Here is a 57,671-nt window from a genome sequence, read left to right as displayed (position 1 = left end):
TTCAGAAATCAGTCTGTATTTCGCCTCGCTATCTCCTAATGCCTGCGCAATCCTTCTTTGTTCTGTCACATCCTTCGTAATCAAAGCTACTGCCAAAATCCTTCCTTCATGATTTCGAATCGGAATATAAGAAGAAAGCGTGTAAACAAGATTACCATTTCTGTGAGTGAATTGATTCTCCTCGTCTAAAACCATCTTTCCGTCCATGGCCTTTTGTGTGTTACCTATAATTCCTTTCAGAATTACTGGCTTTAGCAGATTTTCTTGATGCATAATTAATTCTTCATAACTGTAGCCATACATTTTTTCGCAAGCGGGGTTTACCATTAGAATATTCCAATCTAAATCAATAAGCACAATACAATCAGAGGCACTTTTCACGAAAGATTCCAATAGTTCTTTAGCATCTCGTAGTTCAGTTTCAACCTGAACACGCTCCGTGATATTGCGCATCACTGCTACTACACCAACTATGCGATCAGCTTTATTACAAACTGGTTTATAAGTCATGCAAATCTCCAGAAGATCACCATTCTTATGGCGTCGTTTGGTGCGAAATAGAACGGGCTTTCCTGTTTTCATGACATGATCGAAATGTTGTTGTTGCTCTAGTAACGTAGCTTCATCGGGAAGTAGAATTCTGGGGTTGTCATAAAGTTCCTGAGGAGAATATCCAGTTATGATCGGAAATGAATTGCTTATGCGCAGCACCTCAAACTCAGGAGAAAGTAGGAAAATTGCGTCGTACGAATACTGAATGAAGGATTTAAAGCTCTGTTCGTTTTCTTCAAGTTTCTTCTGTCTTTGCTTCTGTTCCGTCACATCTCGAACAAGTACTCCTACTGCCGCCTCACCTTTGTACCACTTGATCGGGAAAAACGTAAAAGATACGTCCATCCTCCAACCTTTCTTATGAGGAATTTGAATGATATAAGGCTCATGACTGGTAATCAATGTTTGCAAGACACCTGGTTCTATTTGCAATAACCCTTGCTGTAATCGGAGCAGCTGGACATCAACGTCTGCTCTGTATTCTTCATCTAACGTATTACCTGCTAGTTCGTACCAGGACTCATTGGCATACAAAACGTTCCCTTCTAAGGAAAGGACTAGGACTCCATCTGGACAATTTTGAACAAAAGAGACAAATCCGTCTGTTTCTAACCACGAGATGACCTCTCGCACAAATCACACCCCCAAAATAAGGATAAAATGTATGTATATTTCATATTGGCATCAAAGATCAGACATTGTAAAGGAAAAAGAACTTTTTAACGTTTGTTTTGAAAAAGGGACAGGGTACCATGTTGGCCTGTTTTGCATACGATGAGCCTAGATGACCGGCTTATGTTTACTAACGTTTGAACGTAAAAAAGTACAGAATAGACAGGGTGAGTAATGATGTGTGGAATTACAGGCTGGGCCAGTTTTGTGCGGAATGTAAAGGAAGAGAAAGAGATCGTAGAAGCGATGACCAAGACACTTCAATACAGGGGTCCAGATAGCTCCGGGTATTTCTTCCATGATCGGGTTGCGCTTGGGCATCGCCGCCTCGTAGTTGTAGATCCTGAGGGCGGGACTCAACCTATGACCAAAAGCTATGGAGACGTGAGCTACACGATGGTGTATAACGGTGAATTGTACAATACGGAAGATTTACGCAAAGAATTACTAGAGCGTGGTCATCGGTTCGCCTCCCACTCGGATACTGAAGTATTACTCACGGCTTACGTAGAATGGGGAGAAAAATGTCTTGAACGGCTAAACGGCATTTTTGCATTCGCCATTTGGAACGAAAAAGAGCAACTATTATTTGTAGCTCGTGATCGAATGGGTGTAAAACCGTTCTTTTACCAGGAAAAAGACGGGCAGTTCCTGTTTGGTTCAGAAATGAAAGCGATCCTCGCCCATCCTGAGGTTGAGCCTATTGTTGATCGGGAAGGTCTAGCTGAAGTACTGCTGATTGCGCCTGCTCGCACACCCGGACATGGTGTATTCCAGTGGATGCATGAATTACGTCCCGGTTATTATGGCACATACTCTCAGCGTGGTTTTACTACAGAAGCATACTGGCATTTGACAAGTCGTGAACATCACGACAATTTTGAGACAACCGTTGAAACGATACGTGAACTAGTTGTGAATGCAATCGAACGACAACTCGTTGCTGACGTTCCCGTCTCTATGTTGTTGTCAGGGGGTCTTGATTCCAGTGCCATCACCGCTATTGCGGCGCGATACTATCAACAACAAGGAAGAGGAGTTGTCCATACCTACTCCATTGATTACAAAGATAATGCACACTTTTTCACCGCTCATGCCTATCAGCCCGATTCAGACGCTCAATGGATCAAACGAGTGAGTGATTATATCGGAACGGAGCACCACTATATAGAATTTGACACCCCCGAGTTGGTGCAAGCGCTCAAAACTGCTGTTTATGCCCGCGATTTGCCCGGTATGGCTGATATTGATGCATCATTGTACCTCTTTTGTGCTGAAATGAAAAAAGAGACAACTGTCGTACTTTCTGGTGAATGTGCGGACGAAATATTTGGAGGCTATCCGTGGTTTCATCAGGAAGAGGCCCTATTTGCAGATACTTTTCCTTGGGCAAGACAGAATGATCAACGCTTCAAATGGCTATCGGCTGAAATGCAGGCTTGGTTACAACCAGATTCATATGTAAAAGGGCGTTATCGTGAATCGCTAGCTGAGGTTCCTCGCTTGGTAGGGGAAGACAGACTAGAAGAGAAGCGACGAGAGATGTTTTATTTAAACCATACATGGTTTATGAACACTTTGTTAGATCGAAAAGATCGGATGAGTATGATGGCTAGTCTAGAAGCACGAGTTCCATTTTGCGATCACCGACTTGTTGAATACGTGTGGAATGTGCCTTGGGAGATGAAAATGCACGATCGTAGGGAAAAAGGGATTTTACGTAATGCACTAGAAGGTATCTTGCCCGATGATGTGTTATATCGTAAAAAAAGCCCTTATCCTAAAACACATAATCCCGCATATGCCCAAGCAACTAGGCAATGGCTTATGGATGTACTAGATGATAGCGGTTCTCCCCTTCATGCCCTATTAGATGTCGCCTATCTGCGTAGCATGCTTCAAAAAGATGTTTCAGCGATCGATATTCCTTTTTTTGGTCAGCTAATGAGCACCCCTCAAATGTACGCCTTTTTGGCACAGCTAGACTTTTGGATGAAAGAATATAAAGTACGAGTGATGTAAAGAAGGAAAAAAACCGACGCTTCCCTGCGCCGGTTTTTTCTACTTTCTAATATCTGTTTGTTGCCTTAAAGTTTGCATTCAATTTACACTAAAAAGATAATAAATAAGCAAGGAATGCTATAAGCCAGGTTCTGTATCTCTCGTGCTGCAAACGGACCTTCCCCTCGCACGAAGAGTTGTAGTCATCTATCTATGGCAAAATTGCTTTTGCCATCCGTCCTTTTCGTTCAATTCCGTCCAGACGGGTCCCCTACCTAATTTGGGTTTCTCGCTCGCAGGGTTTACCGCGTTCCATCTTCTCTGTCGCCAGAGAAGCTACGTTTCTGTGGCACTTTCAGCTTACTTGGGTCTCAGGGAGAACCCTTTCTGCGCCGTCAATGAGGCAAACCTCACTGCCCTAGTTTGCACTAGGTACGAACACTCCGGGCATCTCAGCCCGGGCGAGCCTGGACTTTCCTCTATCGTCTCCCAGACAAGCTGGTGACAACAGCGACTACCCACAATCCTTGCCTTTACTAAAGATTAATCTATCATATATAATGGTACAATTCAACCTTGACATTTTGGGAAAATCACCAAAAAATGTAAAGTATCGCTTTTTTCTAGCCCATTTTGCTTATTAGGAGGTTTGGATATGAATGTATTTAACCTGCGGATAAAAGGCTTACGTATCTATTTGCAATTACTAACACCAGCTCATACAGAACCTTTTCTTGCTTATTTGATTACTAATAAAGAATTTCATGCCCCTTATGTTCCCTTGCGTGACGAAAGTTTTTTTACAAGGGAAAATGCTAGAAATCAGACCACTCAATGGGAGCAGGTTGAACAGGATCAGAAATATTCTTTTGGCATCTTTGAGCAGGAGAGTGAACGTCTCGTTGGCAAAATAACGCTATCGCAAGTATCTCGTGGTCCCTTTCAAAATGCTTTTATTGGTTATGATATGGATCAATCTTGTCAAAGGCAAGGTTATATGACCGAAGCCCTCCATCTCGTTATTTCGTTTTCCTTCCAAAGACTACTTCTACATCGTGTACAAGCGAATATCATGCCACATAATAGAGCGTCTCAGCGCGTTCTTGAGAAGGTTGGATTCGTAAAAGAAGGCCTTGGTGCCCATTATCTCAAGATCAATGGTAACTGGGAAGACCATCTGTTTTATGCTCTGACAAAAGAAAAGTTTGACGAGCTGTATAAAGATGCCCCTTATCCTGTTAGCTACGAAGAAAGAGAAGAGAAGACCTCTCAAAAAGAATAAGAACAAAGCTTTTCTACCAGAGAGTCGTCTGAGTAAAGCTGTTTGTATGTTTGTATGTTAGAATTGTACAAAGAGTGTTTCTACTCTACATACTACTTTCTTTCACATGAGACACTCATCATTGAACAGGAGGCTTATTTTCCATGCTACTACTTCCTTTTGAAGGCAAAGAGCCACAGATTCATCCCAGCGTTTTTATCGCCAAAGGTGCTGTCGTCACAGGTGATGTTACCATCGGCGAAGAGACATCGATCTGGTACAATTCGGTCATTCGGGGCGATGTCTCCCCTACTGTCATTGGTAAGCGGGTCAGTGTTCAAGATAATAGTACCCTTCACCAAAGTCCACTTTGTGCACTGATTATTGAAGACGATGTCACAATTGGCCATAATGCCGTGTTACATAGTTGTACCGTACGTCAAGGAGCCCTGATTGGTATGGGTTCCATCGTGCTAGATGGAGCAGAAATCGGCGAAGACGCCATGGTTGCCGCTGGTGCCTTGGTTCCACCTGGTATGAAGGTACCACCTCGTACACTAGTCGTAGGCTCTCCAGCTAAGGTAAAACGCGAATTAAACGAAGATGATTTTAAAGATTTACGCCGCGTTCGTAAATCGTATGTGGATAAAGGTAAAATGTATCGCAAGCTGGAAGAAAACCCTCTTTCCCGTTAAAGCCAAAATAAAAACGATCGCACCCTCACTTCCAGGAGGTCACGATCGTTTTCTTATTTTTGAGTATGGGTAATTTTGGTAATCATCCAGCCATAAGGGTTACTATTCTCTTCACTTTTAACCATCTCATATTCGACTTCATACTTACCTGTTATGTTTGAAAGATAAGCTCCTATTGCCTTCATTGTTTTATCTTTACTGTCTATCATTTGATAGCTACCAATGAAATCATGCAAGGGTAAAGGTCGTAGCTTGGCTAACGTATGTAATGCATCTTTACTGAAGTAAGTAGCCATCAATTGCTCATTTTTACTTTGATACGCATAGGTGGCAGCTGTTATCAACAGATTGCTAATGCGTGTCTGCTCTTGAATAGAGCCACTCCATTGACCTTGTTTTTGTTCCTCATTAGTGATCAGTAGGCGCTGTAAAATGACAGCAAATTGTCCCCGCGTCATGGTATCTGTTGGTTGAAAAGAGCCTGAATGATCCTCCAGTAATCGGTAGCCTTTAATTCCCGTAGCATACAAAGACTTCGTATCCTGATAAGCATTGGGTAACGTCGCCTGATAGTAGCCATTTAAACCTTCCTGAAGTCTCGCGGGCTCAATATGTAAATCATGTCGAATCGTTGGAAGAATCGTGTGAAATAACAGCATACTAGCTTCTTCACGATTTAATGGGGCTTGCAAATGTTCTGTGGAAAGCCACCAATCACTTTCCAAAACATTGCCAATTCGCATTGGTTTTTTAACAGCACTGAGGTGAAGTAGATACAAAGTATTTTCTCCTGGATTAAAACGAGTATATGCCTTCTGATCAGCATATAGCATAGCGTTCATAGTGCCTACAGCTTGCTTGATTTCTTGAACAAGCGGATATCGTTTGTCCACTTTGGCTGCTTCAACAGGGGAAGCTACTACTCCATAGGAATATTGGGTGACCCGATGTAACAAAGCAATTGCTTCTCCACGGGTGATCGGATCGTTGGGACGAAATGGTATATATTTCCCCTTAACGATACCACGCTCAGCAAGAAATTGAATGTAAGATTTTGCCCAATGTTCATCTATATCTGTGAAGGTACTCATAGGTAAGGTAGTAGTAGCAAGCGAACTAGCCGCTAAAACCTGAACACGCATACAGAGAACCGCGATCAATAAAAGTAATGTTGTTATACCAGCTACGATGTTCTTTTTCGACTTCATACAATTTTCCCACTTTCTTACTTTTATCTCTGTCTCTCATATTTCTTTTACAAATAATGTGTATGAAAGAAATAGTACCAGACAAGAAAATGGGAATCTATCGAACTTTATTCATAAGGAAGATACCAACCAAAGACCTAGATTCCTAATCCCGCTCCTCTTCCTTACTCCGAATATAGATAAACAATGCATAAGACCGAATAGCCGTATCCACATGCATACGCTCCGGTTCCTTTGTTGTAACATAAAATTGCAAAAGTCCAGATACACGATACAACGGCTCAATTAGCTTTGGTGTATATTTGGACAGCAGATTACATATTCCTATTCCGACTAATCCTACCACAACAGCTATCCACAGTGGAAAAAAACAGATCGTTGGCAGAAAGAAGGCAAAGAAAAAAGTCACCATATTCGTAGAACAACCCCGATTTACAATGGAAGCCTGTTGTACGTTTTCCCAATTTTCCGGCTTGACCTCCCCATAGTAGCTGAATACTTTGTGCTCAGCTCCGTGAAACTGCTTTAACCTTTTTGGAAAAACAAAATGAAAGCCTGCTCCATAAACAACAATCCATAAAGGATCGAATTCTCCAAAAATCGGAAAAAGAACATATAAAATCAAGAGCAAATGTAAAGTATGATAGTACCAAGGTAGCGAGCTGACAATACGCCACCACATTTTGAATAGCGTGCCAAACCCCATCTTCTCCGCCCACGTATGGATGACACCGTTCTTTACCTCGGCACATGCCATGACATTTTTGTTGTGATAAAAGACTCCGTTGCCAAATGAAATGCCCGCAATCATGGTGTTGGTATTCTCACCCTCTCCATTTATGGTTATAATGGTGTTTGTTCATATAGCCTCGTCTACAACTAGTGAGGCAATGTCATGTTTTCTACTAAGGAGGTTTCACCATTGAAACGCTTTGTTCCAACTACACCCATTACACCCCAAAAGGACCCATGGGAGCCTTTATATAATGCTACACCACCTGCCTACAAATTGACGAGTATCGAGTTTACTGTTACAAATCTTTGCAACCTGCGCTGTGAGCATTGTGCTGTTGGTGATACATTGCGGATGAAAGATGATCCGCACTTGCCTATAGAATTAATCCTACAGCGTCTGGATGAAGCCAAGCATTTGTTAACCCTTAGCATTACCGGTGGAGAACCGATGTACAGTCAACGAACAGTAAATAACGTAATTGGACCTATTTTGCAATATGCGACAGATCGCGGCTTGCGTACACAGATTAACTCCAATTTATCCCTGCCATTTTCCCGTTATGAAGCTGTCTTACCTTACATTGACGTAATGCATATGTCGTGGAACTATAGTCAGCCTGAAGACTTTCATGAAGTGGTATACGTCAATAGCCCGCAAAAGGTTTCACTCACCCAAGCGGAAAAGCTCTACCAATTGACAATGGATAATGCAAAAAAATTAGCAGATGCAGGCGTAATCGTCTCTGCCGAAAGCATGCTGAATACTCGAACGTGGCAAAAACTCCCGAAAATTCACCAATTAATTAAAGAAATGGGTTGCGTTCGCCATGAGGTACATCCGATGTATCAAAGCGATTTCGCAAAAAATTTGCCTGTGCTAAGCTTGCCGCAGTTACGTGAATCAATTCACACCCTTTTAGATGCACGAGATGAAGAAATGTGGATGCTGTTCGGTACTCTGCCGTTCTTTGCATGTAGCCAAGACCCAGACGATCAAGAGCTTATTTTACGTCTTCGCCAATCTAAGAATGTTACTGTCCGCAATGACCCTGATGGACGTTGCCGTCTAAATATCAATATATTTACAGGGGATGTAACCGTAACTGACTTTGGGGATGTTGGTATCCTAGGTAATATTCAGACCGACACCCTTGAGAGTATGTTCGCCCGTTGGCAAAATCATTCGCTAAACCAATCCATTAATTGTTTCTGTCCAAATGCCGAATGCGCAGGCCCAAATCTGCTTGTGTATCACAGCTATTACCTAAACACCGATTTCAAAAAACGCATGGCTCTTGTGTAATTCATTTTTTAACTAGCATATGCCAAATCTTAAAAACCATATCTTTTCAAGATCAAACAGGTAAAAAAACCGCCTTGCTACAAACTCCGTCAAGGAACAGAAAGCCAGGCGGTTTTTGGTTACCTATCTCCAATGATGTCACCATTTTTCACTGTACTTCCACTAAGTCTCCCATACCTTTTTAAGCTTTAATCATCATTTTCATGAAACCAGAATGAATTCTGTCACTATAATCAAAAAAATCCGCAACCGATTATCAAAGATATACGTACACCATTAAAGAACGTGAAAGAAGGAGGCAGGCTATGTTTTTGGCAGTATTTTTTACAATCTTTATGGTCTGTATGATCATTGGTCGTTTGTTGTCCGCAATTGGTGGACCTTTTGCTAAAACGACCTGGAAACAGGAGTTAGCTTTTACTGGAGTATTTATGGTGGTCTTATTAATTGTTATCCCATTTGTTCAGTTATACACCCAAAACCTGAATTCCTCATCTCACTCTCAATTAACGGCACAACTTCTACATGGCAAAAATGGAGATTGGGAAGTACGCAGCTTGATGATTGCGACTACGGATACAGAAGAGCAGATTGGACCTGGTGAGCTTTACTATTGGGGAAAATCAACTCCGTCTGATGAGATTACAGATATGAAAATCGAAGTGCTTAGTCCTGATAACCAAGATTTGAGCGTATGGACAGAATCCTTTGTTCACTCTCCTCGCCAATTAGAAACTGGCTACCAAAGCCAGATCGGATCAATGAAAGGATCCATCTCAAGCAATTTGAAAGGGGATGATTTCAAACATGTCAAAGTGAAAGTATCCGTCTTGCGTAAAGGAGAAACCACTCCTGATACCGTAACAATTCCCCTTTCTCCTATATAAAGTACATAGCTACATCCTATTGTGAACAAATAAAGAAAGCGTTGCCCATTGACTCTGGTGAATTATTGGGGAGACACCACTGATTTGACCAAGGATACTTAAATTGGGAAAAGGTTGCCCTTCTGGAGGCAACCTTTTTCAACATTTATTTCCCCACATTAATCCATATCGTGTGGAATGTTCTCTTTTCCTTTTTTTTGCTTGAAAGGGTTGACTGATTTTCCGAGTTCACTCATCCGATCAAATGAGGTAAACACGGTATCGACCGTCTCCACTAACTCTCGGATTTCAACAACTTTTGTGCGAATTCCTGAAAAATGGTGCATCATTCCTTTGCTATTAAAAAGTCCAGCCAATTGTTTTCCACCTCCTTACATTCCTTACTATTAGGCTATGTAAAAAAGGGATAAACGCTGTAGGCAGAAAGAATAAATGCGGCCCATTTTCTCAAGTAAGAAGAGAAGCGCTGCTTACCAGCTATAAATATCAGGACGTCGATCAGTAAATACAGGGATCTTGGAACGAACTTGATCAACAATATCCAAATCGATCTCAGCGGTGAGAATTGTCTCTTCTTCACCAGCTTCGGCAATTACTTCTCCCCATGGATCAATTACCATCGAGTGACCGAAGAAACTGCTCGCAGCATCTGTTCCTACCCGATTGCAGGCAACTACATACATTTGGTTCTCAATGGCTCGGGCAATTAAGAGAGCGCGCCAATGAGCCAGTCGAGGATTTGGCCACTGGGCACATACGAACAAGACCTTTGCACCTTTTAATGCATGCTGACGAATCCATTCTGGAAAACGAATATCATAACAAATAACCCCACCAACCTGCTGATCGTCCATCTCGTACAACCCGGGTTGGTCTCCTGACTGAAGAAACTGATGTTCATTCATTAGTTTAAATAGATGAGCTTTGGAGTAAGTGCCCACCAATTTACCCTGCCTATCAAATAAATAGGAGGTGTTATATACTCCATCTTCCTTACGTTCCGCAATAGAACCACCCCATACATTACTATGTAGTGACTGAGCTATGTCTTTTAAGAAAGCTTGAGCGTTCTCACCTTGTTCATCTGCAATATCATCTAAGCGCTCCAGATCATAGGCAGTATCCCACAATTCGGGCAACAATACCACATCGATTTTTTTGCCTGATTCGCGTAAATTTTCGGTCATTTCCCTAGCCTTTTGCCTGTTTTCTTTCGGATTTCCTAAAGCCACATCCATTTGGATCAGTGCAACTCTCCACTTGTTACTCATTCCTACAATCCTCCCTTAGCCCCGAATATCGTCACCATTATAGTAGTGGAATTTTGGCAAAAAGGAAAGAGGAGCGGATACAGCTCCTCTTTTACATGCATAGCATACTAGTAGATTACGTACGGCGACGTTGTTCCAGATTTCTAACGCGACGGTTTAAATCACTGTATCTTTCGTTTAGTCTAGCCACATCTCTTTCCAATCGATCGATTCTGCCTTCCTCTTCTACTTCGTTAGGTGAAGGGGTAGAAGGAATGTACAGTGGTTGACCTACGTACAGTACATAAGGTGGACGCAAACGATTGGCGCGAATAATCACATCGATGGGAACTCCAAAGCGTTGAGAAATAGTATATAGCGTATCGCCACGTTGAACAATATAATTCACACATATCAGCTCCTCATAGGTTGTTGTCTCTATGCTATTAACCTATGCCCGTTTTGGTTGAGAGGAAATACACAAACACCCATTTTATAAAAGTTAGGCATCGTCCTATGACCTGACAAGTAGCGGCAGGCAAAAGCCTCTTTTACTTCTAATTTGTATCAACAACCCTCATTCTCTCTGCACCTCTCTCAGAACGGGCATCCTCTCTTTTTCTTCTATTCTAGGCCAGCTATGGCCGACCTGCCGTATCATCTCCATAGGTCGATGCACAAAAAGACCTTGCATCCGCTACTGATGAACTGCCCCCCGTCAAGTAGACAATGGAAAAATAAAAGATCAGACACCAACTATTCACTTAGGTTGGTGTCTTTCTTATGATGCTGAACTTTGAAGGTATTGCCTGTATTCCAAAGGTGTCATACAGTTTAGTCTTTTCTGGTATCGATGGTTATTGTAGTAATTTATGTATTCCATAATTGCTACTTCCAGCTCTTTGTATGTATTGAATTTATTGAGATCATACATTTCGGATTTTATCATTCCCCAAAACGATTCCATCGGGCCATTGTCTATGCACCTAGATACCCTCGACATGCTTTGTATCATTCCTGCATCGTCCAGTTTTTTCTTGAATTTTTTGCTCGTATATTGGAACCCTCGGTCACTATGAAAGATAGGTTTAGCATTAGGATATGACTGATGTGCAATATCAAAAGTTCTAAAAACAAGTTCATTGTTGTTGGAATGCCCGATCACAAAAGAAACAATACTTTTATCTGACAAATCCAGGATTGCACTCAAATAAGCCTTGCTTTGAAGGCCATACTTCATTTCCGTCACGTCAGTGAGCCATTTTGTACCGAATCCATCGGATTCGAAATCTCTGTTCAAGACATTTTCCGTCGTAATTTCAGGCGTTGAAGGAATGTAATTCTTTTTCTTTCTGCGGCATACCGATTTTATTTGTAAGATACACATGAGTCTGTATATCCGTTTATGGTTAACAGTAAGATTGTGTTGTCGGTTTAGTTTGATTGTCATCTGACGATATCCAAGGATTCCATCTCTTTCTTCATAGGCATCCTTAATCATGAGAAGCAACTCTTTGTTGAATTTCTCGTTATTACTTTCTTTCCTGTTTAGCCATTTATAATACGAAGAACGTTGAATCCCCATGTTTTCACAGAGTTGACTAATGGGATATAATTTACTGTCATGAAGATCGCGTATGGCAAAATATACAGGTTCATATCGGACTTGGCTTAGAATCGCCCCCTTTGGATTTCGTCCAGCTTTTTTAGTAAGTCAATCTCCATTTGCTTTCTTCTGTTCTCAGCTTGAAGCAGCTTATTATGTGCCCTCAGTTTCTCCACTTCGGACATCTCATCTTCAGATTTTCGCTTTCCACGTTTATCCTGAAGTGCATCTACACCAGATTTAATGTATTTATTTGTCCAAGAATAAACTTGCTGATAGGATACCTGAAATTTCTGTGCGGTTTGGGCATAATTGTGTTGATGTTCTATACAGAATCTTACGATTTCAATTCTTTCCTTGTAAGTAGTTGCTCGTCCTTTTGTCATGATTGGCGTTCCTCCTGAGCCGGAAGCTTTCGGCTTCTCATGACCATTATACTTCAGGATCCAGTTACGCAGTTGGCGGGTTGATTTGATGCCATATCTTTTACATATATCCATGTGAGAACCACGACTAGCCAGATAATCCTCGACAGCTGTTTTCTTTAATTCTGTGGAATAGGAGGAGTTCTTGGATGTATTGAGCAATCCGTTTGGACCTAATGATTGATAAGTTTGAAGCCATTGTTTAATAGATGGAAAGGAAACATCTAGAAGATTTGCTAAATGATTAAGCGAATCTTCCCCACGAAGATATTTTTCAATAGCTGCAATCTTTTCTGACCCAGATATTTTTGCTTTATGGGACATAAAAATGCTCCTCCTTGTAAGGAAACAGTTATATTATTTCAACTGTCTACCACAAGGGGAGCATATCATGATAGCGCTGCAAGGCCTTTTTTCATTTTTTATATTTTACGTAGGCTTGTTCTTCGGTGCTTTCCTACGTTTCTACTTATTTAAAAACGGGCTCTGCAAACATGGCAAGCTTCTCAGCTGAATCCTTATCTACCTCAGCATGTAGGCTGTTTCCATGTGAATCCATAGTGACAATTGCTGCAAAGCCTTTAACACGTAAATGCCACATTGCTTCTGGGATACCAAATTCCATGAAGTCTACACCCTCTACCTGCTCGATACAATCTGCGTAGTATTGCGCAGCTCCACCGATAGCATTTAGATACACGCCTCCATGCTCTTGCAAGGCTTTCAGTGTTTTTGGTCCCATGCCACCTTTCCCCATAACGGCACGAATTCCAAATTTTTTCATGATATCACCTTGATATGGCTCCTCACGAATACTAGTAGTAGGGCCCGCGGCTTTTACATGATAGTTACCTTCATCATCTTTTAACATAACAGGACCACAGTGATAGATAATACCACCATTTAAATCAATCGGGCAATCATGATCGATCAAGTATTTATGCAAAGCATCACGACCGGTGTGCATCATACCGTTAATAATGACGACATCACCCACTTTAAGGCTACGAATCTGTTCTTCGGTTATAGGTGCCTCCAGTACGACTTCACGACGCTCCGTTTTTGCTGCGCTTGAGGACATGTCCATTTCGACATGATTTTCTTCTGTGTATAAATAGCGAATGATTTCTCCTGTTTCTGGGTTAATATGCACACCTTGGCGTCGGAATGCCCAGCAATTATAAGCTACGGAGACGAAAAAGCTGGCTGGCAAGCGGTTTTCCACACCAATTTTACAACCAAGCAAGGTGGTATTGCCCCCAAAACCCATGGTCCCAATGCCCAGTTCATTTGCTGTTTGCATAATGTAATCTTCCAATTCAGCTAGTTCAGGAATTGCATTGGCATCATCTGCGCTACGGAATAATTGATGCTTGGCAAGTGAGTAGCCACTTGTACGGTCTCCGCCAATACCTACGCCAATAAAACCTGCGCTACAGCCTTGACCTTGTGCCTGATAGACAGCATGCAAGACACACTTACGAATACCATCTAGATCGCGTCCTGCTTTTCCTAGATGGGGCAGCTCACAGGGTAACGAGTATTGCACGTTTTTATTTTCACATCCGCCACCTTTGAGAATTAACTTCACTTCAGCATAATCTTCTTCCCATTGTTCAAAATGAAGAACAGGCGTACCAGGTCCAATATTATCGCCGGAGTTGGAACCTGTTAGCGAGTCTACAGAATTGGTCCGTAATTTACCAGTACGCGTTGCTTCTGCAATCGCTTCCAGAATCGCTTTCTTCATGATGAGCTGGTTAACTCCTACCGGTGTTTTAATTTCAAAAGTAGGCATTCCTGTATCCTGACAAATCGGTGAAACATTCTCTTCTGCCATCTTAATGTTTTGAGCAATGGTAGTGAGCGATAAAGCAGCACGTGTGCCAGCGTCCTCTCTTTTTTTCGCAGCGTTAATGGCATGACGAACGTCTGGTGGCAGGTTGGTGGAGGTCTCCACGATCAATTGCAACATGCTATCTTTGAACTTTTCCATGATGGAAGTCGCCTCTCTTTTCAAAAAAGAATAAATAATCTACACAACGATCATAATTATAGCATAGCAAAAAAATAGGTGCGACCCTTCCGATTGTGCGTTTTTTCTCAGCCGACTAGCATACAACCTCGCCCTATACCAGTCATCCTTGCTGTGATATCATGAAGATACTTTTTTGACGGATAAAAAACTGAAGGGGAGTAGGGTTCGCATGCATTATTTTCAAATGACGTTGCCTGCTACACTGACCGGATTGGCAGTAGTTTTGTTCATTGGCTTACTCCGATTGCAGTGGCCTTTTCGCTACCATTACAGGACGCTGTTTTGCAAGCGAAATCCTGGGCGTATGCAAACAATCTTAGAATCTTCCTACCTAAAAAACAAAAAGCGCTCAGTAGCGCTACTCGACAAATCAAGCCAACAATTATTGGAAGGGAAGTACGATGCGGCTGAATCATATATTACGCAAGCAATAATGCTCTGCAAAGAATCACCTACGCTGTTTCATCGTGCTCTCTTACACCATCTCTTTTACAATTTGGCCGTGGCTTGTTATTTTCGCGGACGATACCGAGATGCCCTGCAAATTGCTATACATCTATATAAACGAGATCCACGCATGCAAAACGCCCTAGGCATCATTGTTTGCTGCCAAGCTCGTTTGGGGGACCTTCAAGCTGCTACGCATGCGTTATCTTTATTACAAAGAAGACGAATTCGCCCCACCCTGCTTCATTTTTGTTTAGCAGAAATGAAAGCCGCGGAAGGACATTATACACTTGCAGTGGAACATATTGGAAGAATTACACATTACGCCTATTCTCATACACTTTTTCTTCGTAAAGAAGAACTTGACCTGCGTATAAATGAATGGACAAAAGCCGCTTCTCATGCTGGGTAAAAAGGTGATTTATTCTGTAATCCTTTGTACCTTCTGATGTCTCCCCATATCCCCCATGTTTTTTACAGGTAAATTGCTTGTGGGCTGTATTAAATTTCCATCAGCCCCAGGTTGTTTCCATTACTCCCCTTTCGAAAAGGCTTGTCCCTTTTTAGCCATAAGAAATCCCCTCTGGTCAATTGTGTCTTACCCAATTCTAACAGTCGGGTTTTAAACACAGTCAACCACAAGGGGATAATATTTCATGTACAAGGGTTTTTATCTTCATGTTATAAATAATAATGACCTATTTGTTTGTTTATTGGGCTTCCCTATTGGATGAAGCTTTTTCCTGTCTACGTATTCATTAGTCATTTTCTATGCCAATCGTTGTTCCGTGTATTGAGATAAAATGCCCACGATTTCCTGGAGAAAATCCGGAATATTACCTTGCAGAATCGGACCATGTCCTGTAGCCAATATCTCAATAGGCCATTGCAATAATGATTTGGTTGCTTCTAGAAATCCAACAACTTGATCCACATCTGGACAACGTTGTAACCATGCTCCGAGATAAAAAATAAGTTCTTTCCGACACATATCCTGATAACCGATCACCTGTTCAATTTCCATGCCAAAAAAATGAAGATGATCCCCAATAAAACAAATATTTGTTTCAGAATCAAAAAAAGCTACAGAGCCCTCTGTATAAGTTGGCAGATTCACAAAGGAAAACAGCCCAATCTGTCCCTTCTCTCCCGTAAAGGAATGACCGAATAACGTTTGTGAAAAATCATCCAGTTCAAAAAAATCATGCAGGTGAATCCAATTCTGGCTGGTGGCAAACAACTCCACATTGCCAATATGATCCGGCAAACGATGGGTACATAGCACATCTTCCACTTTATCTGAAGTGGCACCAATATCCACAAGTGCTTGCTGAAAATACGAACGATGCTTTTTAAGATTAGTATCAATTAAATAAAACCGTCCATTTCGTTCCACTACATAATTATTGATGTAACTTTTCCATGAATCTTCATAAGTGATAATCGTCCAAACACCGGGAGCAATTTGGCAGGTGACATTGGTCAAATTCCCATCTCTCCTCTCCGTGAACCTTTTATGTAATATCTATCGTAAATACGATATCCTCCGTTATTTCCATCTTGTATTCCTATTATACAACATTTTTCACTGAAAGATTGCGAAAAAGCATGATTACTCACGTTTTTCTTCCAAATTCCGGTCAACTGTAAAAATGTTGTCAGAAATAAATAAGGGCAAGTTTAATTTATATGAAAAATAGTTTATTAAAAAAATATTGCAAATATTCAGAATAAATCATATACTGAACATGTCTTACAAATACAAGGTCAGAGGAGGTAATTATCTATGAAAATCCAAGCTAAAAAAATGGAAAGGGTTGCTCCAACTGTTTCAACAACTTGCGTTTAATTTGGATCCTAAGTGAAGGTTACATAGTAACTAAGCTACCAGTAAAAAAGATGGTTGAGCCCTTTTGTGGCTATACCATCTTTTTTTACCTTATAGAACGATTTATCATTCCGTTTGTTTATTACGAACTACTTATTGAATTTGAGATTTTTCTTCCAAAACCTCAGTAACCAAAATAACACCATGCGAAAAGGTCGTCCCGCCTCCATAAGCACCTGCGACACCCACCGTCTCTGCAATTTCTTGTTGGCTTGCTCCTTCTGCTAAAGCCGCCTCCATATGATAGACGATACAGTGCTCATTACCGGTATACAGAGAAATTCCCAGCGCCATTAAGTGTTTCTGTTTGCTATCCATTACACCAGGCGCAAAACAAGCACTGGTAAATTGATTGTAGGCCTGTAACACATTTGGCATCATTTGCCCAAAAGATTGTAAGCCTTCACGATACTGTTCCGCTAATAAGTGTTCTGCCAAGTTAACTCCTCCTCTATCATCCAGATCACCCTTATGTTTCCTCCTTCTTCTTGCATTCATGTATCCTTTTTTCGTGAGATCGGGAAATACTATGTACATCGATCCATTTGGAGAAAGGAGTGAACCTGTTTGATCCGTCTTGGATATGCTTGCATCAGTATGGCAACCACGAACAATCCTAATAAAAAAACAACTTTAGGACAACTAGCAAAACTTTCTCCTCCTGATCAGCTGAAAAAATTACGGAAAGTCATGCAAACCAATTTTTTTAACCTATTAGATCTGTTGCAGTACAATGTGGAACATGGAATTTTTTTGTATCGATTGCCTTCCGAATTTGTTCCGTTTGCTACCCATTCAGTAGCTGAGCACTGGAATTGGGCGAAAGAATTTACTTGGGATTTCAATAAAGTGGGGGAATATATTCGAAAAAACGGTATACGAATGACAGCCCATCCAGGTCATTACAGCATTTTAAACACTCCGTCTGGCAAGGTTCTAGAAAGTACAATCAAGGATTTTTATTATCATGCCACTGTCTTTGATTTAATGGGCTTGGATGAAAATTCAGTGTTAGTTACACATGTAGGAGGCGTTTATGAAGATAAAGAAACTTCTCTCGGTCGGTTTGAAGAGAATTTCTTAAAGCTACCAGAGATAATAAAAAAACGCTTGGTAGTAGAAAACGATGACACTTCCTTTACTATGCAAGAAGTGTTGAACTTATGTGAGCGTATCCAGACACCCATGGTCCTCGATTTACATCATCATCGGTGTCTCAATAATGGGGAAGATTTGGTTGAATACTTACCCCGTATCATCAAAACATGGGGAAATCGAATAGTCAAAATGCATTTTTCTACACCTAAATCAGAAAAAGAGTATCGTAGTCATGCTGATGATATCTTGTATGAAGATTTTATGTCCTATCTACCTCTTTTAGAGGATTACAATATTGATATCATGTTGGAATGTAAGAACAAGGATGAAGCTCTTTTAAAATTACGCAGGGAGATGTTAGGAAACGGACAAACACATGAATCCCTATATCTATAAAACTAAAACCAAATGATAAATCTCGGTAATTGTTGGCAACAAGGCCCTCAGTATACTAATACCTATTTATACATTCGAAACGCACAAAAATAAGCCCACAATCACAGGGATAGTGGGTTTTACTTTTATGGAATTTGTTTCGCTTCTCAGACAACTATTTTCTCCAACGTCCACATTTTCCGCTACATTTTCCATCACATTTTCCATCACAATTACCGCCGCACTTACATCCATCCTCTCTGTAAGGCTTCATATAATGGGAAGAACTAAGGGATGAAGAGCAGCTAGATGAAGAGTATGAATGGGAATGGGAATGCGAGCTACATGAATCACTTGTCTGACGGTAATTGTAAGCATAGCATTTTTGATAGTAGTGGTTCATTTTTTCTTTGTGATGCCTATACATCTGATAATATTTATGATAACGCTTCGGAGATTTTTTATATCTCAAGCATTTATCCTCATAACCCATCATTTTTTCATAGTGGAAATGGTACTTGAAAATATATATCTCTATTTTGGGTTGCTCTGTAGGCGGAGTTGGTTTTCGTTCTGGCATTGGTGGCATTGGCGGCATTGGTGGTGGCATTGGTATTCTGTGATATTCCTTTTTATGATATTCTTTTTTGTGATATTCTTTTTTAGGTACTGGTTTCACTGGCCTCCTGCCTCTAGGTGGCCTCTGTTCTCTTGCAGGTATATATCTGCTACTTTCCATTTGATTGACCCCGTCCTTTCATGGATATATGACTTACATGACATATAGCATGCTATGATAAATAACCAGTATGTGCACCCCTGACCATTGCCCATTTTGGGTGAAAACCCGCACCCAAAACTTATTTTTATAAATAAACTCATTGACACTCTAACTATCCTTTTGCCATAATAGCGGTAATAAGAAAAGCGAGGTATAGCGAATGAGGGTAACATGCCTAAGTGACATGTCAACTATATATCAGGGTAACAAGGGGTTAGGAATTCGTTCCTAGCCCCTTTTATTTTCGCTCTCTGCTCTGCTAAAGGAGGAAATTGTAATGTCCATTCAACACGCACTAGCATTAGATGGTACTTCCCTTTCTATTGAACAGGTTGTCATGGTAGCACGTAACCATCATGTCATTTCTCTCTCATCTGAAGCTGTTTCCAAAGTACAGCACTCCCGTGAAATGGTCGAGGAAATGGTACGCGAAGAAAAAGTGGTGTATGGAATAACCACAGGTTTTGGTAAATTTTCAGATGTGATGATCTCTCAGGAGGATGTCAGCCATCTACAAGAAAATTTAATTATGAGCCATGCTTGCGGAATGGGTGAACCCTATCCTACAGAAGTGGTTCGTGGCATGATGACTCTGAGAATTAATGCTCTGTCTCAAGGTTTTTCAGGTATTCGTCTGGAAACGCTACAATTGTTAATCGAGATGTGTAATCGTGGAGTTCACCCGATTATTCCCCAGCAGGGTTCCCTAGGGGCAAGCGGTGATTTGGCTCCACTGGCTCACATGGTATTGGTTATGTTGGGTAAAGGGGAAGCAGAATATCAAGGACAGCGAATGCCAGGAAAAGAAGCTTTGCAAAAAGCTAACCTGACCCCTGTTCGCTTGGGAGCAAAGGAAGGTTTGGCCTTAATTAACGGCACACAAGCAATGACATCCCTCTTGTGCCTTGCTCTTTACGATGCTCGTTCCCTTATGGAAAACGCTGAGGTAATAGCCTCCTTAACAGTTGAAGCCCTTCATGGTATTCCCAAAGCCTACGATGCAAGGTTGCATGCTGTTCGACCTCATCCGGGTCAGCAGGAGTCTGCTCGTCGGATGTTGCAGCATTTAGCAAATAGCGAACGTACTACCGAACAGGGCGAGATTCGTGTTCAGGATGCATACAGCCTGCGTTGTATCCCACAAGTGCATGGAGCAACTCGTGATACGTTGGAATATGTTTGGCAAACTGTATCTCGTGAATGCAACAGCGTAACTGACAATCCGATTCTGTTTTCTGAAAATGGAGATGTCATTTCAGGCGGTAATTTCCATGGTCAACCGATGGCGTTGGTTGCAGATTTTTTAGCTATCGCTATGTCAGAGTTAGCCAATATTTCCGAACGACGTACAGAGCGACTCGTTAACCCACAATTAAGTGATCTACCCGCTTTCTTGACACCGAATGGCGGATTGCATTCTGGATTTATGATCGCCCAATACGTAGCTGCTTCTATCGTGTCGGAAAATAAGATACTGTGCCATCCTGCTTCTGTTGACTCCATCCCGTCCTCTGCGAATCAGGAGGATCATGTAAGTATGGGAACGACCTCAGCTCGTAAGCTGCGTACCGTTTTAGCCAATGTCCGGAAAGTACTAGCTATCGAGTATATATGTGCTGGTCAAGCAATTGAATTCTCCACAGGAAAACTCGGAGAAGGAACCTCAAAAGCCTACCAGCATCTGCGTTCCGCGATACCAAAACTCGTGGAGGATAGAGAGTTGCATGTAGATTTGGCTTTGGCAGAGCAACTCCTGATGGAAGACATTTTGTCAATAAACTAGAATCAAATAACACTAGGCACGGAAGGCATTGAAAAGCCCGACGTGCCTATTTCGCTTTCGTTATTGGAAAATTACGAAATTTACTCAGTCGTTCAAACACAATCAAATCACTGTATTTTGTGTCTAGACATCATCTAAAAGCTAATGGAAGATACAATAAGGTACTACAATAATCTCCTCACCATATCGTACTTTTATTAGTGTATCAACTAGAAAAAGAGTAGAAAAATACTTCTACTCTTTTCCCTACTATCTTTCACGTATACGATAAGCGTTCATTTTGTATTTTATTTCATCATAAAGCGAATGCGCTCTTTATACTGATTCCAGTGAGTAAGGATTTGATTTGCTTTGTCTCTGCGTTTTTTTATGATTTGTTTCATAGATTCGTTCGGTATCTTTTTGGGATAGCATCTCAGTACATATACATTTTGCTTAGAACCAGCATTCATCCGTCCTCCTCCTTTTTTATCAGTATATGGAGAAAAAACAAAATGTAAACTTCACAAGGGTAAAATAAAAAAGCCCTATTTATAAGGACTTTTTATCTACATGCTTTGACCCGCTTAGTGTCGAAGCAATTTTTATATTATTTTCTTCTACAACACGGGAAGCCATAAGATTAAAGCCCTGAATAATATCTCGTGCAGCCTTCTGCCTTTTTTTGTTTATTTCATTTTGTGTTAAGGATACGATTCTTTTCAGTTCTGTATCATCTTGATAAGAGGTTGTCATCCGAGCTCTCCTCCTTCTTAGGAAATCCAGTACTCTGCAGTAAAAGACATAGAACATGAATCAATCTAAACAGTATTTTATTATCAATTATATCACGAATTGTCAAGTCTACCGCTTTTTTGTTGCGGTCTCGATGAAAATGAAGATTATAAACCCACATCTCCTGATTACCCATTTTCATTAGATAAGAAGCAATATAATAGTTTTTCCGAGGTTCATTAAAAAGCGGATCAATAGATTTTGTTTTCACAACCTGAACAGCAGCCCAAGTAGAGTGTTCCTTAGAATCCATACTGATTAGGCCTGCACTATGACCACTTGTTCCTTCATCAGCAATTTTCTTTAAATATGCTCCTTCTACCTTATAAATCGTAAAATCTGCAATTAATTTTAAGTCAGATACTGAAAAACGGCCATTCCGATATCGGTATAGAATAGTGATAAGCCGGTCAAGCAAATCTGCCATGTATTCAGAGGATAAGTTTGACTTACTTAGTTCCTCATACAACTGATTTAGAGACTGGTCCGCTTTGCTAATGATTGAGTTTATTACCTCTTGTTGCCGTAATAACTCTGCTTCTAATTCTTTCGTTTGTTGTAAAAGATAGGATTCTTTTTCCTCATATCGGGCTTGGTGAGTACTAGTAAAGCTATCATATTCTTTTTTTAGTCTTTCAAACGTTTTATTTAACTCCTCTTCTCCATTTAAGGAGCTGTTTACAACGTAGGTTAAACCTTCAAAGGAGAAATCAGTAAACAAAAAACTACCTGTAAACAGATCATACTCTTTTCTTTTTAAGAAACGATACGCCCCCACATGAAAATGAATGCTATCTAATTGAGCCATCATCCATAAATTTCTTACGATTGCAATGACTAGAATCGATCCTGATATTCCAAAGCCTATTATAGAAGATACGCCTAAATAGGGAATCACAATAGGAACTCCAATAATACCAACACTTGGTAACAGAGATGTGAGTGATTTGACTATCTCTTGTGTATCCAAACTTTTCACTGAACCAATAATCCTTTTAAAATCTGGAAAAAGCTTTAGTAAAAGTGGCATAACCCATCCTTGATTCTGAGTATCTTCATAACTTTTACGGAACTTTTTCATAACCGGATCAAAATTCTCTGACAGTCTTAAAAGTGAATTATGGTAATTGGTCCCTACCGTTTGTTTGATACCCATCTTTCCCAGCCTACATTGGCTGGATTCACCTCCTATGGGTGGAATATTTTTTAGACAATGTCCCATAGGTGTTGTTTTCTATACGCTAGCTATTTACTTATTCTGCTTTTATTTGCTTTTCCCTAGTGCCATCCTTTATTTTATTTTTTCTTTTTTCTACCCCCATCAAAAAAGCCCAATCCTGAGCAATAAACGCTCCAAGGATTAGGCTCCCTCTTCTTGCTATATATCTTTCGTAATATCTAATGAATCATAAAACTGTTGGGTCGCATTACGACGTTCCCTACGCATTTTGATGCGCTGTGGTGCTGTTTGGTACAGATATACTTCTTCTTCCGTCTCCGGAATAATTGGTGGTACAGGCGTCGGTTTGCCATGTTCATCTAAAGCAACAAATGTGACAAACGAAGTAGCTGTCAATTGACGCTCTCCTGTTTGCAAATTCTCACTGATGATTTTGACAAAAACTTCAACGGATGTACGACCCGTAGAGGTAACGAACGCATCAACGCACACGGAGAAGCCCAGCTTTGCAGGTACGATAAAGTCTACCGAATCAATCGAAGCTGTCACAACCGGCCTGCGAGAATGGCGCATGGCTGCAATGGCGCTCACTTCGTCTACATAAGACATGATAGTCCCGCCAAAAATTGTTCCATGATGATTGGTATCTGAAGGTAAAATAAGCGATGCTTTCACCGTGCGTGATTCTTTGACCGTCTTTCCTTTTAACTCCATGTCCATAGCAGTTTCTCCCTCTCTAGCTGTACTGATGTATGGCTTCTATAACCGCCTGATACGTTTCCTCACCAAAAGAGCGTTCGATAAGCTCTTGGCCCCAGATATAAGCAGGCTGATATCCATCTAAAGAAAACAGCTGTTCGTCAATATGTGTTGCTTGTTTGCGTTTTGCCTGGTTAGCACAGTAGAATGTCTCCAAATATTCATGCCCCCAGCGTGAAAAAGAAGCTGTCTCCTCTGTCAAAGCGGTTATTAGGATGTGCTCTTCATCCATCATCACTAAATCAATGGGATATAATTGGCAACTAAACGGTTTTATGGAATATACATCCTTTTGCTCACGCACACCATGGGCATGAAGCAAGCAACAACGCTTCCCATCTACTTCACCATAGAATAGACAGGAGCCTTTTTCCATACGCACAACTCCAGGTTCAGCTGGTTCAAAGCAGCCATGCTCCATGACTCGTTGTTGTGATCGACCGTTCAGATAGGCGACAGCAACAGAACGACTCTCGGCTTCAATAAGTGGGAGCTGCCAGTCTTGCACTGCATACGGTTGTCCGTTCTCACAACATGTTTCACGATGAACGATATGACAATTGAAGCAATCTAAATGACAAGGCCTTTGCAGGGCATCTACATCAATGTAGATATGCCCTCTCTGCACAAGGCGGTGCTTCTTCTGTTTTACATATTTATGAAAATGGTACGATTCTTTTTGCGTCATCTGCTCATTCGTACCGTAATATCCGTAGGTTACATCGTTTCTCATTTTGCTAGAACAAGCTCCGCCTCTGTACCAAAAATCCGTACTAGATGCTCTTCTATAACTCCGAGGTCTTGCTCATTTGCAGGGATTTCCATCAAAATTTCTACTTCACCCTCATCCTCCTGGAAACGAAGCGTTAGATCTTTTTCCTCAAACTCATTATCTTCCAGCTTCACCTCAAGCAAAGTTCCACGAAAAGTTGTTACTTCTTCGTCTTCCTGCTCATCGCCTTCCCAATCGGTGTAGGTTATTTCTACTGGCTGGTTTACATATGTTTTTTCTAGAATTTCCAATAGTGCAGCATGGTTTTGAATCTCCATAGTTACCTCCTTTTAATTTGAAAGAGCAGCACGTTACCTGTTAGCTTACCCGCTCCTGTACTCTTTTGAAAAGCTTTTTTTATTTGAAAACGTTTCCTATTTTCGACTTCACTTTTTTGTAGCGTGAAAAATCATGCGTGGTGAGCTAGCTTTATCGTAAGGCTGGAAAGCGTAATCTCCAAACACTTGAATATGGATAAATCCAGCACTCTCCAGCATCTCCATCATCTGCTCCAGTTCAAATAATCGAACCTGCTCCTGATAGATACGTGGTTCACTCGCTTCTACATCGTGGATGATAATCTCTTTTTTCACAAAACCAGCTTCAAGACGACGGCGTTCTTCAATTAATAACCCGTTCGCTTCTCGCTCAGATTTCGGAACTAGATGTTCTTTTACATAACTCGGGTTTAAGTAATCAATGACGACTTCTCCACCCGAACGTAATGCCTTTGCCATATTGTTAACAACCTGGGCACTCTCTTGATCATCACCAAAATACCCAAAGCTCGTGAATAGATTAACAACAATGTCAAACTCCGCCTTAAACGGAATATCTCTCATATCATACTGATAGTATGTTACCTGCTGTGGGTCATTAAGTAGTTCCGCCTGCTCTAACAGCACAGAAGATAGATCGATTCCTACTACCTCATAGCCACGCTTGGCAAGAGCGCGTGAATGACGACCGCTTCCACAGCATAAGTCTAGAACTCTTCCCTCACGTTTAATAGGTAAACGTTCCAATAGATTATGTATTTCTTGATCCGCAGAAGCCTCATCTCGATGCTGATAAACCAGCAAATAGTCTTCTCGGAAACTTTTTTCAAACCAAGCGTCTCCCATGGTCTCTACTCCTTTGATTCTCAATTCGTCTGTTTCACCTGCAACCACTCCGGTTATTATATCATACCCCGTTATGCTCATTTTACATTTGCTCTGTTTCAGAACACTTGGCTTTGCTTAACCCCTGATGCAGACAAGCTTCTTCATTCCCATCCGTGTAGCAAAACGACGGCTTTGCTTGTTCTTTCAGCAAAGCCGTCGGTCACAACTAGCGTCGATAGTGACGAGCCGTATTAATTTTATCAGACAAACGTGCCAGCACAACCTCTACAGAACTGATATCATCCATGACATCGTATTCATTGATATTAACACGCAAGACCGGACAAGATGTAAAATTGTTAATCCAATCATCATAACGAGCATACAAATCCTCCCAATAGCTGAGTGGTGTTTGTTGTTCCATTGGACGACCGCGTTCTTGAATACGATGAATGATATCTTCGTAGCTACCCTCCAGCGAAATCAGCACATCTGGATGTGGAAAGTAAGGTGTCATCACCATTGCTTCGAACAGCTGTGTATAGGTCTGGTAATCCTCATCTGCCATATTCCCCTGATCATGTAACATCTTGGCAAAGATACCTGTATCTTCGTAAATAGAACGGTCTTGTACAAATCCACCGCCATAGTCAAAAATACGTTTTTGTTCCTTAAAGCGTTCTGCCAAGAAAAAGATTTGTAAATGAAAACTCCAATGCGACAAATCATCATAGAAACGATCTAAATAAGGATTATTGTCTACTTTCTCATAGGAAACACGGAATCCAAGCAGGTCAGCCAGTGCTTTGGTAAACGTTGATTTACCCACACCCACCATTCCTGCAATCGTAATGACTGCATCACTTGGTATTTGATATTTTTCACGCATTTGATTTATTTGGAAAACCGACATGATTAACTCCTTATCGCTGTTTAGTAAGATTGATGGGAACAAACTGTGCGATGCGCTTTATTACATAGTCAAGATCCTCTGGTTGATGCACATAATCAAGCTGATCACATTCAATCGTCAACACAGGGATTTCTGGGTGTCTTAACTGAAATTGGTGCATAAATTCCTCATAATCAGAGATCAAATGCTCCATATAAGATCGTTCAATCATATGTTCCATCTCGCGACCGCGTATTGCAATTCGTTGCATCGCCGTTTCCACAGAAGCTTTTAAATAAATGACCAAATTCGCTTGAGGAATATCATTGGTCAAGATGTTATAGATTTGCTGGTATTTCGGTAAGTTGTCTTCACTTAATGTCCGTTTAGCAAATATAGTATTTTTAAAAATATTGTAATCAGCCACAACGGAATGTCCAAGTTGTAGCCGTCTTGTTATATCTTGTAATTGTTTATATCGATTGCAGAGAAAGAACATCTCTGTCTGGAAGCTCCATTCTGAAATATTTTCATAAAACTTGTCCAAGAATGGATTCTCATACACAATCTCTTCCAAAAGCTCCAAGCCCCAATGCTGGCTGATTGCCTTTGACAAAGAGGTTTTGCCTACCCCAATAGGACCTTCCACCGTAATAAAAATGGATTTCATGCGTATCTGTACCCCTCCCAATAAAACCAAAACGAATTTCATTTTACCATGCAGAACAATCATTGTCGAAAGGAAAAAACATATCATCTAGACAGAAATATTTATACACATAATTCCGATATGTTATTATGTATTTAAAATAATTGTGAGGTAACTAATCATCAAGAAAAGATTACAAGGAGGAACATTACATGCGCGTTGCTCAAACCATGGCCGAATTAATCGGTCAGACTCCGGTTGTCCAGCTACAACGACTGATAAAGAGAGACATGGCTCATGTTTTTGTAAAATTAGAAAAATACAACCCGAGTGGTAGCGTCAAAGATCGAGCTGCTTACCATATGATTGTACAAGCAGAAAAGGTAGGTAACCTCCTTGCTGGTTCTACCGTCATTGAACCAACCAGCGGCAATACTGGCATTGGTTTAGCAATGGCTTGTGCTGCTAAAGGATACCCTTGCGTAATTGTTATGCCAGATACCATGACTCGTGAACGCATTCAACTGTTACAAGCTTACGGAGCACAAGTCATCCTCACCCCTGGCGACGAAAAAATGCCCGGAGCAATCCGTAAAGCCCAAGAGTTAGCAAATCTCATTCCTAATAGCTTTATCCCGATGCAGTTTGAGAATACGGCTAATCCCGATATTCATCGTCATACCACCGCTCTAGAGATCATTCAACAGATGGGAGACTCGCTCGATGGATTTGTAGCAACGGCGGGCACAGGTGGTACGATTACTGGATGTGGCGAAGTTTTGCGCAATCATTACCCATCTCTGCACATTTCTGTGGTAGAACCTGCTGGCTCCCCTGTATTGGCAGGTGGTAATCCAGGACCCCATCAGATTGTAGGAACAAGTCCAGGTTTTATTCCAACAATTCTCAATCAACAAATTTACGATGAAATTATTCATATCACAGATGAACAAGCGATTGAAACCACGCGTAATCTCGCTCGACAAGAGGCCATTTTAGTCGGACCTTCATCAGGTGCAGCAGTCTATGCAGCCTTGCAGGTAGCCAAACAGTTAGGGCCTGACAAAAAAGTGCTTGCCATTTGTGCAGACAGTGGGGAACGTTACCTATCTAGCAATTTATTTTCATTTCTCTCATAAATGTAGCAAAGTGATTGTACATGCAAAAAGATCATGCAAGGGTATAATGCCTGCACGATCTTTTTTCTATCAACTCATAACGGCTTACGTAAAATATTCGATCTTAGCATCAGGAAATAGGCGTGCAATCTCTTTTTGCATGTGTGTCTTTAATGCATTAGCTTGAATATCAGGATAGATATACTTGCCCCTCCCATACTTTCCCCATTTGTATTTACGCTCTTCCCCATTCATGATTAGCTTTGTTTTCGGGTATCGCTTTAGAATTAGTCCCTTGGCGATTTTGGTAAAACGATGCTGTATCAATTCGAAGGTGATATCCTTCTTAGCTTCATCATCTAGTCGTGAGCTAAGACGCTCTAACAGATCTGTATAACCTGCTTCCCAGCCTTCAAACCAGTACAGTGGCGCAATAATAAAGCCAAGCGGATATCCTGACTTAGCTACCTTTCCCGCTGCCTCAATTCGCTGTTCAAATGAGGATGTTCCCGGTTCAAAATTACGAATTACATAATCTGCATTCATGCTAAAGCGAAAACGGGTGTGCTTATTATGCTTAGCATCCAGTAAAGAGTCAACTTGATGGAACTTGGTTACAAAACGTAATCGTCCTAAAGGCTGCTGGCCCATGAACTCAATAGCCTTTTTCAGATTCCCTGTTATATGTTCAATATTAATTGGGTCTGACGTGCAAGCGGCTTCAAATCGAGTTATTTCAGGTATGCGCTCCTGAATGTATTTGTCTGCCTTTGCTAAAATTTCGTCTGTATTTACATAGACACGAACATATGGTTTTGTGCCTACATTTGTATTTAGATAGCAATAATGACAGTGAGCAGCACACCCAGTCGCGAGGGGAAGCGCATATTCAGCAGACGGCTTCGACTGTTCGAATTTAAGCGTTTTTTTGACGCCAACTACTAAGGTACGCTTGGCATTACGGTACTGTTGCAGGTCCGTTTCACCCGGAATCCCACGTACCTGATTATGGCTTGTCGTCATTTTAATGGGAATATCTGATTTCTGGTATTTCTCGTATAGCTGCTTACCTAGTGGGTAAGTAAGAGCATCTGGTTCAAAATAAACCAGATCAGGTTCAAAATATCGAGTCGGACCAGTTGTCCCATTCGCTCCTGTCGGATTTCCAAAAACCTGTTTTGCAGTTGATGGTCTTTCCAACACCTGAGTAGCCATGTTATCAATCCCCCCGCTACTTATCATTTCCGGTTTAGACACAAGGGTAGCGAGGGGAATACTGGTTGCTTACAATTGCATTTCCTTCTTCATGGTATGAAGCACTTGCAGAGCCCTGTCTTTTTCTGCAATGGGAACCTGAAGATTGTAAACGTAGGTTGCTCCGCTCTTTTTTGACGTAATTCTACTTCGAATATGAGCTAACCTTAACCTTTGTCGATAATCCTCCGCTGCTCTCGGCAACCCATATGACTGGTGAATACTTACCCATTTAACCCACATGAAGCATCATCCTCCCTATTTACGAAAACGCTTACAAATATAGTTAATGTGAAAAGGAAAAGTGTGAAAAAACAGAATGGCTATTCTAATATCATATGCGTTCAATCTAACTAAGCACACCTCTCTCACATAGATTGATTGATTGATTTATTTTGTAAAATCGTCATGAATATGCAAGAAAGGTGTTCCATATTGAGGTGACTTAGAAAGGGAGTTGGACCCAATGATTAGTTGGACCATGGCCAGAGCCGAGATTTGGTGCAGTCTTAATAGCTGTTACGATAAACTGCTGTGCGGTGTGAAAAGCAGTAACAACATCAATACCTTTAGCTAATTCAGCTGTAAGACAAGCCGAGAATGTACAGCCTGTTCCATGCGTATGTCGAGTGATAATTCGCTCATGTTCAATTTCATAAAAATGCTGACCGTCAAATAATACATCGGTCAGTCGTTCATCAATCATATGTCCACCTTTCATTACTACATGGGCTACTCCATATTCATAGAGGTATTTTGCTGCTTCTTTCATATCGATTAAGGTTTGGATCCTTTTTCCTAATAATACCTCAGCTTCCGGCAAATTCGGAGTTATAACGTAGGCTTTGGGAAGAAGATGAGTCAAAAGCGCTTGCACCGCTTCATCGTGGAGTAATTTTGCTCCGCCTTTGGCTACCATTACAGGATCAATTACGAGCTTGATTGTGCGATGCGCGCGGATTTGTTCACCTACTGCTTGTATAATTGAAGCATTAGCTAGCATGCCTGTCTTAATAGCATCAGCAGGCAAGTCATCCAACACTATCCTGATTTGATCTGCGACGAACTCTGGTGTCATCACTTGAACACCGTGAACTCCCCGTGTATTTTGCGCGGTGATCGCGGTAAGGGCACTGGTGCCATACACTCCTCTTTGATGAAAGGTTTTAAGGTCAGCCTGTATCCCTGCCCCTCCCCCACTATCTGAACCTGCAATTGTCATGGCTATATATGGTTTCTTCACCTAGACTCCCCCGCTCTGTGTACCAATCTTCTGTCTATTCTTTCTTCAGTATAACAGAGGAAAGTCATATTCCCCAAAAGTTAGGTTCTAGCCACTCAATGATTTCTGTTGCTGTTTTCTCTGCATCTGATAAATAATCCAAGTTGGGTGTTTACGAGCAATCCTATATGTAGACAACTGTCGTACAAACAGTAAAAACAATAACGCTGTGACAAACAAAAGCAAAACCATGCTAAGTTGTCTTGTGATTCCGTATGGTATGATAAATAATAAAGCTATTGGAACTAAAATAATGAGTGCCGTATTTGTGAGATGTTTTTCATGTCTTTTCATCTGTTCTACTGTTCGTGTCTTTTTATTAGGATAATCAAGTTTTTGAGTAGATAAGATAAAACGCCACTTTCCAGCCGTACTAATCTCAAGGCCAGCCCCTGTATAAATCACTCCAATCAGGGCGTACACCCACCAATCCATTACACTAAAAAAGCTATGTATAAGTTTTCCTGAAATAAATAGCAAATCAACAGATGTAAGAAATCCATAATATGCATGGAACAGTAAACTAAGAACTTGTCTTCGATGTTCATAGGGATGGATAGAAATCCAAATTCCCATGATCACAGTAATGAAATGTGGAGCAAGCAAAGCATAGGTAACCGCCTCAGGATGAGCAGGATCAATTTGAAGCGCAAACCATACAACTAAGGTATGAATCAATAGAATGACTGTGTACATCCTTCTGGAATGGACAAACGGGATATGAATCATGGGATGATTCTCAGGTTGGTCTTGGTTTTCTTCTGTTTCAGGGGGCAGGTTCTGCTTGAGGTTTGCTTTCACACGGACGTACCTACTCTCTCTATATGATGAGTATTTATAATAAAAGTAGGCGAAATTAGCTACATTTCGCAAGCTCTTTTTCTTAAAACGACAAGAAATTTTTCATTTATCTCTGAAAATATAACAAGCAGCCGAATTGACTTCGACTGCTTATTTCGATTGCTGTCTTTTCTGCCTTTAGTCCTCCATCGTTGACAGATCTCCTGTCGGTAAACCCAACTCCCACGCTTTTAACACACGGCGCATGATTTTACCAGAACGGGTTTTTGGCAACTTATCACGAAACTCAATCTCACGCGGAGCTGCATGTGCCGCCAATCCTTCTTTGACAAATCGCTTGATGTCATCCATTAATTTATCACTTGGTTCATATCCGTCACGAAGGGCAATAAAAGCTTTGATTACTTCTCCACGTACTGGGTCTGGTTTTCCAATAACCCCTGCTTCAGCAACAGCTGGATGTTCAAGCAATTTACTCTCTACTTCAAACGGTCCAACGCGTTCACCAGAAGTATTAATTACATCATCAATGCGCCCCTGGAACCAGAAGTAGCCTTCTTCATCTCTATAAGCAGAATCACCTGAAATATACCACCCAGGAATATGGAAATACTCTTCATACTTGGCTGGATTCTTCCAAATTGCTCTCATCATGGATGGCCATCCCGCTTTAATAGCCAAATTACCCATGCGATTTGGCGGCAGCTCATTTCCTTGATTATCCAAAATGGTAGCAAAGACACCCGGAATTGGTTTCCCCATGGAACCAGGCTTAATTGCCATACTCTGATAATTAGAAATTAGCTGCGCGCCCGTTTCTGTCATCCACCAGTTATCGTGAATGCGTTTTTCAAAAACTTTCATGCCCCAATAAACAACTTCTGGATTAAGAGGCTCGCCCACACTCAATATATGACGTACGGAAGAAAGATCATATTTTTTGACTAATTCATCGCCTGCTCCCATCAGCATGCGAAAAGCTGTTGGCGCACTATACCAGACGCTAATTTTAAATTTTTGAAGCGTATTGTACCAATCATCTGGTGTAAAGCGGCCTCCACGCACAACATTAGTAACACCATTCAGCCACGGGGAGAAGATACCATAAGAGGTTCCTGTTACCCAACCTGGATCGGCTGTACACCAGTAGACATCTTCTTCTTTTAAATCCAACACCCATTTTCCTGTCTGATACTGTTGAATCATAGCATTGTGTACATGCAATACGCCCTTTGGTTTTCCCGTAGAACCTGACGTATAGTGTAAGATCATGCCATCCTCTCGATCCACCCAAACCATGTCAAATTCGTCGGAAGCTTGCTCCATCTGTTTCTCATAGCTTACTTGCCCTTCTGTTAACTCATTTCCTTCTCCCACTAAAATAACATGTTTGAGATGAGGAAGGTCCTTAACTGGGACACGTGGCAATAAAGCCGGAGTCGTTACGATAGCAACTGCTTCACTATTTTCTAGGCGGTCACGGACAGCTGCTTCCATAAAGGCTTCAAACAAAGGCCCAACAATAGCCCCATTTTTCAAAACTCCCAACACACTCACATATAGCTCTGGCGTACGTGGCATGAAAACAAACACGCGATCCCCTTTATTTATTCCCAAATCATGAAGTACGTTGGCAAAACGGTTGGAAAGCCTACTTAATTCACCATATGTATAGCTTTCTTCCCGTGTGGAATCACTATAAACAAGCGCTACTTTATCTTTCTTTGCTGAGCTAGCATGACGATCAATGGCTTCATAGGCTATATTAACTTTGCCTGTCTCATACCAACTGAATTGTTTCTCTACATCTGCCCATTGGAAGGTTTCATAGGTTTGATCGTAGTCTTTTAAGTTACTATTTTCTTGTGTTGCTGGAATGTTTTCCACTTTCATATCCATTCACTCTCCGATTCTCTATGTTCATGTACTGAGAAGTTCGCCCGTCATACATATTTCTCCATTAAAAAACAAATTCCTCTTAACCTTTTGATTATTCTAACATTTTAGATAAATGATCGCTACCCATGTTTGTTTCCCATTGGCTATAATGGAAAAAGAGTACTTTTTGAATTGTAAAGGAGTTTGCCATATGCTATCAATTTGGTCTAGGGAACGGCAGAAACCTTTTCCCAAAACTGATTCTCATTTATCTATTAAAGAAAAAAGAGCGATACCGGAGTCAATATCCACTTTTACCCCGCTGGCATACACCCGAGTATCAGGAAACACTTGCTACTTTCTTTCAACATAATATGCAGGTGAGTGAAACGGCGCGTTCTTTGTTTTTACATCGAAACACGTTATTATATCGGTTAGAAAAAGTAAGGGAGCAGACCAGTCTAGACCCTCGTGCATTTCCTGAGGCTGTTCTCCTCTGGATCATGCTTAGATAAAAATGCTTTCAAGGAGGTATGATTCATGGCTCAAGTACGTTTGCAACATATCTATAAACGTTATGCAGGTAATGTAACTGCTGTTTCTGATTTTGATTTGGACATCCATGACAAGGAATTTCTGGTGCTTGTTGGCCCCTCTGGTAGTGGAAAATCAACTACATTACGCATGATCGCGGGATTAGAAGATATTAGCGAAGGCGACCTTTATATCGGCGCCCGTAAAGTTAATGATGTAGCACCCAAAGATCGCGATATCGCTATGGTTTTCCAAAGTTACGCGCTTTACCCACATATGAATGTTTATGAAAATATGGCGTTCGGATTAAAATTGCGCAAATTCTCTAAAGAGGAGATTGACAAACGAATTCAAGATGCAGCCCGCATTCTCGATATTACCCATCTATTGAATCGTAAACCAAAAGCCTTATCAGGCGGTCAACGTCAACGTGTTGCTCTGGGCAGAGCCATCGTGCGTGAGCCACAAGTTTTTTTAATGGACGAACCCCTTTCCAATCTAGATGCCAAATTACGCGTGCTGATGAGAACCGAAATTGCTAAATTACATAAACGTCTAGAAACCACTATTATCTACGTAACTCATGATCAGACGGAAGCCATGACCATGGGTAATCGGATCGTCGTCATGAAAGATGGTTTCATTCAGCAAGTAGCCACTCCTACAGAAATCTATCATTATCCAGCAAATCAGTTTGTTGCTGGTTTTATCGGTTCTCCCAGTATGAATTTTATATCAGGAAAATTAGAAGAAATAGATGATCATATTCACTTTGTAAGTAATGGAGTAAATGTCACGCTTCCGCAAGATAAGGCCAACATTGTTCGAAAAAGAAGCTACGTAGGAAAAAAAGTCATTTTTGGCATCCGTCCTGAAGATTTTTATAGTGATTATCAATTTTTAGAAAACAATCCGTTTGATAGTAGAGTTAGCGCTGTGATTGATGTAGTGGAAAATATGGGCTCTGAGCAGTACATTTATTTTAGCAACATGAACAATAATCAAGTGGTAGCTAGACTCGATGCTCGTGAACATATTAAGGTAGGTAATAGCATTCATTTAGGAATGGATCTAAATAAAATTCATTTGTTTGATAACGAAACAGAATTGGCTATTTTCACAAAATAATGAGTTTATTCTAACAAGGAAGGCACCTCCTGATTAAACATATATCAGGAGATGCCTTCTTACTTTTATTCTGTACGGATGATATCCTCGTTATCCTCTTCGCGTATGTTTGCCCCATCAACCGTCCCCATGGCATAGGAATCACTTACTTGCTCATGGGTAACTGCTAACCCTTTACTTTGAGTGTCATTACTTTGGTAATCATTGATATCATATGATTTCGTGACGAACTGATTGCTTGTTGTCTTTTCATTCATCGTTTCCTTCTTTTGTCTGGTCAAACTTCCTTACCTCCTTTGGTCTTTTACAATTGGTTCACCCTTTATGTTGCTTACTAAACTCAATTTTTAACCATTTGCCCTCACTAAGATTTTCCGTCATAAACATCGGAGAAACGTACAGGCTAAGGATAAATCAAATGTGGGGAGGAGTTTGAGTGAAAACCATCTTTACACTGTTATTTGTTGGCCTTTTAGCAGGTGTTTTGTTTACGGGAAGTCACTGGCTCACTCCAGGAAAACAAATGCCGCAAGCAATGAAAGCCCCTACCTCACGGACTTTAGAAAGCAATAAAGAACCACCTACTGTGACCCAAGATGAAGTACAGGTTCCCAAAATTAACTATGTGGAACAAGTTCGTGACATGCGCCGGGATATGGAGCGTCGTCAGCACATCAAGACGATTCATCACAATAAAAAGGATAAGAGCCATTATGTAGAGAGAGAGGTAGTGGTTCACTTTACTCCGCGACCCTCTAAACCAGAATTACAGAAAATGCTACGTAGGGTAGACGGTTTTATAAAACGAGATTTCAATAAGGCAATGATTATTAAATCCCGCACACTATCTACGGAGCAACTTATGAAGTATTTTGCGGAGCATCCAGACTCTGTGTATGCCGAACCTAATTACTTACTGTTGCCGAACAAACAACCTAATGACACCTACTACAAGCGATATCAGTGGAACTTAAATCAACTGGGCATGGAACAAAGCTGGGAGATTACTCAAGGTTCAAGTCAGGTCATTGTGGCTGTTGTAGATACAGGTGTTGATTTAACCCATCCTGAGTTTAAAGGGAAATTGGTCAACGGATACAATGTATTGAATAGTGGAAAGCGACCGCAAGACGACAACGGTCATGGGACACATGTAGCAGGAATTATTGCCGCCCGTACTAATAATAAGGACGGAATTGCTGGGATTTCTTGGAACAGCAAGATTATGCCAATAAAAGCTATCGGAGAAGACGGGAGTGGCAGTGCGATCGACATCGCGCAAGGAATTGAGTGGGCTGTGGATCATGGAGCCTCTATTATTAATTTAAGTGTGGGTAACTATGCTTCCTCTGCGGTCTTAAAGGCAGCATGTATTTATGCTTATCAGAACGATGTTGTACTTGTAGCTGCGACAGGAAACGATGCAAGCGATCAACCAAGCTTTCCTGCTGCTTTTCCAGAAGTAATCGGCGTATCGGCTGTCGATCAGGATGAAAATTTAGCTGAGTTCTCTAATTATGGGAAAACTGTGAGTTTAGTTGCACCAGGTGTAGATATACCCAGTACTTATATTCACAAGGATTATGCGGCTCTGTCAGGCACTTCGATGGCTTGTCCACATGTTGCAGCCGTGGCAAGCTTAATCCGTTCCGTCAATCCCACTCTAAGTAACAAACAGGTCAGACAAATTTTAGAAAAGACAGCGACAGACTTGGGCACACCAGGTAGGGATTCATCATTTGGTTACGGCTATATCAATGTAAAAAAAGCGCTACAGCAAAGCCAAACGGGTTATGCAACTGAACCTATATCACCAGTTCCAGTTCCAGCTCCAGCACCAACTCCAGCTCCACCTTCCACTGGTACCAAAGCGCCAACTACTGGTTTCCAGCGGTTTCTAGAGGAATTGTTTGGTCGCTATTTACAATCGTTTCGCATTCATCAGCAATAAGAATAATCCCATGTGAAAGGAGGCGGTTTCCATGAAAGCCGTCGTTCTGTTTGCCCATCCTGGAACTGAGAGCTTTAATCATGCCATCTTAGGGCAAGTAACAGAGAGTTTGCACAAACATGGTGTAACTCCAACTATACGAAATTTATATGAGCAACATTTTTCACCTATCTTTTCACCTGCAGATATGCAAGCAATGGAATCTCACCGTACACCAAAATCCATTGAAGAGGAGCAAACTATTCTCACAGATTCTGACCTCTTGATCATGATTTATCCAGTTTGGTGGTGGTCCCAACCAGCTATTCTGAAAGGCTACATTGATCGTATTTTCTCAGATGGGTTTGCCTTTAGGTACGAGAAAACAGGTCCTGTTGGTCTGTTAACAGGCAAACAAGCCTTCGTTTTTACCACCACACGAGAATCACAGCAAGAAATGCAGACTAGCGGATTAGGTGAAGTTGTAGAGAAACAAATTGTGGATGGAATTTTGCGATTCTCAGGATTTGACCCTGTTGTGTATCACAATTTTGCTGAGGTGCCATATGTAGAAGAAGCTATCCGGAAATCATATCTACAACAGGTAGATCAAGCAATTGCTTCGTTAAAACTTCCTGTACTACAGTAAACCCATCTGCTAAATAGGCTTTCCTCAAACCGAAACCGGTGAATCTCCATACTGATCCCGGTTGACATTAGGAAAGCCTATTCCTTGTAAAATTTTACTTTATCCCAATAACCATTTGAAGTTCATTTATGTAAAATTTTGTATCCAGACACAAAAGAGTCAAAAAAATTGACACTTTTTGTACATACCATCCCTTTTAATTTTCTGATTTATTCGTATAATAGTAAAAGAAGGCATACAACATACCATAAGAGAAAAAAAGAGACCCCTCATAAATGAAAGGTCTCCCATCTAAATATATGCCGTTATAAAAATAGTGTTCTTCGTAAACCAATTCTCCTGTTAATTACTCAGTTGCATCCGCTTTTTCGTAATGTAATCTGTTTCATAGTACTGCAATTCATCACGTAAAGGCTCAAAGATTCTCGACAATCCTAGAGTTAGACCTTCGAGATCGGGAGTAACCTCTTTGCGGAAAATAATGCAGTCTTGCCCTGTGTACGAGTACCTGCCATCCTCATCGTAAACCTCGCCTTTAGGATAGTAAAAATTAATCACACAGGTGTGGTACACCTGGTAGAGGGCTTCTTCGGCAAACTCTTCGTTAAAGCGAGCGCGTCGAAGACAGATCCCCAATTTCTCATAGGCATTCTCTGCATAAACCAACAAGCGACGTAAATCAGAAAGATAGCTACCATAGTAAGCTTCATACTCTTCAGCATCTCCAGATTTTTCAACCAAATCTGCTAAAGTAGTTTGATTTAGGAATCTCTCCACTTCTATGCTAACCTTCTTCAACCGCATAAAGGTATCTTCGCATAACTGTTTTACATGAGCGTCTGACATAGAGAATCCTCCTTAGGGCAACAGATATAAAGGTTTATGTTTATTGTAAAAAAACTGCCCCAGAGTTACAAGAGGTTTTTATTTTATAACGACACTTTCTGATTTGGTTTGATAGTTTGTTCTGGCATTTTTCTTCTGAAAAGCATAAGTGACAAATGCCACAAATAGCGCAACAACAATCATTAAGACAAGTATTAGGTTGTCGGTACCAACAAATTCCCAGCCATGTCCCTTACTTAAAATTTCTCGCACAGAATGTAGGAAATAAGTGAGCGGCAGGGATTTTGCTATGATTGCAATCACAGTTGGCATCGAAGTGATCGGCCAAGTCCAGCCAGATAGCATGAACGATGGGACTGCAATTAACATGGCTGTTTGTGTAGCTTGTAGCATATTGGAAGAGAAGAATGAAATGGCAAATCCAATCGCTACCACTGCTAGATTAAAAATAAATCCACTGATGAACAACAAGCTCATGCTACCATAGTACGGAACCTCGAAAAATTTAAAGATCAACACAAACGTAAGTAAGAAGTTAAACACAGCAAGAATCATATGGGTTGTAATTTTACTGAGTGCAATTTTTACAAACCCGTTTTCCTTCAAGGTATCCATCCAAGTCCCTTCTTCTTTTTGGCGAGTTACGCTTAAAGAAACGCTCAAGAATGCTACCTGTTGCAATACTGTTCCTGCCAAGCCAAAGATCATGAATGCCAAATAGTTAAAGGTTGGGTTATGCAGAATGCGATAACGATAGTCGATCCCAGTTGCAAAGTTTGTTGCCGCACTGCCCCATTCTCCTTTTGCCTCTAACTTTTTCAACGTCACTCCCCCAGAGATGGTTTTCACTAGAGAGCTCGCTGCTCGAACAGATGTATTCGAAATCATCATGTTACTTCCATCAATGAGGTTTAATATCTCTGTTGGCTTACCCAATTTAGCATTTACGGTCAAGCCCTTTGGAATGATAAATCCAACCTGCGCCTCTTCATAATTCATCAGATGTTGTAACTCTTCTTCTGTTGTAACCACATTTGTCACTGAAAAGGTCTGATCATTGTCAATTGCTCGGATCAATTCACGTGTTAATTCAGTTTGGTCCAAATCTGCTACCACTGTAGGTATCTCCATAACACGTTTTTCCTGATACAAATAACCAAACATCAACATGTATACACACGGCACAAGAAATACAATGTTACGAATCGTTTTGTTGGTATAAATGGATCGCCATTCATCTCCTACTAGTTGCCAAAAGCTATTCACGAGCGACAGCCCCTTTTAGGTGCCATTCGACAGTAAAGCCAGGGCGTACATCTTTATCCTCCACTTGCAATTTCACTTGGAACGCTCGCAAATCACGGGAGTTCAGTTCTTGAGTTGCTTTTTTCGTTGCAAAGTCAGCTGCTGGTGCTACCATTTGTACAGTTGCATCAACTTCTTTATTTAAACTTGGGACAAACAACGTAGTTTTCTCTCCTGCTTTTACGTTACCCAGTTGGTTTTCATCTACATACATTTTTACAAATTTATCGTTTTCTACTTGAATCGTCATAATGGAAGAGCCCTGTGCTACCAATTCCCCTTTTTGTGAGGAAATAGATTTTACCACACCGCTAACAGGAGCGATCATTTGCGTATTGCGCAAATACGCCTCTGCTTCATCCAAAGCACCTTTTGCTTGCTTCACGCCTGCTTCCGCTGATTTTACATCAGATTCGCGTAATCCTACCTGACCAAGTCCCGCTACTGCGTTTTGGTATGCTGCATTCGCTTGGTTTACTTGTGCTGTAAGTGCTTCAATCTGCTCGGGACGTGCACCCTTTTGTGCCATGTTTAATTGTTCTACTGTCGAAGTATATTCAGCAGAGTATTTCTCAAACTCAGCTTGAGATTCTTCCAATTTAATTTTTGGGATAGCTCCCTCTTTTAATAAATCCTGCATGCGTTTCATATTTGTCTGAGCCAGGTCACGGGCTGTTTTAGTTGCTTGAAGTTTCCCTTTTAGCTGAGCAACCTCTTCTGGACGCGCTCCATTTTTGTTAGCTTGCAAATTAGCTTGAGCCGCTTGCAAAGCTGCTTGGGCCTGCTTCACAGTTGCATCGCTCGTTCCACTCGTAATGGAAACTCCTTTTTTTGCCTGTTCCAATTTAGCTTGAGCTAATTGGTACGCTGCTGCTGCTTGATCTCGTTTCGCCGTAATCTCGTCGCTTCCTAGCATCGCTAGAAGCTGACCTTCTGCTACCGTATCGCCTTCTTTAATTTCGATCTTGTCAATTGTTCCTGGTACCTTGAAGGCAAGGTCTACTTCTGTTCCTTCTACTACAGCTGTTATTTGTTTTGCGGAGCCTCCCGCAAAGCTATTTTTTTCGGAAAATAGTAAGTATCCACCCAAAAGTACGATAGCTGCTACAAAACCTACCAAACCAACCATCATCTTTTTATTCTCTCTCATAACCTTCCACTCCAATTCGCAATTTAAGCGAGCCCCAGAGCCCCTTTAAATAGGATAAGTAATGTATCCCTGGTCTCTAGCGTATAAACTGGCTCATTACGGAACATTTTGCGAAGGACGACAAATCCTATGCTCCCAAACATAGCTGAAACAACTGTCTGAGTTTCCATGTCGCCTTTTACAAATCCTTGTTCCTGCATGTTAGCCAGATATTGCTCCATTAAAGAAAAATAATTGCCTAATAACGTTCGAACCATGTTATCTCGTGTCAAATCTCCTGAGGAGAAGCTTAGAAGTAACAGACAAAACTCTCTGTTATTCGAAAAGAAGCGCAAATGCTCATCTAGTACGTGCAAAAGACGTTCCTGCGGCGTCTTGCTTGTATCTTCCGTCGCCGCTTCGACGGACTCCATTAGCATTTCCACTCCCTTTTGATTTACATAGTAGAATAACTCCTCCTTCGTCTTAAAGTGATAATACAACGTCCCCTTTGCTACCTGAGCAAATTCCGCTATCGTATCCATCGTTGTATCCGTATACCCATATTGGGCAAAAGCTTGCAGGGCACTCTCATAAATTAAATCCTTCTTTTTACTCATCAACATGTACCCCCATATAAACTGACCAGTCAGTACAGAGATTAGTGTACTCTGCTTTTTGCTGACCGTCAAGGTATTTTTCGGAAAAAAGGTGCTTGCCTATCCACACATCTATTGATCGAAACCTTAGGCTTGAAATCTATTACGCTTATTTTTACCCGATACTCAATTCTTCAAACGATTGCATACTAAGATGGATTATCAATAGCCTCATCACTTTGTTCAAATACATGTCCTTTTCTTTCTGAAAGTAAAAAAGCCGATGAACAATGTCATCGGCTTCCCATTAACAATATGGCGGAGGGAGAGGGATTCGAACCCCCGTGACGTTGCCGCCTAACGGTTTTCAAGACCGCCCCGTTATGACCACTTCGGTATCCCTCCATATTAAATGCTGATATCGATTATATTAAAAATAATTTCGCCTTACGAAACTCATCAGCATGTACTATTATACTAGATCATATTTAAAATGACAAGTATATCTTTATTATTTTTTTAGAAATGGTGCCACTGTTTGTATCCGATCACTGGATTGTGTATGATAGACTAAATACGTAATCGGTAAGTTCTTACTATCTACTTATGGTTCTTACCCTGTCATGAAGGAGTGACGTTGTAACGATGGATCAACTTATTACATTTGCCAAAGACTATTGGGTACTTCTTATTCTTGTCTTATTGGCAGTGTTTGTGCTTAATTTTTTTCTGAAAGCTTTGTATCGAATTGTTTTATTTAGTCTGGTCGCCGGAGCTATTCTGGTCTTTGGTTTCAATTATACACCAACGGAAGTAATGAACATGGGTCGCCAAGTAGTAAACGGTGTCGATGAAGTGTTCACATCTACTGTACGTCCTTTAATCGATTCTGAAATTAAAGATGCCACCTATAATTTCCGTGAAGATGGAAGTTATGAAATCAAAACTACCAACATCCGTATTGAAGGCAAAAAGGGCGATCCAAAAGCCACTGTCTACTATAAAAATGTAAATTTCTCCATCAATATTAACGATCTAGGTGAATTAGCCCAACAACAGATTAAGAAAGCAAGTGATGGCAAACCAACACCGTAATAGCCTTTAATGATGTTTATCTCAATGCTACGTAAAAATCCCGGTTCATGCCTTTTAATATGGCTATGAGCTGGGATTTTTGGTACATACTTTTTATTTACAATCCGTGGTACATACCTTACGAAAGCCCTTTTCATTTCACCAGTTGTTTCTTTCAATGAGATTCTACATTCCTACGTTTCTAGCTCTGACCACAAATAATGCTCGTCTGTTCCTAATATGTTATATCACCCAGAAAGGGTACCTACAAGCAAAACATAAGACTGACTAAGAGAAAAGAAAGGTTACTGTACCTTTTTACTACCAAATTGACAGTTGAAAAACACAAAAAAACCGATGAACCTCTCAGTTCATCGGTGTGCTGTTCTTATGTATGGCGGAGGGAGAGGGATTCGAACCCCCGTGACGTTGCCGCCTAACGGTTTTCAAGACCGCCCCGTTATGACCACTTCGGTATCCCTCCGCGTTTCTACATATAGAAATATAGCACATAAAAAAATAAATAGCAATACCTTTTTAAAAAAAGATATTTTACGATGTTGTTAGTTTTTCTTCATTCCTCCATCTAGCTCACACCATTCTAGGAGAGTTAGTGCAAATAATTCGGCACACGTAAAAATATCATCGAGCACGATATACTCGTCTGGATAGTGAGCAACCTGGGTAACTCCTGGCCCTACAATAATAGAAGGCGTATCAGCCAGCTTGGTTAATAGACCACCATCTGTCCCCCATGGTGATGCTTCTAAGACAGCCTGCTCTCCTAAAACGCTCGGATATAGCTCTTGCAACAGTATAAGTAATGGATGATCCATTTCTACCTCACCTGGAACCCATCTTGCACCATACCATTCCAACTCGACGGGATGATCAACAAACCATTCGTCTTCTTCAGTAAGTCTTTGTAAAGCAGTTTGCATCTCCTGTTTGGCCGCCTCCATCTCCTCCCCAGGCGCTACACCCATGCGTCCTTCTATTGTTACTAAGTCAGCAACGGACGATGGCCATTTCCCTCCATGTATTACACCCAGATTAATTGGAATGGGTATAGGCAATTTGGCGTATAGAGGGTCTGACATTCGTTGGTTTCTAATTTGTTCTAAATGCTGAATCCGACTGATCACTGTCATGCTTTTTTCGATGGCGCTAACCCCTTCATAACGCGTACCGCCATGTGCCGATCTCCCTCGTACAAACAAACGGAACCACATAGAGCCCTGTTGCTTGGGAAAAATCTTTAAATTTGTTGGTTCCGGTATCAAAGCAGCGTCCGCTTTGTACCCACGTAAAATGGTAGATAAAGTCCCAGCCCCACCACTTTCCTCTTCTACAACGCTTTGGAAGATAACATCTCCTTTTAAACGTACCCCCAGCTTTTGCAAGGTTTGTATAGCTAATAGAGACGATAAGTTACCACCTTTCATGTCAGTTACCCCTCGTCCATACAATTTCCCATCAACAATTTCTCCGCTAAAGGGCCCTTGTGTCCATTGATTCAGCTCCCCTTCCGGTACAACGTCCACATGGCCATTTAGGATAAGAGAACGGCCTCCTCCAGTCCCCCTCCATACCCCTACTACATTAGGGCTTCCTACAAATTCTGTACGTGGTGAAACAAAATAAGCGTGTTTCTCTAGCTTCTGAAGCTCCTTACCCGCCATCTCCCAAATGTCCACTTCAAGCCCCAGCGTTTCCAAGTAATTCGCTATTTTCTGTTGAATACCCGCTTCCTGGCCTTGAACGCTGGCCTCACGCACCCATTCTTGCAACAAACTTATAGCATTCTCCCGATCCTTACCTAATTGCTCACGAATTCGTTCTTGCCAAGACAATGCCTGACTTACGCTCATGGTTGCTTATCCCCCTTAGATAAAAGTTGTTACTTCTCCGCTAAACAACAGCTCTGCTTCGGTAGCACCAATGACATCTGCTATCGTGTAGGGATGCATAACCTCCAATAAATGTAAGCCATCTGGTTTCACTTCCATAACCGCCATATCAGTGATAATCATATCCGCACTCGCTTGAGCGGTCAGAGGCAATTTACACTCTCGGACAATTTTAGAACGACCATTTTTGTCCAAATGAGTGGTAAGAACTAAAACTTTCTTTGCCTTTTGCGCTAGTTCCATCGCTCCGCCCATGCCTGGAACCCGCTTACCTGGAACGATCCAATTAGCAATATCCCCGCCCTGACTTACCTCCAATACCCCAAGAATCGTCATGTCTAATAGGCCTCTGCGAATGATAGCAAAAGCCGTGGCGCTATCAAAAAAGGAAGCTCCGGGCATCAAAGTAACGGGAAAGCCCCCTGCGTTACACAGATTAGGGTTTTCTTCTCCAAACAGAGGACTAGGACCTGTACCTACGATGCCATTCTCAGCGTGAAATAAAACATTTTTTTCTTTCGGGATAAAATCAGCCACAAGCGTAGGAATACCGATCCCTAAGTTAATTAGCATACCGCTTTTTACTTCCATAGCAGCACGTCTAGCGATTCTTTCCCGATAACTCTCTGTCGTGCTCTCTTTTACTACTTCTCCCATGCCCATCGCCAATTCACCCCTTCACTTTGCACGATATAGGTTACGAACACTCCAGGTGTCACGATTTCTTCAGGGTCAAGCTGTCCAATCTCAACAATTTCCTCTACTTCCACGATTGTTATATTTCCAGACATTGCCACCAAAGGATTAAAGTTACGTGCACTCGTATCAAAAACGAGATTGCCAAATCGATCTGCCTTTTTTGCATAGACGATAGCTACTTCAGCAGTTAATGGTGTCTCTATCAAATACGTCTTCCCATCAACAGTCACTTTCTCTTTGTCTTTTTCGGCGATAGTACCAATTCCGATATCAGATAAAATACCACCCAGACCTACTCCACCTGCTCGAACTCTCTCTGCTAAGATACCTTGTGGGCAAAATTCCACTTCCAGCTCTCCTGCCGTCATTTGAGCACCTGCGTTCGGATTGGAACCAATATGAGAAGCAATTACCTTGTTCACCCGTCGCTCTGTAATCAATCTTCCGACTCCAATGTCAGGAAAAGCTGTATCGTTACTAATCAACGTTAACCCTTTAATATGTTTGTCCAGCAATCCCTGTATCAGGCTAGGAGGGTTACCCACCCCACCAAACCCTCCAACCATCAGTGTCATCCCATCATGAAAATGCTCTAGCGCTTCCTCTAATGAAACTTGTTTATTCCATGTTGATTGCATAATCATATGTGTTCCTCCTCTCTACCAAATGCCCTCTTTCGTGAATTCTGCTTCCACTTCTTGCAAGGTTTGACGCAATAAATAGATCACTTCGTCAATTTCATGTTGTTCGATAATGAGTGGTGGAGAAATAAGTACAGCATCACCCGCTATGCCATCCAGCCCTCCAATAGCTGGATAAATCATTAACCCTTTAGCAAACGCTCGTTGAATGATTCGATTTGTCACTTGATGCGAGAGCGCAAATGGTTCTTTAGTCTGCTTGTTCTTCACAAACTCTAGTCCGCACATTAAGCCTTTACCACGAGCCTCACCAATAATGTCAAACTCTTGTTCCAGCTGGTTTAAGTGTTGTAATAGATAATTTCCGTTCTCCTCAGCTTTTTTCACTAGCTGATGCTGTTCCATATAACGCATTACAGACACGCATATAGCTGCTGACTGTGGGTTAGCACTGTACGTATGACCTGCCATTATGGAACCGGAGCCTTCTGCAATAGTCTGCATAATTGAATCACTCACCATCGTCGCAGCCATCGGTGTATAGCCTGAGCTCATTCCTTTGCCCAGCGTCATCACATCAGGAGTTACCTGCCAATGATCAATTCCAAAGTTTTTACCAGTACGACCTACACCTGTCATTACTTCGTCTGCTATAAATAAAATTTGATGCTTGGTACAAATTTCACGAATGCGGGCGAAATAGCCATCTGGTGGTACTACAGCTCCTCCAGACGCTCCAATAATCGGCTCTGCTATAAATGCCGCAACATTCTCCGCACCCGTTCTTACAATTGCCTCCTCTAACTCATTCGCTGCTTTACATGCGTATGCATCACTGTCGAGATTCTGCTGACTTCGATACGGATATGGAGCTGATATGCTCGGATAATCTGCCAACAATGGTACAAAGCGCTTGCGTCTCAACACATGTCCAGACATCGACAAGGCCCCCATCGTAATACCGTGATAGCTCATCCAACGTGACATGATTCGATTTTTAGTCATACGTCCCTGTTCTTGCCAATATTGAATTGCGATTTTTTGGGCTGTCTCCGTCGCTTCTGATCCACTGCTGACAAAAAAGCTCCAGTTCACATTACCAGGCGCCCATGTAGCAAGAATATCAGCCAATTCCTCCACCGCTTCACTGCTGAAATGGGATCTATAGGCAAAAGACACCTTCTCTGCCTGCTGTCTCATCGCATCCACAATCTCGTCCATCGCGTGCCCAATGCTTACAGTTACAGCCCCTGAACAGGCGTCAATGTATCGCTTACCGCTCTCTTCATATAAATAAATTCCTTTACCATGGGAGATCCGTGGATATTGTTTACCCCATTCAGGTTTGATTACATAACTTTTACGTTCTGTTTTGCTATCCATGCGCTTAAACTCCCTTCCATTTGCAAACACCACTTTATACTCATCGTATCGAATACCGAGCTTTCTGACATTCTACCTACTGGCAAAAAAATACTAGATAAAAAACAGAATTTTTTGTACATTTTGTATAATGCTAGTTTATTTGGAGAGGGGAACATTTTAAAACAACAGAGAGGATGGGGAACAACATGTCGATAACGATCCGTGAAGCCATGCAACTACCTGATATGGTACACACCAAACTGGTGGCCGGGGAATCTGGACTGAGTCGTCCTATTCAATGGGTAACGATCGTAGAAATTCTAGAGGATTTGGAACGTTTGCAAGCAGGGGAATTTTTAATCACCACGGGTTTTGGTCTAGAGATGAATACGGATAAACATGACCAGTTTATTCCCTCACTAGCAGCTCGAGGATTAAGTGGTGTTGCTATTCACACAGGTTTTTATTTACGTGAAATTCCAGCTCTGTTTATTGTACAAGCCAATCAGTTTGGACTTCCTTTAATCGAGATTCCCACAGAGCTTAATTTCTCTACCATCACAAAAGCCATTCTTCAGCCCATCGTGAACCGTCAATTTGAACTGATTCGCTATTCGGAGCAAATTCACCAGCGACTATTAAATGTGGCCTTGTTAGGTGAGGGTCTTTCTGCTATTGCCGATGAATTAGCCGCTGTCACCCAAGGAGAGGTTGTCATTACAGATTCATTAGGCTATGAGTTAATTCGTACACGTTCACACACATTTAGCCTCACGAATGGGATACCATCAGAGGAACATCCTAATCAATTTCTTTCTGATCAACTGTCCTCTGAATCCACTCCCACTGTCGAATTAACTCACTCTATGGAAGCTGCTCACTTTACCTTTGGCACCATCACCTTGCGCAAAAATAAAACGAGCCAGCAAGAATGGGACAAGATTGCTTTACAGCATGCCTCGACACTGGCAGCCTTAGCTTGTAGTAAGGATCGAGAGGTAGCCCAAGCGGAATGGCGACTAAAGGGTGATTTTTTAGACGAATTACTAAGTGGCACCTTTGAGCTCAATGCAGAGTCTGAGGCGCGTAGCCGTTTGCTAGGCTATCCTCTCCTTACCAATGCCTGTCATCTCATCATTGCACTATCCATACCCGCTACAGCTTCTACAACAGAGTATGATTTTAACATGGTCCAAAAGCTACCCACCTTACTGAAACGAGTAGCCGAAACAGATCAACCTACCTATCTCAGTAAAGAACGTACAACCGAAATCTTGTTATTGATGCCAGAGGGTAAGGCTAGCGAGATTTTTGTACAAAAAGTCGCTGGGAAGTGGCATGATTTGCACCCCCAGCATCCATTAGCGATCGGGATTAGTACCCCACGCTCATCTTTCCAGACCTTGTCAATAGCTGTACAAGAAGCCATTTATGCCATGAAATGCCAAGGCGCACTCCTTGCATCGACCAAAATTCAGTCTATCTCGCACTTCGATCAACTAGCTGGGTATCAGTTCCTTTTTCCCTACCACACGCAATCTGAAGCCCTCCAGAGGCTCTGGAAGCCATTTTTAGCAACATTACTCCAGTATGATCAGAAACATGGGCAACAATTGTTAGAAACCATTCACACCTATTTTGAAGAGTGTCTGAATGGGCAAAAAACGGCACAACGCCTTTTTATTCACCGACATACGCTTAAATACCGTTTGCAGCAAATTGAGCAAAAAACAGCAGGATCACTTCATGATGCCTCTCACCGCTGGCAACTGCAGCTAGCAATCATGGCTTATCATCTACAACAAATCTTGTATCCAGATGCGTCCGTTATTCAGTAGGTGTATTTGGAAATTAATCCCTTAGTCCCGAACAACACGTAACGGCTTCACCCATATATTCATATCTTCAAATCCAGTTGAAATGATACAGTTATTAATCAACCTTCCCGTGTACCGATAGCCCATTTTAGCGGCAGTCACGTTCATAGCAGCAGAGTGAGCACGTGTCAGCGTATAGAGATAGTAAATACCTCTCTCCTGCATATGCTGTTCCAATGTCACAAACAGGTGCTGAAGCAATCCCTTACCTAACCAATCGGGACGGGTGGCACAATCCGTCATTTCAGCTGATCTCCAATCAGGGGTAACCTCAGCAGAAGCGGCGCAAGCAATCTGCCCCTCTGCTTCCACAACGGCATAATGTGTATCTGCTTGCATCGTTTTCCGTACATAATCAGGATCATGCATTGGGGTAGGGTAGGTCTCAAAAACAACTTGATACAGTTTAGCCAGTTCTTCTGCATCCTGCAAGTTAGCCCAACGAACGACGCAGTTAACTGGTAATTCTTTTAAGACGCTGTCTGCTTGTTTTGCCAAGCTGATTTGCATAATCTCATCCGCTAGGAGCTTATTTTTAGGAGTTCCTCGTTCTGTTGTTACGAAATAACTTAGCATATGTGCGTTCTGACCTTGTATGCACCCTTTCAAAATACCTTCACGTTTAAATCCGTGTGTACTCCAGGTTGACAGATCATCATGTCTGGCGTAAACGATTAGCTTTGTCATGCCTAGTTCATCAGCTTGTTGTTTACACGTCTTTACAATCTCGTCAATTTGATTAGAGTCATACTCCATTACTTTGATACGTCGGTTATGTATATCCACAATTATTTGTGAATTATGATTTGCTGTAGGTCCCATAGTCATCGTTTTACACCTCATCATTTATTTCTTTTATTATAAGAGTCCTTGCATTGCTAGTCATTCGACAAGTTGTCCAAAGTACCTGTTTGACACAATTCACTTCTTTCATATCTAAACCTGATTCTTTACGCATAGGTATCAAGAAGAGACAGGAAAAAGGAGGATTCCACCCATGCATACCCTTATTTATGCTCACAGGGGTGCCTCTGGCATGTATCCCGAAAATACATTTCCAGCTTTTCATGCTGCTTATATACAAGGCTCGGATGGCATGGAAATCGACGTTCAAGTGACCGCAGACCAACAGCTTATCGTCATGCACGATACCAATGTAGAACACACAACAGATGGAGTAGGCGAAGTGCGCCATCTCACCTATCAACAGATTCACCGCCTAAACGCTGCTGCCAAAAGTAGAAAGCATTTTCCTCCAACAAAAGTTCCAGAGCTATCGGATGTCTTACTATTTGTCAAAACAACTGGACTACGACTTATCATTGAACTAAAGAACTTTATCGTCCCTCAGCCTCACTTAGAAGAACATGTAATTCGCCTCATCCATGATCTTCATTTACATAATCAGGTAGTGCTTTCCTCTTTTAATTATCACAGCCTGTTGCGTGTAAAAGAATTGGACCGACATATTCGCACAGGAATGCTTTATTTCGGTCAGCTACACAACCCTTGGGAGATTGCCAAACAATTTCGCGCAGACGAACTACACGCCCCTGAAGAGCAGGTCAATAAGGCACTTCTGCAAGCTACACGTCAACACCATCTCTCTTTGCTTGCTTGGACAGTAAATACTCCTGAACGCATGCGATATCTCTTTTCGTTACAAATTGATGGCATTATTACAAATTATCCTGAATTAGCACGAAAATATTTGAGTAAGAAGTAAAAGGATTGTTTACAAGCTCTACAGGATATTCCTATACTAAAGAAGAGATTAGGATTAAAGGGGGTTTTTGCATGTTCATTACCGACTGTCTATCACCACTACATTCCCTCACAGTGGTAAAACCAACCGACACCATTGCTCATGCTCTTGAGGAAATGAAAAAAGGAAAATTGCTTAGTATGCCTGTCATTAATGAAGATGGTACTTATTTTGGGACGCTAAGCAAGCGTAGTCTGTTTGAAAAGTTTGAACAGGATCATGCTGACAAAACTTTCACCGCGTTCACTCAGCTTCCTCTTGCAGATGGTGTTGATCAAAATTTAAAGCCACTTACAGCCGAACATCTTTACGAAGACGCCCTCCCTATCATTGTGCGCTATCCATTTGTGCCGATTGTAGATGAGAAGAATCATTTTCTTGGTATTATCAAACGCAAAGATATGGAGCTAGTTCTGGAGTCCGTTTTCGGAATGGGTGTAAAAGGAACCCGTATGACCTTGACCCGCTTTGAAGGAAAAGGCGTTTTACGAGAAATCTCCAGTATTTTGACCGAACACAAATCAAATGTGATCTCCTGTGTAGCCTTTGATTCTAAACACTCTGGTGTCCGACGTATTCTAGTCAAGTTTAAAACGGAAGATAACATCATAGATATCATTCAAGAACTGGAGAGTCATGGATTTGCCGTTACCTCCGTTCATGAAAGCTAACATTCCCCCCGTTAAAGGCAACTGAACATGAACTTATTCGTAAAAAAGGAACGCGGCGTACTCAGCGTTCCTTTTTTACAATCTATTTCAGTTATTTCCCAAGATTTGGGTGTGGTATCCAATTTGGATCAAAGAACTTACCTTGCCATGTATCGCGGCGCTTCATCTCCGCCTCAATCCCATTAAGCACTTCCCATTTTTTACGACTCCACATCGGTCCAATCAAAATGTCAGGAGGACCATCGCCAGTAATACGATGCACAATCATTTCAGGAGGTAGGATTTCTAAGGTGTCGACCACTAATTTCGTATACTCCTCTTGCGTCAAAAATTCCAGCAGCCCGGCATTATATTGCTTCACCATCGGCGTTTTCTTTAACAGATGTAACAAATGAATTTTGATTCCTTGTACATCTAAGTGGGCAACGGCTTGCGCAGTCTCCATCATATCCTCAGCATTCTCTCCTGGTAATCCGTAAATAATGTGAGAACAGACACGAATATTATGTTTGCGTAGCTTTTCCAAACCATCGAGATAGCATTGATAATCATGCGCCCGATTAATCAATAGTTGGGTACGTTCATGTACCGTTTGCAAACCCAGCTCTACCCACAGATAGGTGCGTTCGTTTAGTTCCGCCAAATATTCAACCACATCATCTTCTAAACAGTCAGGTCTTGTTGCTATAGAGAGCCCCACAACATCGTCTTGTCGTAAAATCGTTTCGTACATATCACGTAGCTCATCCACAGGTGCATATGTGTTACTAAATGCTTGAAAAAAACCTAGGTATTTTGCGGTCGGCCATTTTTCATGCATACGCCCTTTGACATCATGAAATTGCTTCTCTAGCGTCATGCGACGATCCCCTGCAAAATCACCAGATCCACGTGCACTACAAAACGTACAACCACCTACTGCGACATTACCATCTCGATTTGGACATGAGAATCCCCCATCTAGTGGCACCTTAAATACCTTGTGCTGAAACATACTACGCAAATGATAGTTCCATGTATGATAACGCTTGTCACCCCATAGCAGAGGATGACAGCTATTTTGTATATCGTCCGTTGACATGTATATACTCCCTTCTGTCCCGTGCATTTCTACAGTATACCAGTTTCTTCTGTGCTTTTTAATAGTGAAAAATATTACACCGCACTTTTAGGTTTAACTCAAGCTTTGGACTTAGTTGCATTTATACTAACATCAATAACATTTTGTAAATTTTAATAGTAAAAAAAGAACCGCAGTTTTTTCCTGCGGTTCCTCATAGCATAGACGCTATTATATTTCCCACTTTATTACGTTTACGTTACTGTTGCATCTCTTCAATCTGAATAGCACGTGTATGTGCGGTATGGCTCCACTCTTGATTGTTCTTTGTAAAGAACGCGTAAATAAAGATAGGCAACCACGTCAAGAAGAAAATTGGCAGCAGGATGAGTCCCAAATAAGCTTTAAGCGGGACTTTCTCCAGATAAAGAGCTAGCACAGGCAACAAATAGAAAATACCTGTTGTCGCATAAATTATCCAATCAGGCAAAAAGCCCGTTGTAGGCAGGAACGTGCTAAAACTCAGCAATCTGGCCAAAAACAATATCGACATAAATGTAACGATCAATACATACATGGGTTGAAAGAGGTAGAAAGCTGCGTCTAGCATACCTAGTCTTCTTGCTTTTAAACCATTTTTCATTACCGAACCAATATAACGTCCAGCTACATCATAATGTCCTTGCATCCAACGAAGCCGCTGTTTCATGGAAGATTTTAGATCGATTGGTTTCTCGTCAAAAACCTTCGTATCATGGGCCCAGCAAGGATAGATGCCACGTTCGATACATCTCGTTGCAAATTCCAAGTCTTCAGTTAAGCTGGTTGCTCCCCATCCCATCTCTTTTAACAACTTGCTTTCAATACAAAGTCCTGTTCCACCTAATGTGTTTGGCAAACCAAGGTTATGTCGAGCCAATTGCCACATACGGTTAGTGAACCAATACGTACAAGCGTACGAAAGAGTAATCCAAGAGTCAAACGGGTTTTTGGAGTCAAGGTAACCTTGGATAACTTGTTGTCCTTTGCATAGACGATCGTTCATGACAGTCAGGAAGTTTTTCTCTACCAAGTTATCTGCATCAAACATTACGACAGCATCGTACTGCTTTTCTCTTGACCATAAATTTTCTAGCATCCACTCAATACCGTAGCCTTTGCCACGCTTTGAAGTGTCAAATCGTTCGCAAGCATAGGCGCCATGCTTCCGAGCAATCTCCGCTGTGTTATCTGTACAATTATCACAGATAACAAAAATATCATACATCTCGCGCGGATAGTCCATTTTTTTCAAATTCTCGATCAATGGTGCAACAACTGCTGATTCATTGTGTGCAGCTATCAAGACAGCAAATGTTTTCTCTGGGTTGTGGGTCACAGGCTTTTTCTTATGTAGTAAAATGCCTCCGCCTACTGAAATTGCTGTTTGATAGATGCTGACTAACCCCATTGTAGTGGTAAATCCGATGAAAAGCCCCTCAATTATATCTTTTAAGTCAACCATCTTTTCTTCTCCTCGACCTGTTATGCTTATATGCATACAGGTAGTGTTATATCTCCTTCAAACCCTATTTGCGAGTTTACACGATTCACAACTAGCCTGCAATCGTTCAAAAGTGGGAAAAATCAATGTTTAGTTCTCTCTATATCTATTTGTTGCTTAATATGACGCAAAAGCTCAGTGATTCGCTTCATCTTGCAAGTAGGTTTTGTGAAACACTTGTCCCTAACACGATTCCCTCTTCATCCTACTCTTATTCTGCTACCTCAAAATTTACTACAGAAAAAAAAGCCTGCTATAAAAAGGTGTACCCTTTTCAAATAGGCTTGAATCCAGAAGATGCAAAAATCTGGCCTCTATAACTAAAGGTCAGCCATTATTTCTAGTAAAAATTTAATAACGATGTTTTTTATTAGGGACAAAAGAACTACATGACATCAATCTTACTAATTTTATCAATTCTCTATCTCCTGTAAAAAATCCTATTTCATCTGCAAAAAAACTTTTTACAAAAACTGACGAAATCTGCTTTTCCAGAATATTATTTGATAAAATTCTCATTTTTTACTTTTCTTTACATATATAAAAACAAATAAAAACTCAGCGATACGAACCCTTTTGGCCGAGCAGAGTCTTATGAGATTTCCTATTTTGATGGTTATCATTTAATTTCCTAAAAATACATAAAATGGCGTCCCAGGAGAGACTCGAACTCCCGACCGACCGCTTAGAAGGCGGTTGCTCTATCCTGCTGAGCTACTGGGACGCATTTTGGAGGGAGTACCCGGATTTGAACCGGGGATAAAGGTTTTGCAGACCTGTGCCTTACCACTTGGCTATACTCCCTTATGAAATTAAAAAGGGGCGATCGATGGGAATCGAACCCACGAGTGTCGGAGCCACAATCCGATGCGTTAACCACTTCGCCACGACCGCCATTATGTAAGTATAAATTGGCAGGGGCAGCAGGAATTGAACCCACACCAAAAGTTTTGGAGACTTTTGTTCTACCTTTAAACTATGCCCCTATGGTAGCGGCGGAGGGGGTCGAACCCCCGACCTTTCGGGTATGAACCGAACGCTCTAGCCATCTGAGCTACACCGCCACGAATCATTAAAATAAATGGCGGAGAGTGAGGGATTCGAACCCTCGCTACGCTTACGCATACTAACGGTTTAGCAAACCGTCCCCTTCGGCCTCTTGGGTAACTCTCCGTATAATAACTCCTCAGAATAAATCCGTACCATTAATCTATACATTAACAGTCAATTACTACTTTATTTACATACTAAGGAATAATTATATCAATAACATATGCTTATTCCCTGAAAACTGGATAATGAAAGTCAGCATACAGGCAATGTGGATAAGTCCTCGACCGATTAGTATTCGTCAGCTCCATGCATTACTGCACTTCCACACCGAACCTATCAACCTCATCGTCTATGAGGGGTCTTACTAGCTTGCGCTATGGGAAGTCTCATCTTGAAGGGGGCTTCACGCTTAGATGCTTTCAGCGCTTATCCCGTCCGCACATAGCTACCCAGCTGTGCCACTGGCGTGACAACTGGTGCACCAGGGGTGCGTCCATCCCGGTCCTCTCGTACTAAGGACAGCTCTCCTCAAACTTCCTACGCCCGCGACAGATAGGGACCGAACTGTCTCACGACGTTCTGAACCCAGCTCGCGTACCGCTTTAATGGGCGAACAGCCCAACCCTTGGGACCTACTTCAGCCCCAGGATGCGATGAGCCGACATCGAGGTGCCAAACCTCCCCGTCGATGTGGACTCTTGGGGGAGATAAGCCTGTTATCCCCAGGGTAGCTTTTATCCGTTGAGCGATGGCCCTTCCATGCGGAACCACCGGATCACTAAGCCCGACTTTCGTCCCTGCTCGACTTGTAGGTCTCGCAGTCAAGCTCCCTTGTGCCTTTACACTCTACGAATGATTTCCGACCATTCTGAGGGAACCTTTGGGCGCCTCCGTTACTCTTTAGGAGGCGACCGCCCCAGTCAAACTGCCCACCTGGCATGGTCCTTCCACCCGATAAGGGCGGCAAGTTAGAAACTCCGTACATCAAGGGTGGTATCCCAACGACAGCTCCACGAAGGCTGGCGCCCTCGCTTCACAGCTTCCCACCTATTCTGTACATGATGCACAAAGTTTCAATACCAGGCTACAGTAAAGCTCCATGGGGTCTTTCCGTCTTGTCGCGGGTAACCTGCATCTTCACAGGTATTATGATTTCACCGGGTCTCTTGCCGAGACAGCGCCCAAGTCGTTACGCCTTTCGTGCGGGTCGGAACTTACCCGACAAGGAATTTCGCTACCTTAGGACCGTTATAGTTACGGCCGCCGTTTACTGGGGCTTCGGTTCAAAGCTTCGCTTGCGCTAACCCATCCCCTTAACCTTCCAGCACCGGGCAGGCGTCAGCCCCTATACTTCGCCTTGCGGCTTCGCAGAGACCTGTGTTTTTGCTAAACAGTCGCTTGGGCCTTTTCACTGCGGCCTCCTCGGGCTATAAACCCTACCGAGGCGCCCCTTCTCCCGAAGTTACGGGGCCATTTTGCCGAGTTCCTTAGCAAGAGTTATCCCGCGCACCTTAGGATTCTCTCCTCGCCTACCTGTGTCGGTTTGCGGTACGGGCACCTTGTTCCTCGCTAGACGCTTTTCTTGGCAGTGTGAAATCAGGGACTTCGGTACTATAATTTCCCTCGCCATCACAGCTTGTGCTTACTGGTGTGCGGATTTGCCTACACACCACACTTACTGCTTAGACGGCCATCCAATAGGCCGCTCACCCTATCCTCCTGCGTCACGCCATTGCTCAAACGGAACAGAGGTGGTACTGGAATATCAACCAGTTGTCCATCGCCTACGCCTTTCGGCCTCAGCTTAGGTCCCGACTAACCCTGGGAGGACGAGCCTTCCCCAGGAAACCTTAGGCTTTCGGTGGACAAGATTCTCACTTGTCTTTTCGCTACTTACACCGGCATTCTCACTTCCAAGCGCTCCACCGCTCCTTACGATACGGCTTCACTGCTGCTTGGAACGCTCCCCTACCCAGTCCATAAGGACTGCCATAGCTTCGGCGGTATGTTTAGCCCCGTTACATTTTCCGCGCAGAGTCACTCGACCAGTGAGCTATTACGCACTCTTTAAATGGTGGCTGCTTCTAAGCCAACATCCTGGTTGTCTGGGCAACTCCACATCGTTTCCCACTTAACATACACTTGGGGGCCTTAGCTGATGGTCTGGGCTGTTTCCCTTTTGACGATGGATCTTAGCACTCACCGTCTGACTCCCGGATATAAGTACTTGGCATTCGGAGTTTGACTGAATTCGGTAACCCGATGAGGGCCCCTAGTCCAATCAGTGCTCTACCTCCAAGACTCTAAATCCGAGGCTAGCCCTAAAGCTATTTCGGGGAGAACCAGCTATCTCCGAGTTCGATTGGAATTTCACCGCTAGCCACACCTCATCCCCGCACTTTTCAACGTGCGTGGGTTCGGGC

At 41.9% G+C, this 57,671-nt stretch carries 55 protein-coding genes, 8 tRNA genes, 1 rRNA gene and 1 other RNA gene (2 of these 65 cut by a window edge); 19 read left to right on the top strand and 46 right to left on the bottom strand.

What is annotated here, in order from left to right; all coding sequences use genetic code 11:
• A protein-coding gene (locus EEL30_14295; GenBank protein QDX93364.1) for a PAS domain-containing sensor histidine kinase crosses the window boundary here: on the bottom strand, positions 1-1,185 show its 5' portion. Its footprint begins 1,011 nt before the window's first position; only the first 1,185 of its 2,196 coding nucleotides appear in the window; the start codon lies at positions 1,183-1,185; its stop codon lies off the left edge, out of view.
• Between the two features lie 216 nt (positions 1,186-1,401).
• Here EEL30_14295 and asnB point away from each other — a divergent pair, with 216 nt between their 5' ends.
• The gene (gene asnB / locus EEL30_14290) at positions 1,402-3,246 is read left to right on the top strand and encodes an asparagine synthase (glutamine-hydrolyzing) (protein ID QDX93363.1); all 1,845 of its coding nucleotides are present in this window, start codon (positions 1,402-1,404) and stop codon (positions 3,244-3,246) included.
• A gap of 115 nt (positions 3,247-3,361) precedes the next feature.
• On the opposite strand, the gene rnpB is transcribed toward asnB, so the two are convergent.
• An RNA gene (gene rnpB / locus EEL30_14285) (RNase P RNA component class B) lies at positions 3,362-3,751 on the bottom strand.
• 129 nt (positions 3,752-3,880) lie between these two features.
• On the opposite strand from rnpB, the gene EEL30_14280 reads away from it, so the two are divergent.
• Both EEL30_14280 and EEL30_14275 read left to right on the top strand, forming a co-directional pair.
• Positions 3,881-4,507 carry an N-acetyltransferase gene (locus tag EEL30_14280; GenBank protein QDX93362.1) on the top strand — a complete coding sequence of 209 codons (627 nt, stop codon included), beginning with the start codon at positions 3,881-3,883 and terminating at the stop codon, positions 4,505-4,507.
• 143 nt (positions 4,508-4,650) lie between these two features.
• Positions 4,651-5,181, top strand: coding sequence for a gamma carbonic anhydrase family protein (locus EEL30_14275; protein ID QDX93361.1), 531 nt, complete (start codon positions 4,651-4,653; stop codon positions 5,179-5,181).
• Between the two features lie 53 nt (positions 5,182-5,234).
• Here the strand turns inward: EEL30_14275 and EEL30_14270 are convergent, their stop codons facing one another.
• Together EEL30_14270 and EEL30_14265 are read right to left on the bottom strand one after the other, a co-directional pair.
• A complete protein-coding gene (locus EEL30_14270; protein ID QDX93360.1) occupies positions 5,235-6,389 on the bottom strand; it encodes an S-layer homology domain-containing protein in 1,155 nt (384 codons plus the stop codon).
• A 145-nt stretch (positions 6,390-6,534) separates the two neighbouring features.
• On the bottom strand, positions 6,535-7,200 hold the full coding sequence (locus tag EEL30_14265; protein ID QDX93359.1) for a DUF1385 domain-containing protein: 666 nt from the start codon (positions 7,198-7,200) through the stop codon (positions 6,535-6,537).
• Between the two features lie 111 nt (positions 7,201-7,311).
• Here EEL30_14265 and yfkAB point away from each other — a divergent pair, with 111 nt between their 5' ends.
• The gene (gene yfkAB, locus EEL30_14260; protein QDX93358.1) at positions 7,312-8,427 is read left to right on the top strand and encodes a radical SAM/CxCxxxxC motif protein YfkAB; all 1,116 of its coding nucleotides are present in this window, start codon (positions 7,312-7,314) and stop codon (positions 8,425-8,427) included.
• A 305-nt stretch (positions 8,428-8,732) separates the two neighbouring features.
• Positions 8,733-9,314, top strand: a complete 582-nt coding sequence (locus EEL30_14255; GenBank protein QDX93357.1) for a hypothetical protein — start codon at positions 8,733-8,735, stop codon at positions 9,312-9,314.
• A 158-nt stretch (positions 9,315-9,472) separates the two neighbouring features.
• Here the strand turns inward: EEL30_14255 and EEL30_14250 are convergent, their stop codons facing one another.
• The 6 genes from EEL30_14250 to EEL30_14225 all read right to left on the bottom strand — a co-directional run bounded on the left by EEL30_14250 (position 9,473) and on the right by EEL30_14225 (position 14,591).
• On the bottom strand, positions 9,473-9,670 hold the full coding sequence (locus tag EEL30_14250; protein QDX93356.1) for a hypothetical protein: 198 nt from the start codon (positions 9,668-9,670) through the stop codon (positions 9,473-9,475).
• A gap of 114 nt (positions 9,671-9,784) precedes the next feature.
• Positions 9,785-10,585: a carbon-nitrogen family hydrolase gene (locus EEL30_14245; GenBank protein ID QDX93355.1), complete on the bottom strand. Its 801-nt coding sequence runs from the start codon at positions 10,583-10,585 to the stop codon at positions 9,785-9,787.
• Between the two features lie 115 nt (positions 10,586-10,700).
• Positions 10,701-10,973 (bottom strand): LysM peptidoglycan-binding domain-containing protein, encoded by a 273-nt coding sequence (locus tag EEL30_14240; protein QDX93354.1) that lies wholly within the window; start codon positions 10,971-10,973, stop codon positions 10,701-10,703.
• A 372-nt stretch (positions 10,974-11,345) separates the two neighbouring features.
• On the bottom strand, positions 11,346-12,242 hold the full coding sequence (locus tag EEL30_14235; protein ID QDX93353.1) for an IS3 family transposase: 897 nt from the start codon (positions 12,240-12,242) through the stop codon (positions 11,346-11,348).
• A complete protein-coding gene (locus tag EEL30_14230) occupies positions 12,236-12,919 on the bottom strand; it encodes a transposase (protein ID QDX93352.1) in 684 nt (227 codons plus the stop codon). Before EEL30_14230 ends, EEL30_14235 begins: the two co-directional genes overlap by 7 nt.
• Before the next feature lie 145 nt (positions 12,920-13,064).
• The gene (locus EEL30_14225) at positions 13,065-14,591 is read right to left on the bottom strand and encodes a fumarate hydratase (GenBank protein QDX93351.1); all 1,527 of its coding nucleotides are present in this window, start codon (positions 14,589-14,591) and stop codon (positions 13,065-13,067) included.
• Positions 14,592-14,802: 211 nt separating this feature from the next.
• On the opposite strand from EEL30_14225, the gene EEL30_14220 reads away from it, so the two are divergent.
• Positions 14,803-15,492: a hypothetical protein gene (locus EEL30_14220; GenBank protein ID QDX93350.1), complete on the top strand. Its 690-nt coding sequence runs from the start codon at positions 14,803-14,805 to the stop codon at positions 15,490-15,492.
• Between the two features lie 357 nt (positions 15,493-15,849).
• On the opposite strand, the gene EEL30_14215 is transcribed toward EEL30_14220, so the two are convergent.
• Complete coding sequence (locus tag EEL30_14215; GenBank protein QDX93349.1) at positions 15,850-16,566, bottom strand: MBL fold metallo-hydrolase; 717 nt, start codon at positions 16,564-16,566, stop codon at positions 15,850-15,852.
• 495 nt (positions 16,567-17,061) lie between these two features.
• Positions 17,062-17,406: a carboxymuconolactone decarboxylase family protein gene (locus EEL30_14210; protein ID QDX93348.1), complete on the bottom strand. Its 345-nt coding sequence runs from the start codon at positions 17,404-17,406 to the stop codon at positions 17,062-17,064.
• Between the two features lie 129 nt (positions 17,407-17,535).
• On the opposite strand from EEL30_14210, the gene uvsE reads away from it, so the two are divergent.
• From uvsE to hutH, 3 genes are all read left to right on the top strand, one after another.
• Positions 17,536-18,462, top strand: a complete 927-nt coding sequence (gene uvsE / locus EEL30_14205) for a UV DNA damage repair endonuclease UvsE (protein ID QDX93347.1) — start codon at positions 17,536-17,538, stop codon at positions 18,460-18,462.
• A gap of 288 nt (positions 18,463-18,750) precedes the next feature.
• Positions 18,751-18,963 carry a hypothetical protein gene (locus EEL30_14200; protein QDX93346.1) on the top strand — a complete coding sequence of 71 codons (213 nt, stop codon included), beginning with the start codon at positions 18,751-18,753 and terminating at the stop codon, positions 18,961-18,963.
• Between the two features lie 536 nt (positions 18,964-19,499).
• Entirely contained in the window at positions 19,500-21,005 is a 1,506-nt protein-coding gene (gene hutH, locus EEL30_14195) for a histidine ammonia-lyase (GenBank protein QDX93345.1), read from the top strand.
• Between the two features lie 531 nt (positions 21,006-21,536).
• On the opposite strand, the gene EEL30_14190 is transcribed toward hutH, so the two are convergent.
• The 8 genes from EEL30_14190 to EEL30_14155 all read right to left on the bottom strand — a co-directional run bounded on the left by EEL30_14190 (position 21,537) and on the right by EEL30_14155 (position 27,158).
• Positions 21,537-21,740, bottom strand: a complete 204-nt coding sequence (locus EEL30_14190; protein ID QDX93344.1) for a hypothetical protein — start codon at positions 21,738-21,740, stop codon at positions 21,537-21,539.
• Positions 21,718-22,935 (bottom strand): hypothetical protein, encoded by a 1,218-nt coding sequence (locus EEL30_14185; protein ID QDX93343.1) that lies wholly within the window; start codon positions 22,933-22,935, stop codon positions 21,718-21,720. Before EEL30_14185 ends, EEL30_14190 begins: the two co-directional genes overlap by 23 nt.
• Before the next feature lie 222 nt (positions 22,936-23,157).
• Positions 23,158-23,679 carry an acyl-CoA thioesterase gene (locus tag EEL30_14180; protein ID QDX93342.1) on the bottom strand — a complete coding sequence of 174 codons (522 nt, stop codon included), beginning with the start codon at positions 23,677-23,679 and terminating at the stop codon, positions 23,158-23,160.
• A 16-nt stretch (positions 23,680-23,695) separates the two neighbouring features.
• Positions 23,696-24,451 carry a DUF3109 family protein gene (locus EEL30_14175; protein ID QDX93341.1) on the bottom strand — a complete coding sequence of 252 codons (756 nt, stop codon included), beginning with the start codon at positions 24,449-24,451 and terminating at the stop codon, positions 23,696-23,698.
• Positions 24,448-24,768 (bottom strand): hypothetical protein, encoded by a 321-nt coding sequence (locus EEL30_14170; GenBank protein QDX93340.1) that lies wholly within the window; start codon positions 24,766-24,768, stop codon positions 24,448-24,450. The genes EEL30_14175 and EEL30_14170 overlap by 4 nt, the downstream gene beginning before the upstream one ends.
• Before the next feature lie 108 nt (positions 24,769-24,876).
• The gene (locus EEL30_14165; GenBank protein ID QDX93339.1) at positions 24,877-25,614 is read right to left on the bottom strand and encodes a class I SAM-dependent methyltransferase; all 738 of its coding nucleotides are present in this window, start codon (positions 25,612-25,614) and stop codon (positions 24,877-24,879) included.
• 208 nt (positions 25,615-25,822) lie between these two features.
• Positions 25,823-26,509, bottom strand: a complete 687-nt coding sequence (locus EEL30_14160; GenBank protein QDX93338.1) for a deoxynucleoside kinase — start codon at positions 26,507-26,509, stop codon at positions 25,823-25,825.
• Positions 26,510-26,519: 10 nt separating this feature from the next.
• On the bottom strand, positions 26,520-27,158 hold the full coding sequence (locus tag EEL30_14155) for a deoxynucleoside kinase (protein QDX93337.1): 639 nt from the start codon (positions 27,156-27,158) through the stop codon (positions 26,520-26,522).
• Positions 27,159-27,349: 191 nt separating this feature from the next.
• Here EEL30_14155 and cysK point away from each other — a divergent pair, with 191 nt between their 5' ends.
• On the top strand, positions 27,350-28,276 hold the full coding sequence (gene cysK / locus EEL30_14150; GenBank protein QDX93336.1) for a cysteine synthase A: 927 nt from the start codon (positions 27,350-27,352) through the stop codon (positions 28,274-28,276).
• A gap of 84 nt (positions 28,277-28,360) precedes the next feature.
• Here cysK and splB read toward each other — a convergent pair whose 3' ends face one another.
• The 5 genes from splB to acsA all read right to left on the bottom strand — a co-directional run bounded on the left by splB (position 28,361) and on the right by acsA (position 33,485).
• Positions 28,361-29,470: a spore photoproduct lyase gene (splB, locus tag EEL30_14145; GenBank protein ID QDX93335.1), complete on the bottom strand. Its 1,110-nt coding sequence runs from the start codon at positions 29,468-29,470 to the stop codon at positions 28,361-28,363.
• 69 nt (positions 29,471-29,539) lie between these two features.
• Positions 29,540-29,752, bottom strand: coding sequence for a hypothetical protein (locus EEL30_14140; protein ID QDX93334.1), 213 nt, complete (start codon positions 29,750-29,752; stop codon positions 29,540-29,542).
• Between the two features lie 202 nt (positions 29,753-29,954).
• Positions 29,955-30,752, bottom strand: coding sequence for a bifunctional hydroxymethylpyrimidine kinase/phosphomethylpyrimidine kinase (gene thiD, locus EEL30_14135; protein QDX93333.1), 798 nt, complete (start codon positions 30,750-30,752; stop codon positions 29,955-29,957).
• Positions 30,753-30,839: 87 nt separating this feature from the next.
• Positions 30,840-31,592 (bottom strand): hypothetical protein, encoded by a 753-nt coding sequence (locus tag EEL30_14130; protein QDX93332.1) that lies wholly within the window; start codon positions 31,590-31,592, stop codon positions 30,840-30,842.
• A 177-nt stretch (positions 31,593-31,769) separates the two neighbouring features.
• On the bottom strand, positions 31,770-33,485 hold the full coding sequence (gene acsA / locus EEL30_14125; GenBank protein ID QDX95773.1) for an acetate--CoA ligase: 1,716 nt from the start codon (positions 33,483-33,485) through the stop codon (positions 31,770-31,772).
• Positions 33,486-33,844: 359 nt separating this feature from the next.
• On the opposite strand from acsA, the gene EEL30_14120 reads away from it, so the two are divergent.
• Both EEL30_14120 and ugpC read left to right on the top strand, forming a co-directional pair.
• Positions 33,845-33,985: a PucR family transcriptional regulator gene (locus EEL30_14120; GenBank protein ID QDX93331.1), complete on the top strand. Its 141-nt coding sequence runs from the start codon at positions 33,845-33,847 to the stop codon at positions 33,983-33,985.
• Between the two features lie 25 nt (positions 33,986-34,010).
• A complete protein-coding gene (gene ugpC, locus EEL30_14115; protein QDX93330.1) occupies positions 34,011-35,132 on the top strand; it encodes a sn-glycerol-3-phosphate ABC transporter ATP-binding protein UgpC in 1,122 nt (373 codons plus the stop codon).
• Positions 35,133-35,197: 65 nt separating this feature from the next.
• Here the strand turns inward: ugpC and EEL30_14110 are convergent, their stop codons facing one another.
• Positions 35,198-35,389 (bottom strand): DUF4025 domain-containing protein, encoded by a 192-nt coding sequence (locus EEL30_14110; GenBank protein ID QDX95772.1) that lies wholly within the window; start codon positions 35,387-35,389, stop codon positions 35,198-35,200.
• Between the two features lie 179 nt (positions 35,390-35,568).
• Here EEL30_14110 and EEL30_14105 point away from each other — a divergent pair, with 179 nt between their 5' ends.
• A complete protein-coding gene (locus tag EEL30_14105) occupies positions 35,569-37,083 on the top strand; it encodes a peptidase S8 (protein ID QDX93329.1) in 1,515 nt (504 codons plus the stop codon).
• A 31-nt stretch (positions 37,084-37,114) separates the two neighbouring features.
• A complete protein-coding gene (locus EEL30_14100; protein ID QDX93328.1) occupies positions 37,115-37,711 on the top strand; it encodes a flavodoxin family protein in 597 nt (198 codons plus the stop codon).
• Positions 37,712-38,053: 342 nt separating this feature from the next.
• Here EEL30_14100 and EEL30_14095 read toward each other — a convergent pair whose 3' ends face one another.
• From EEL30_14095 to EEL30_14075, 5 genes are all read right to left on the bottom strand, one after another.
• Positions 38,054-38,557, bottom strand: coding sequence for a DUF3907 family protein (locus tag EEL30_14095; protein QDX93327.1), 504 nt, complete (start codon positions 38,555-38,557; stop codon positions 38,054-38,056).
• Positions 38,558-38,635: 78 nt separating this feature from the next.
• Entirely contained in the window at positions 38,636-39,823 is a 1,188-nt protein-coding gene (locus EEL30_14090) for an ABC transporter permease (GenBank protein ID QDX93326.1), read from the bottom strand.
• Entirely contained in the window at positions 39,816-41,012 is a 1,197-nt protein-coding gene (locus tag EEL30_14085; GenBank protein QDX93325.1) for an HlyD family efflux transporter periplasmic adaptor subunit, read from the bottom strand. Before EEL30_14085 ends, EEL30_14090 begins: the two co-directional genes overlap by 8 nt.
• A gap of 23 nt (positions 41,013-41,035) precedes the next feature.
• Positions 41,036-41,611 (bottom strand): TetR/AcrR family transcriptional regulator, encoded by a 576-nt coding sequence (locus EEL30_14080; protein ID QDX93324.1) that lies wholly within the window; start codon positions 41,609-41,611, stop codon positions 41,036-41,038.
• 295 nt (positions 41,612-41,906) lie between these two features.
• Positions 41,907-41,995: transfer RNA gene (locus tag EEL30_14075), tRNA-Ser, on the bottom strand.
• 240 nt (positions 41,996-42,235) lie between these two features.
• On the opposite strand from EEL30_14075, the gene EEL30_14070 reads away from it, so the two are divergent.
• Complete coding sequence (locus tag EEL30_14070) at positions 42,236-42,685, top strand: hypothetical protein (GenBank protein ID QDX93323.1); 450 nt, start codon at positions 42,236-42,238, stop codon at positions 42,683-42,685.
• A gap of 374 nt (positions 42,686-43,059) precedes the next feature.
• Here EEL30_14070 and EEL30_14065 read toward each other — a convergent pair.
• The 5 genes from EEL30_14065 to EEL30_14045 form a co-directional block, all read right to left on the bottom strand.
• Positions 43,060-43,148 (bottom strand) — tRNA-Ser (locus EEL30_14065).
• 79 nt (positions 43,149-43,227) lie between these two features.
• On the bottom strand, positions 43,228-44,535 hold the full coding sequence (locus tag EEL30_14060; GenBank protein QDX93322.1) for a peptidase: 1,308 nt from the start codon (positions 44,533-44,535) through the stop codon (positions 43,228-43,230).
• 15 nt (positions 44,536-44,550) lie between these two features.
• Positions 44,551-45,237 carry a 3-oxoacid CoA-transferase subunit B gene (locus EEL30_14055; GenBank protein ID QDX93321.1) on the bottom strand — a complete coding sequence of 229 codons (687 nt, stop codon included), beginning with the start codon at positions 45,235-45,237 and terminating at the stop codon, positions 44,551-44,553.
• Complete coding sequence (locus EEL30_14050; protein ID QDX93320.1) at positions 45,219-45,917, bottom strand: CoA transferase subunit A; 699 nt, start codon at positions 45,915-45,917, stop codon at positions 45,219-45,221. Before EEL30_14050 ends, EEL30_14055 begins: the two co-directional genes overlap by 19 nt.
• Before the next feature lie 15 nt (positions 45,918-45,932).
• Positions 45,933-47,297: an aspartate aminotransferase family protein gene (locus EEL30_14045; GenBank protein QDX93319.1), complete on the bottom strand. Its 1,365-nt coding sequence runs from the start codon at positions 47,295-47,297 to the stop codon at positions 45,933-45,935.
• Positions 47,298-47,485: 188 nt separating this feature from the next.
• Here EEL30_14045 and EEL30_14040 point away from each other — a divergent pair, with 188 nt between their 5' ends.
• Positions 47,486-49,117, top strand: coding sequence for a PucR family transcriptional regulator (locus EEL30_14040; protein ID QDX93318.1), 1,632 nt, complete (start codon positions 47,486-47,488; stop codon positions 49,115-49,117).
• 21 nt (positions 49,118-49,138) lie between these two features.
• Here the strand turns inward: EEL30_14040 and ablB are convergent, their stop codons facing one another.
• Positions 49,139-49,984 carry a putative beta-lysine N-acetyltransferase gene (ablB, locus tag EEL30_14035; protein ID QDX93317.1) on the bottom strand — a complete coding sequence of 282 codons (846 nt, stop codon included), beginning with the start codon at positions 49,982-49,984 and terminating at the stop codon, positions 49,139-49,141.
• Positions 49,985-50,153: 169 nt separating this feature from the next.
• Between ablB and EEL30_14030 the strand changes: the two genes are divergently transcribed.
• Entirely contained in the window at positions 50,154-50,882 is a 729-nt protein-coding gene (locus EEL30_14030) for a glycerophosphodiester phosphodiesterase (GenBank protein ID QDX93316.1), read from the top strand.
• A 71-nt stretch (positions 50,883-50,953) separates the two neighbouring features.
• Complete coding sequence (locus tag EEL30_14025; protein QDX93315.1) at positions 50,954-51,592, top strand: CBS domain-containing protein; 639 nt, start codon at positions 50,954-50,956, stop codon at positions 51,590-51,592.
• Between the two features lie 91 nt (positions 51,593-51,683).
• On the opposite strand, the gene EEL30_14020 is transcribed toward EEL30_14025, so the two are convergent.
• Together EEL30_14020 and EEL30_14015 are read right to left on the bottom strand one after the other, a co-directional pair.
• On the bottom strand, positions 51,684-52,673 hold the full coding sequence (locus tag EEL30_14020) for a TIGR01212 family radical SAM protein (GenBank protein ID QDX93314.1): 990 nt from the start codon (positions 52,671-52,673) through the stop codon (positions 51,684-51,686).
• Between the two features lie 238 nt (positions 52,674-52,911).
• Positions 52,912-54,156: a glycosyltransferase gene (locus EEL30_14015; GenBank protein ID QDX93313.1), complete on the bottom strand. Its 1,245-nt coding sequence runs from the start codon at positions 54,154-54,156 to the stop codon at positions 52,912-52,914.
• Positions 54,157-54,281: 125 nt separating this feature from the next.
• Here EEL30_14015 and EEL30_14010 point away from each other — a divergent pair, with 125 nt between their 5' ends.
• Positions 54,282-54,515, top strand: a complete 234-nt coding sequence (locus tag EEL30_14010) for a hypothetical protein (GenBank protein QDX93312.1) — start codon at positions 54,282-54,284, stop codon at positions 54,513-54,515.
• A 327-nt stretch (positions 54,516-54,842) separates the two neighbouring features.
• On the opposite strand, the gene EEL30_14005 is transcribed toward EEL30_14010, so the two are convergent.
• The 7 genes from EEL30_14005 to EEL30_13975 all read right to left on the bottom strand — a co-directional run.
• A tRNA-Arg gene (locus EEL30_14005) sits at positions 54,843-54,919 on the bottom strand.
• A 6-nt stretch (positions 54,920-54,925) separates the two neighbouring features.
• A tRNA-Cys gene (locus tag EEL30_14000) sits at positions 54,926-54,999 on the bottom strand.
• A 14-nt stretch (positions 55,000-55,013) separates the two neighbouring features.
• A tRNA-His gene (locus tag EEL30_13995) sits at positions 55,014-55,089 on the bottom strand.
• An 18-nt stretch (positions 55,090-55,107) separates the two neighbouring features.
• Positions 55,108-55,181: transfer RNA gene (locus EEL30_13990), tRNA-Trp, on the bottom strand.
• A 1-nt stretch (position 55,182) separates the two neighbouring features.
• Positions 55,183-55,259, bottom strand: a tRNA-Met gene (locus EEL30_13985).
• An 18-nt stretch (positions 55,260-55,277) separates the two neighbouring features.
• Positions 55,278-55,368, bottom strand: a tRNA-Ser gene (locus EEL30_13980).
• Between the two features lie 147 nt (positions 55,369-55,515).
• Positions 55,516-57,671, bottom strand: a 23S ribosomal RNA gene (locus EEL30_13975); it runs 777 nt beyond the window's last position.

This window comes from Brevibacillus laterosporus, assembly GCA_007833815.1.
Taxonomy (GTDB): Bacteria; Bacillota; Bacilli; order Brevibacillales; family Brevibacillaceae; genus Brevibacillus_B; species Brevibacillus_B laterosporus_D.
The sequence above is the reverse complement of the archived record's forward strand: the minus strand, read 5'-3'. Positions and strand labels throughout refer to the sequence as shown.

Excerpts from the sequence above, each read along its gene's own strand:
- asnB (QDX93363.1), top strand. The coding sequence starts at position 1,402 with ATGTGTGGAATTACAGGCTGGGCCAGTTTTGTGCGGAATGTAAAGGAA.
- EEL30_14280 (QDX93362.1), top strand. The coding sequence starts at position 3,881 with ATGAATGTATTTAACCTGCGGATAAAAGGCTTACGTATCTATTTGCAA.
- EEL30_14275 (QDX93361.1), top strand. The coding sequence starts at position 4,651 with ATGCTACTACTTCCTTTTGAAGGCAAAGAGCCACAGATTCATCCCAGC.
- EEL30_14270 (QDX93360.1), bottom strand. The coding sequence starts at position 6,389 with ATGAAGTCGAAAAAGAACATCGTAGCTGGTATAACAACATTACTTTTA.
- EEL30_14265 (QDX93359.1), bottom strand. The coding sequence starts at position 7,200 with ATGATTGCGGGCATTTCATTTGGCAACGGAGTCTTTTATCACAACAAA.
- EEL30_14255 (QDX93357.1), top strand. The coding sequence starts at position 8,733 with ATGTTTTTGGCAGTATTTTTTACAATCTTTATGGTCTGTATGATCATT.
- EEL30_14245 (QDX93355.1), bottom strand. The coding sequence starts at position 10,585 with ATGAGTAACAAGTGGAGAGTTGCACTGATCCAAATGGATGTGGCTTTA.
- EEL30_14230 (QDX93352.1), bottom strand. The coding sequence starts at position 12,919 with ATGTCCCATAAAGCAAAAATATCTGGGTCAGAAAAGATTGCAGCTATT.
- EEL30_14225 (QDX93351.1), bottom strand. The coding sequence starts at position 14,591 with ATGGAAAAGTTCAAAGATAGCATGTTGCAATTGATCGTGGAGACCTCC.
- EEL30_14220 (QDX93350.1), top strand. The coding sequence starts at position 14,803 with ATGCATTATTTTCAAATGACGTTGCCTGCTACACTGACCGGATTGGCA.
- EEL30_14200 (QDX93346.1), top strand. The coding sequence starts at position 18,751 with ATGAAGAGTATGAATGGGAATGGGAATGCGAGCTACATGAATCACTTG.
- hutH (QDX93345.1), top strand. The coding sequence starts at position 19,500 with ATGTCCATTCAACACGCACTAGCATTAGATGGTACTTCCCTTTCTATT.
- EEL30_14190 (QDX93344.1), bottom strand. The coding sequence starts at position 21,740 with ATGACAACCTCTTATCAAGATGATACAGAACTGAAAAGAATCGTATCC.
- EEL30_14185 (QDX93343.1), bottom strand. The coding sequence starts at position 22,935 with ATGGGTATCAAACAAACGGTAGGGACCAATTACCATAATTCACTTTTA.
- EEL30_14180 (QDX93342.1), bottom strand. The coding sequence starts at position 23,679 with ATGGACATGGAGTTAAAAGGAAAGACGGTCAAAGAATCACGCACGGTG.
- EEL30_14175 (QDX93341.1), bottom strand. The coding sequence starts at position 24,451 with ATGAGAAACGATGTAACCTACGGATATTACGGTACGAATGAGCAGATG.
- EEL30_14170 (QDX93340.1), bottom strand. The coding sequence starts at position 24,768 with ATGGAGATTCAAAACCATGCTGCACTATTGGAAATTCTAGAAAAAACA.
- EEL30_14165 (QDX93339.1), bottom strand. The coding sequence starts at position 25,614 with ATGGGAGACGCTTGGTTTGAAAAAAGTTTCCGAGAAGACTATTTGCTG.
- EEL30_14160 (QDX93338.1), bottom strand. The coding sequence starts at position 26,509 with ATGTCGGTTTTCCAAATAAATCAAATGCGTGAAAAATATCAAATACCA.
- EEL30_14155 (QDX93337.1), bottom strand. The coding sequence starts at position 27,158 with ATGAAATCCATTTTTATTACGGTGGAAGGTCCTATTGGGGTAGGCAAA.
- cysK (QDX93336.1), top strand. The coding sequence starts at position 27,350 with ATGCGCGTTGCTCAAACCATGGCCGAATTAATCGGTCAGACTCCGGTT.
- splB (QDX93335.1), bottom strand. The coding sequence starts at position 29,470 with ATGGCTACTCAGGTGTTGGAAAGACCATCAACTGCAAAACAGGTTTTT.
- EEL30_14140 (QDX93334.1), bottom strand. The coding sequence starts at position 29,752 with ATGTGGGTTAAATGGGTAAGTATTCACCAGTCATATGGGTTGCCGAGA.
- acsA (QDX95773.1), bottom strand. The coding sequence starts at position 33,485 with ATGAAAGTGGAAAACATTCCAGCAACACAAGAAAATAGTAACTTAAAA.
- EEL30_14120 (QDX93331.1), top strand. The coding sequence starts at position 33,845 with ATGCAGGTGAGTGAAACGGCGCGTTCTTTGTTTTTACATCGAAACACG.
- ugpC (QDX93330.1), top strand. The coding sequence starts at position 34,011 with ATGGCTCAAGTACGTTTGCAACATATCTATAAACGTTATGCAGGTAAT.
- EEL30_14110 (QDX95772.1), bottom strand. The coding sequence starts at position 35,389 with ATGAATGAAAAGACAACAAGCAATCAGTTCGTCACGAAATCATATGAT.
- EEL30_14100 (QDX93328.1), top strand. The coding sequence starts at position 37,115 with ATGAAAGCCGTCGTTCTGTTTGCCCATCCTGGAACTGAGAGCTTTAAT.
- EEL30_14095 (QDX93327.1), bottom strand. The coding sequence starts at position 38,557 with ATGTCAGACGCTCATGTAAAACAGTTATGCGAAGATACCTTTATGCGG.
- EEL30_14085 (QDX93325.1), bottom strand. The coding sequence starts at position 41,012 with ATGAGAGAGAATAAAAAGATGATGGTTGGTTTGGTAGGTTTTGTAGCA.
- EEL30_14080 (QDX93324.1), bottom strand. The coding sequence starts at position 41,611 with ATGAGTAAAAAGAAGGATTTAATTTATGAGAGTGCCCTGCAAGCTTTT.
- EEL30_14070 (QDX93323.1), top strand. The coding sequence starts at position 42,236 with ATGGATCAACTTATTACATTTGCCAAAGACTATTGGGTACTTCTTATT.
- EEL30_14060 (QDX93322.1), bottom strand. The coding sequence starts at position 44,535 with ATGAGCGTAAGTCAGGCATTGTCTTGGCAAGAACGAATTCGTGAGCAA.
- EEL30_14055 (QDX93321.1), bottom strand. The coding sequence starts at position 45,237 with ATGGGCATGGGAGAAGTAGTAAAAGAGAGCACGACAGAGAGTTATCGG.
- EEL30_14050 (QDX93320.1), bottom strand. The coding sequence starts at position 45,917 with ATGATTATGCAATCAACATGGAATAAACAAGTTTCATTAGAGGAAGCG.
- EEL30_14045 (QDX93319.1), bottom strand. The coding sequence starts at position 47,297 with ATGGATAGCAAAACAGAACGTAAAAGTTATGTAATCAAACCTGAATGG.
- EEL30_14040 (QDX93318.1), top strand. The coding sequence starts at position 47,486 with ATGTCGATAACGATCCGTGAAGCCATGCAACTACCTGATATGGTACAC.
- ablB (QDX93317.1), bottom strand. The coding sequence starts at position 49,984 with ATGACTATGGGACCTACAGCAAATCATAATTCACAAATAATTGTGGAT.
- EEL30_14030 (QDX93316.1), top strand. The coding sequence starts at position 50,154 with ATGCATACCCTTATTTATGCTCACAGGGGTGCCTCTGGCATGTATCCC.
- EEL30_14025 (QDX93315.1), top strand. The coding sequence starts at position 50,954 with ATGTTCATTACCGACTGTCTATCACCACTACATTCCCTCACAGTGGTA.
- EEL30_14020 (QDX93314.1), bottom strand. The coding sequence starts at position 52,673 with ATGTCAACGGACGATATACAAAATAGCTGTCATCCTCTGCTATGGGGT.
- EEL30_14015 (QDX93313.1), bottom strand. The coding sequence starts at position 54,156 with ATGGTTGACTTAAAAGATATAATTGAGGGGCTTTTCATCGGATTTACC.
- EEL30_14010 (QDX93312.1), top strand. The coding sequence starts at position 54,282 with ATGTTTAGTTCTCTCTATATCTATTTGTTGCTTAATATGACGCAAAAG.